The sequence below is a fragment of the Microbulbifer agarilyticus genome, assembly GCF_020171345.1.
GTDB classification, from domain to species: Bacteria; Pseudomonadota; Gammaproteobacteria; order Pseudomonadales; family Cellvibrionaceae; genus Microbulbifer; species Microbulbifer agarilyticus_D.
In genome coordinates this window covers 1-57,671 of the sequence record NZ_JAIUZM010000002.1, presented here as the reverse complement: position 1 = coordinate 57,671, position 57,671 = coordinate 1, and the positions used below count along the sequence as shown (strand labels likewise).

Below are 57,671 nucleotides of genomic sequence, written 5' to 3'. Positions count from 1 at the left end.
GACCCGAAACTGCTGCTCTTCGCCCCCTTTGGGCACCGTGCAGAGTTCCTTCAGGTCACCACCGGCGAAAAAGGTAGGCTTTGCCGAGGCAAATACAACACCAGCCAGCCCCTCTTCTGATTCCAGTTTTTGCGGGATCACTGCCATGGCCTGGCGATATTGCTCATTCATCGCATTGACCGGGCCATCCATATCCATGGTGATCGTAACGATGCCATCGGCGTCTTTTTGATAGACAAAGCCGTGAATGTTTTCACTCATGATTTGATACCTTGCTCTGTTGTGCCTGCAATCCGTTAGGCTGCGATTGGCTCCGGTTAAACACGCTCGATGATTGTTGCGATACCCTGCCCGCCGCCTACACAAAGGGCGACCAGCGCGCGCTTCAGGTCACGCCGCTCCAATTCGTCGAGAATCGTACTGACAAGCATCGCACCCGTTGCGCCGAGGGGATGCCCCATGGCAATAGCCCCACCGTTGACGTTGGTCACTTCATGGGAAATCTCGAGGTCCTGCATGAATCGCAGTGCGACGGAGGCAAATGCCTCGTTGATTTCAAAGAGATCAATATCCGCAGTGGTCATGCCAGCCTTGGCCAGAACTTTCTTGGCCGCAGGGCCGGGCCCCACCAGCATAATGGTCGGGTCAGTCGCCAGTACCGCGGTTGCTACAATACGACCGCGCGGGGTGAGACCGAGGTCTTTACCCGCTTTCTCCGAGCCAATCAGTACTGCGGCCGCACCATCCACAATGCCGGAGGAATTCCCTGGTGTATGGACATGATTGATCGCGGGAATTTCCGGATACTTTCTTAGCATCAAGTCATCAAACCCGAGTGCGCCCATCGCTTCAAACGAAGGCCGCAGTTTGCCCAGCACCGCCATGGTGGACTTGGGCTTGATAAACTCATCTCGGTCGAGAATGGTCACCCCATTTAGGTCTTTCACGGGCACAACAGAGCGATCGAAGTAGCCATTTTGTTGGGCATGGGCCGCACGCTGCTGGGAGCTCAAGGCAAATGCATCCACATTTTCACGACTCCATCCTTCGAGCGTCGCGATCGTATCGGCACCGATCCCCTGGGGTACGGCACCGGTGGCAATATTAATTTCCGGGTCATTCAACCAAGCCCCGCCGGCGGCTCCCATCGGCACCCGTGACATGGATTCCACACCACCGGCCACCACCAATTCCTCCCACCCTGAAGCAATTTTCATGGCCGCCAGATTCACTGCTTCCAGGCCGGAAGCACAGAACCGATCCAGCTGCACACCGGCAACACTCTCGTCCCACTCAGCGTACTGAACAATGGTTTTGGCAATGTCGCCACCTTGTTCGCCAACCGGCGAGACACACCCCATCACCACATCATCCACGTAAGCGGTATCCAGGTCGTGACGCTGCTGCAACTCGCGGAGCAAGCCCGAGCCAAGCGCTACCGACTTCACTTCATGAAGCGATCCATCTTTCTTGCCCTTACCCCTGGGAGTACGAATTGCATCGAAAATATATGCAGTATTTGGTGCCATTGGGAAAACCCTGCCTGATCTGATTAAAAGACGACACACACAATAATGTACGCTTTATGCATTTTTACTTGCGTTAAACTACCAAAACAATGACCATGATGGACAAAAATAGACATTTTATCCCCGCATCAGCTGAGAACGCTTGCCAGCCAAAAAAGGGGGAATTCACGCCAATCAACGAGGTCCGCAACGATGCGGGATATTTCTGTACACGTCTGCTTCGTGAAAGCGGTACTCAGAAAGGCTACAGAACGCGGCTATGATGTCGAGCGACTCTTGCGCCGCAGCCGCATTTCACCGCGGCTACTGGAACAGCGTCAGGCCCGAGTGAGCGCTGCGCAGTATGCCAAGTTACAAACGATCACCATGCGTGAAATGGGTGATGAGATGCTGGGCTATTGCCAACAGCCATTCAGGCTTGGCCAGTGGTCCGCCCTGTGTCACTGGCTGATCCAGTGCAGGACACTGGGCCAGGCAATGAAACGGTTTTGCCTGTTTTACGACATCCTCAACCAGAATTTGGCTCCGCGGCTACTGGCAGAAGGGGGGCAGGCCATCATTGAGATACGCCAGACCGTGGACGATGCACCGCCCCTGGATCCCTATGTCTACGAACTCTTCTGTTTCTCTCTCCACAGGCAGCTCTGCTGGCTGACACAGCAAAACCTGCCACTGGCCGGTGCATCCGTCCCTTACCGACAGCCGGAATACAGCGAAGAATATCGTCCACTGTTTGCCGGCGCGCCGGTCGAATATGACGCAAATGTATGTCGTCTAGTCTTCGACCGGCGATTACTTGAAAAAACAGTGAAGCAAACGCCCCAGAGCCTCGCCGACTTTCTGCGCAAGCCCCTTTACAACACACTGGTCAATAGTTATCGCAGCAGAAGCTGGAGTCAGAAAATCAAGGATGTGATTGGAGACGACCTGAGCGCAATGCCCACGTTCGCTGAAATTGCTACGCGCCTCGAGTTAAATCCAAAGCAACTACGAAGACAATTGAATGATGAGGGGCTGACTTACAGCGACTTGAAAGCCCAGATACGGCGCGACCAGGCAATTTATCTCCTGTCCCGGCAGCGCACCTCGATCGAGGAGATAGCTTTCCTGACGGGGTTTTCTGAAGCCAGTGCGTTTATCCGTGCCTTCCGAAGCTGGACAGGCGTAACACCACTCACCTATCGGAAGGACCTTTCATAGCCAATAATTGAGTACTACGGACATCCCTATGTAAACAGGAAGGTTATGGAAAGAGGAAATCAATTCACGTCCGGCCGCGTTTGTCGGGCAGCGCATCTACAATAATCGAAAAGTCGGGAATTTTTCGATTAAGAGGTTCAGCAACTTAATTGGTAGAGGCTTTGAATGATTCAGCCTGCCAAAGGAGAAGATGCCATGCTTAGAGTAATCGCCCTACTCGCACTCGCCGTGATACTGCTCGCTCTCGCGGCACGCCTGTTTTATGACAACAAAGGTGATAACGAGACTGGCTGTATAGAACCGATAAAGTTCTATCAGATATCCTAGAGCGCGCCTAAACACCCAGCTTCTTGATCAGGCGTGTACTTGTGGTGCCCTGCACCAGCAGGGAGAACAGCACTACGCCAAATACCATCGACTGCACTGTCCACCAGTAAGGTAACTCTGTGGGCAGTGACAGAACCAGCGCCACCGCAATCACGCCACGCAATCCGCCCCAGCTTAGAATCATGCGCCAAGCATTGGGAATTGGCGGACCCACAAAGCGCGCAAATGGCGACACCAAAAATACCGCAAGCGTACGCGCAACCAGCGCCGCCACAATCGCGATGATGATTGCCAGCCACTGATGAGTAAACATTTCAAACGTAATCACCAGCCCCATAATCACAAAGATCAGTGCGTTGAAAAACAGCCCCAGCCACTCCCAGGTCGGTTCCGCGTGACTCAAGTAGGTGTCCTGCTGCTCGCGCAAACAGGAGCGCGCGATAATGGCACACACCATTACCGAAAGAATGCCGGACACGCCGACCACATGTTCCGCCAGATAGAAACTGCCGAATGCCGCCAGCACCAGCACCATCAGCGCGGCACCCGCAGACTTCAAAAACAGAATCACAATGGCGGTAAGCAAACCGCAGATGGTGCCCACCGCCAACCCGCCGATAAAGACAGTGAGGAAATACAGGGAAAAACTCGCGAACCCGGAGAGCGACTCGCCAGTGGCCACGGTTCCCTCCATCACACTGTGGCTGGCAATACCCAATGCAAATGAGAACAACACGATCGCGGCGGCATCGTTAAACAGACTCTCCCCTTCCACCAGCGTCAGCAACTGGTCATCGGCACCACTCTGGCGCAGGCGCGCCACCACGCTAACAGGATCTGTGGCCGCGAGAATCGCGCCAGTGAGGAACGCCGCAATCCAGGGAAACCCTGTGGGGTGATGAATGCCGTAGTAGACGAGCACCGCGGTAATCAGGCAACAGATCAGCACGCCAATGGTGGCGAGTAACAGAATCGGCCCCAGCCAGCGAACTAGGATAATCGGGTCGATCTTCCACGCAGACTCGAAGATCAACACGGGCAGGATGACGAAAAACACCAGCTGGTGCAGATTCTCCGCGCGCAGGCCGGTGTCATAATCGAAAATGGGCAGGAGCATGCCGGCGATCACCCCGGCAATCAGGCAACCGAGCGTGCTGTCGCGCTTTAAGACACGGGCGATACCCAAACCCGCGACGGCGGCAAACGCCATATACAGGCCCTGGCCAACCAGAGTAACAACGCCTTCCATGGCTGTTCGCTCCTTGTTACTGATCTCTCTATTGAGCTGTCTAGTGAGCTGTCTATTGAGCTTTCTATTACTCCCGGCGATCGGTCGCAATCACCGAGCGGGACTCCGCCAGCGAGGCAAGGGTGGTCAGTGGCACCGCGACGCCGCGTTCACCAATGACCTCCAGATGTGAACGCCGCAACTGGCGCGGCTCCGGTACACCACAGGAGTGGGCAATAGTCCCAACTTCGTAATCCAGGTTACGCGCGTAATGGTAGACGCGCTCGGCCTTGTCCACGGGGTCCAGCCCCTGCTGCAAATCCGGATTATGGGTGGTAACGCCTGTGGGGCAGGTATTTTTATTGCACTGCATCGCCTGAATACAGCCGAGTGCAAACATAAATCCACGCCCACAATTCACGAAATCCGCGCCCATCGCCAGCGCCCAGGCCACCACCGATGGTGTCAGTAGCTTGCCCGCACAGATAATTTTGATCCGTTCCCGCAGCCCGTAATCTTCAACCAAATCCACCACCATCGGCAGGCTGCGGTTCAAAGGTAGCCCCATGTAATCCATCAGGCTCTGTGGCGCCGCTCCGCTGCCACCATCGGCACTGTCGATATTGATAAAGTCTGGCGCGCTGTCGACGCCCCGGCGCAAAATCGCCTCAAACAAATCGTGCAGCCAGTCGCTGGTACCAATCACGCACTTTATGCCCGTGGGTTTACCGGTCACCACGCGGATGTGATTGATCATATCCAGCAGACCATCCACGTCGCGGATTTCCGGGTGCCCATTGGGGCTGATGGAATCCTCGCCCACCGGGATACCGCGCACATGGGCGATTTCCGGTGTCACCTTCACGCCGGGCAAGATCCCGCCCTTGCCGGGTTTGGCACCCTGGGACAGTTTCAGTTCGAACATCTTCACCTGTTCGTGGTCGGCGATCTTGCGCAGCTTGTCGTCGTCGAGATTGCCTTCCGCATCGCGCACGCCGTACTTGGCGGTACCCACCTGAAACACGATGTCGCAGCCCCCGACCAAATGGTGCGGAGACAAGCCCCCTTCCCCGGTGTTGAGCCAGATACCCGCCTTGGCGGCGCCTTTGGATAGCGCCGTCACCGCAGGGACCGACAGCGCGCCGAAGCTCATGCCCGAGATATTGAAGATGGAGCGGGTGGTATAGGGGCTGCGCGCCACGCCCTCACCCAGAGTGATCTCCCGCGCCGGCACCGCGTCTTTGGCCAGGGTGGGGAACGGGTGATTCAGGAATACGATATCACCGGGCTGGTTCAGCGGGCGCGTAGAACCAAACGCGAGGGTGGAATCCACATTCTTTGCCGCACGATACACCCAGCTGCGCTGGGCGCGGTTAAACGGCATTTCTTCCCGGTCGAGTGCAAAGAAGTACTGGCGGAAAAACTCCCCCAGGTGCTCAAACTGATAACGGAAGCGGCCAAGGACCGGGAAATTGCGCCGAATCGCCTGCTTGGTCTGGCTGACATCCGCCAGATACAGGTACACCAGATACAGCACCAGCACCACCAGCCCGAAGGCGAACAGCATGGCAAATATCTGCAGCACCTTGACCGCAAACGCATAGATGGCGGCGACCGCTTGAAGATCCATTCCCTAATCCCTGCACTGTCTTTGTTATTGAGTACCGATCAGTCATTGTATGACCTCCCGCACGCCCTTGCACAGTGCTCTTGCGCACCTCACCACACGGCAATAAACTGTATATCCATACAGATCATATTCAGTACCAGACCCTGTTCAGAAGCACGTGGCTAACGATTCCTCCAGTAACCCTACCCGCCAACTCAAGGGCCGCGGTGCCGTCAGCAACCTGGCCGGGCGCTTTGTAGATCAGGTTAGCAGCCGCGAGAGTGACGGTTGGGAGACGACGCTGGAGCCGATGGAACGTATCGAAACCATCGCCATAGAGGAAAAGGCGCGCTCGATCATCGCCACCAACCAATCCCCGGATCTCCCGTTCAGCCAATCCATCAATCCCTACCGCGGCTGCGAACACGGCTGTATCTACTGCTATGCGCGCCCGGCGCATGCCTATATGGACCTGTCCCCGGGGCTGGATTTCGAGACACAGCTGTTTTACAAGCCAAACGCCGCAGAGCTTCTGCAACAAGCACTGCGCAAGCCCAAGTATCAGTGCAGCCCCATTGCCCTGGGGACCAACACCGACCCCTACCAGCCGCTGGAGAAAGACAAGCAAATCACCCGCCGGATCCTGCAGACCCTGCAGGAACATCAGCACCCGGTAACCATCGTCACCAAGGGCCAGCTGATCCTACGCGACCTGCCCATCCTCGCCGAAATGGCGCAGGATAATTTGGCACACGTCGCTATCAGTGTGACCACGCTGGACAACGAATTGAAACGCCGCCTGGAACCCCGCACCGCAGGTCCCAATGCACGGCTGCGTATGATTGAGGCCCTCGGCAGCGCGGGTATTCCCACCGCAGTGATGGCAGCCCCGATTATTCCCGCACTGAACGACGCCGAGCTGGAACAGATACTGACGCAGGCGCACAAGGCCGGAGCCATCCACGCTGCCTACATCCTGCTGCGCCTCCCATTTGAGGTGGCCCCCCTGTTCCGCCAGTGGCTGCAGGAACACTATCCGGAGCGCGCACAACACGTCATGAGCATTGTGCAACAGAGCCGCGGCGGTAAGGATTACCAGAGTGAATTCGGCAGCCGCCAACGGGGTAACGGTGTGTTCGCCCAGTTACTGCAACAGCGATTTAAGATAACCTGTCGCAAACTGGGCCTGAATGAGCGCAAGCTCAATCTGGACTGCAACAAGTTCACCCTGCCCCCGCAATCCGGGGATCAACACAGCCTGTTTTAAGGCCTGCCCCCGAGTGGGAAATATAAGAGTAGGAATATTTTTGTCTGGCTGGTTTGTCTATCTCATTCGCACCAAGCGCGACACCCTGTATACCGGGGTCACGCGCGATGTGGAGCGGCGCTTTGAGGAACACAGCAGTGGTGGCCCCAAAGCGGCCAAGGCCCTGCGCGGGCGCGGCCCGCTGAGCCTCGAATTTCAGTGCGCCATGCGCAGCAAGTCCGATGCACTGAAACTGGAAGTAGAAATCAAACGCTGGCCGAAATCACGAAAAGAGCAGCTGATTCGTCGCGGGCCGCCTTTCCTAATTGAGTATCTGGGCGAGGACTACCAAGGGAGCCTGCAGGAAAACCAGTACTCACCCCCGCTGCCCGACCAATAGCGCAAGTTGCTCACCCGCAATTAGAGCAACCGCCCAAGTAATCAACACCCCAATAAGCACCAACGTCGCCTGTAAACCGCCCTTCAAGCCACGACTACGAAAGAAGTAATACGGCAGCGCTATCAGGCCGAAACCGATGATGCAAATATTAAGAAGAAGGTTGCGCTGGTAGTTTCGCCAATTGGAGTCACCAACGTACCAGGCGAAGCCCAAGAAGGCGATTGCCAGAGAAAACCATAATGACGTCGGTGGAAAGTCCACACCCGGATAGAAGTACTGACGCGCGAAACCATCGAGCAAGCCCGTAACAATCAAACACAGTAAAGCGATGTTGAAACTCATACAACCTGTCCGGGTGTTCTGCAGCCTACCACTACTTCACGAATCGACAACAAAGCCATCATATACCCGTTTACACCTGATGACTTAAAGAAGCCCTGCACGTGCCCTACCCTCATCCACAAACAGGGCAATCAAAGAGTACTGGGTGAATGCACTGCTTGTGGACAAATGCTCTTTGCACCAAAATCTGACATTCTCCTTATACGCCTCGACCACGGATTCTCGCTGAGAATCAGACGCTAACTTTTTGCTAAAACCGGCAAAGTGACATCTGACCACAACTGGAGAGTCCAGCTGCTTGGCATCATCCGTAACTGCAAACATAAGCGTCGAGCTGGTAGCATCCCACCCAACCAAAAAGAAGCGGGATTCATCCTTAACGTTTCTATCCAAATAGCTTAAAGCGTAATCAAGGGCCTCAATCACATGGGTATTCACCGAATCATCTTGGTCGGCCTCACTCACCGATGAATACACTTCAAACTCGACACCATCGCCAAGCAAATCGTCGTTTCCACCCGCTACCAGGCTTTTGTCCCACGTCAGTCCCATCATTACTCCTAATCAAAAATCAACCGCAGGCGCCTCAGGGAAAACCTCGGCCACCCGCAGAACCACTAATACCCCATCACCTTCAAGCTGAGGTATGGAACGATAAAGAAAGCTACCGTAATAATTTTAAAGTTCGCCAAGAAATCGAAATATGCCTCAGAGAGTTTTGCATCAGTAAGATCAAACATACTGCGATGTACAGATTTGATGAAATTCCTCATCAGATACACCATACCTGTAGCCAGCAGTAAGTAGCCAATATTAAGCAGTGACGCCCATCCTAAAACCGTAGTCACCTGAGATAAAGTGATCATTTTTCATCCTCACCCTATTGAGAAAAACCGAAGTAAACGTATTACATGAACAGAAGTCAAACGACATAATATGTAAACCGAAGCAACGCCGCATAGTTTCCTGTCCAGCACTACCCCATTGTCAGCAATGACTATTTTAACGATCTGGCGATTGCATCCATCATCGCCCAATCCTGTTTTCCCCGCTTAACATCCGCTGATATTGGGTAGGACGAAAATTTAACGATCACAACATTTGTGGTTGGATTGATCCACAGATGCTGCCCATTAACGCCAACCCCGAAAAAAGAACCTTGGTCGTCTTTAGTGACATACCACTGACTCCGATAAAAACCGTCTGGCCAAATCTTCGAATAACTGGTGGGTTTCCAGGCGGCATTGTTACCATTCATGCGAATATCTTCTATCCATTCTTTAGGAACAATTTGCTGACCGTTAAAATGTCCACCTTGCAGAATCATCTGCCCAAATCGTGCCAAATCCCGAGTCGTCATGACAAAGCCACCATTTACAACCGGTGAGCCTAACAGATCGACACTTAATAAGGCATCGCGTTCCGCGCCAAGCTTAGACCAGACGATGTTACTCATGTAGTCACTAAAACGCTCTCCAGTGGCTCGCTCAATTAACCAGCCCAATATGTCCGTGTTAATGGATGCGTAATGAAATACTTCTCCATGATTGCGCTCAACCCTTTGGATTTCTTGTGCAAAAGCGTATAGGCCATCTTTGGCAGTGGATGTTTGCCCGCGCCAAGCTGTTGCCTCTTCATGCTTGACCACTTCAGCGTTTGGATCTGCATAGTCCTCGCTGAATTGAATAGCGGTGGTCATGTCGAGGATTTGTCGAACGGTGGCATCTTTAAAACCTGGACTATTCTTCAGCTCTGGAATGTAGTCCACAACTTTATTGTCGGGGGAGAGTTCTCCAGCTTCAATCAAGCTGCCAATGACTGCCCCCGTTACGGATTTAGAAACGGACATCAACAAATGTCGCGTTTCTGGGCCCATGCCATTATAGTATTTCTCAAGAACCACCTTACCACCCTTAAGCACGATAAAACTATCGGTGTAATTGAGCTTAAGATTCTCCTCTACAGTTAGCTCTTGGTCATCCAACGTAGTAAATTTCAGCTGCGTGATGCTCTCCACAGGCGCGCTCACGAATTCGGTACGCGGCTGCATACCCCGGCTGATTACCGCAGTTGGCACAATTTCACTCATGTGCTGAAAAGCCCAGCGGTTGTATGGCCCTTTATCCCACTTAGCGATATCGATCGTTTTCTTAGGTGGCGAACCAACCATAAGTCCCATTTCTTGCGCAGTTTGGGGTACAGATGAAGGGGGGGCGGCAGCTGCAAAGCTAACAAATGAGACGAGCCCGACAAATGAGAGACACTTATTAAACATAATGTTACTTAGAGACATGGTAATAGATTAGGCTCATAGTAGTAGTTAACTACCTCTTCAGCGACTAATCAGCTACCATGTTCGCGTGAACTTTTGAGCATCACGAGTAACAAATAGCGGAGTTCGATGATCTTCTGCCACTTTCATGGACACGTTATGCCGCCAGCTTCTCATGCTCTGAAGACGATTGATAGCCGAGACTGAAGTGAAGCCACTTTCGGTTATAGAACTCGATGTGTTCGATGATATGCGCGACCGCATCAATTTCGTTATCGAACATTCGCTGATGAACAATCTCTGCCTTCATATCCTGGAAGAATGATTCGAAAATGGCGCTGTCAAACGGATAGCCATTTCAACTCATGCTCACCCAACTCAACATGACAAGCCGCCACGCTTTATTTGTTGATGTATTCTGCGAGCACCGTAGATTTCCGAAAATCCTTGGTGTAACGCCACAATCGCATCGGTAAGGGGGCGGTTACGCCATCGATGCTCAGGTTTGACCACGCGCAGAAACCACTTTCGAAACGCCAAACAGATCACACAACGTCCTGAAGCCACGCCCTTTGCGGTCCGCCTCAATCAGCTCAAAAATCTTTACTTTTTCCGTTGGAAGAACCGCCCGGCTTTTTCATTAGATCAATCTCGTTATTACGATTCGCCAAATCGAATGCTAGCGTCATAATTTTCATCGCAGTTTCGACCAAAATCTCTTCAACTTACTCTACTGGATCAGCGCGACTTGACTCCTGTTTTGAAAATGGTTTTTCAGTCTTTATATGCTTATTTTTCTTCAGATCTCCGGACGATGCTCCATCTGCCACCAATAGCGCATCACCGGATGTATGCTGGGGCATGCAGCCACAGCTCATCGCTAACGTCAGGATGACTGGCCAACTTAAGGGCTTGAAGCGTATAGCCAGAGTATAACCATCGTCATTACGTTTTTCGGGCCGCCCCATACCGGACCTCTCTCGTGAATAAAAATACCGTCCACGAAAGTGGCTTCAGATCATTGACGTGCGCGAAGCGTTACAACTGGAAAATTGTACATAGGCTTTATTGAATTTAACCCCCTATCTTGCTAGCGCATCAATATTTGGGGGATTACACACCAGCAAAAATTTAAATACGTTAAGCATAAATTTTTAATAGCATTCCCATAAGCAACATCAAGTAAGACAAAAATTCATATACTGAAATTTATATTATTGGATTTGCAAATCTAAACGGGCCTTTCCCACATCAAGGGTGGCTTTCCTTGGACGCTTAATAGCTTTATTCTTAAGCCCTGGTCATATTTTTTCATATGACTTCTGTTCCTATTTTTGGATGTGTTGGAGCAATTAGGCCCAGCGCTGAAACTGCCACGAACCAACCTGGAAGCACCGGAGCTGAACGATCAGTTGATCGGCCACGATGAGGGCGGTGTACTGGATCAACTGCGCGCAATCAAATCTTCAGACTTTAGGATCCATTTTCTTTTCTCCCGCTGCCCTTCTCCACTCAACCCCCACCCATCTTGCTTCGCAACTTATCCAACGCGCTGCGAATATAAGCTCTCACCGTGGGTGGCTTGTCCTGACGCTTCTCGGTCCTTGGTCGCTGTCTTACCTGCTGCTGCGCCAGCGCCTGCCTTTTTCGCACTTCGTCACTGAGCGAAAGCAACATCGCGTTATTTGGGGCAATGTTGAGCCCACTGTCCAAATAGTACTGCGCATCACTGTAGTCATGCTCGCTCATTTCGATGCGTGCAAGCCGAACGTATTCCTGAATCACTTTCCGGATGCCGGTCTGAGCTTGGGAATTCTCCGTATCAATGGCCAGTGCCTGGCGGAAAAAGTGGAGCGCATTGTCGTTATCCGGTCGCTGAAGCCGGCCATCCGCCAGGGCCTGGCCGCCTTCAGCCAAATAGACCTCAACCTGTTTTTGCTCGGCTGTTTTCATTCCCAGAATGGCGATGAGGTTGGCGTTATCGAGCTGCAAAACCTGGCGGTAGAGATCCCGTGCATTATCGGCTACTGGCGCGATATAACGACCGGCCTGCATGTTCTGCTCTGCCTGCTCCAGCAAGCGGGCAATCTGCCTCTCCGTCTCACTCTGGTAAAAGGCCCCGAAATAAGTCACCAGCACCAAAGCGGCAAGGCTCACCGCCGCCAGCCCACCCACAAGCCTCCCTGATGAGAGGGTTGGTAAGGACACTTGGTACCGGTCAAGCCTTGCACGTAAGCGGGATATCGCCGACGCCAGAGTAGAACGCATCATGGGTGACGCCGCAGACAGAGAGATGGCTGGCAATGCAGGCAGGCGCAGTCGGCGAAACTGACGACCGCCGAATCGCCGCAGTTGTGTATGCGGGTATGCCTCCGCAGCCATCTTCAAGGCCTGATCTATGCCCTCAATCAGCTCACGGGCAGACTGGTGACGGTCACCCGGATCCTTTGCCAGCATCTTACTCACTAGCGGTACAAGATAGTGGTAGTCCAATGGCAATTCGGGTATCGGCAACTGGATATGGTTAAGCGCTGTGCTGGTATGGCTATCTCCCTTGAACGGGTTGTGACCAAGCAGCAGCTCCAGTAGCACCACACCCAAGCTATATATATCGGTCGTCAAATCGATGGGAAAGCATTGCGCTTGTTCCGGACTGCTATATGAGGGGCTACCCAGGCTGAACCCCACCTGAGTCAGGTCCGAGTCGTTGTCGATCTCTTTGGCGATCCCGAAATCCGTCAGCACTGCCGTTCCATCATTGCGAAACAGGATATTGGACGGCTTCACATCCCGATGAATAATGCCGTTTTCGTGTACTACCGCCAGGCCGAGCGCGATCTCGCGTATCAACTGGAGCATGGCTACAGCGCTGGTCATCCTCGACAGGTTATCCGCCAGCTCACCACCGCCAAGAAATTCCATCGCGATGTAACAGTCCCCGCTCTCCAGTGTCGAGATATCGTAGATAGTGATGATATGAGAGCTGTTGAGATCGGCGATATAACGCGCTTCATTGATAAAGCGCTCGCCGATACCGGCCTCAGTGCTGTTATGCAGCACTTTGATGGCCACCTTGCGATTGAGCGACTCCTGGATAGCCAGGTACACAGACGCCATTCCGCCGTGGCCGATCGCAGAGTGAATGGTGTAACCAGGTATGTGAATGTCGGAAGAACTCATATATGCCCGATTTGCGCGATACCGGCGTTCGCATCAACACAACGGGTATTATTGTGGCTGGCCCGATGTGTGAAATACTCAGAAACGCCATTTCGGTGGCTTGAAAAACGGCACGACGTGAATCGGCTGCGGTGTACAGGCCATATTCAGTCCCGACAAATTAGATAGACGACCGCACCCCACTTTACAACTGGTCACAGGCCATCCCAGAACAAGGACGCGCCGGTCGATCTCAGAGGTGTGATGCAGGCAGAATACCCCCCGCAAAACCGTGCGGCTCTGGTGTAGTGCAAGCTGCGCGTATCTGAACACGCTTTCTGCAGACCTGCCCGAACCGCTCTACCCGCCGCAAGCAGATACAAAAAAGCCCCGCAATTGCGGGGCTTTTTTGGATAGACAGGAAAGGCCGGCTTACATCATGCCGCCCATGCCGCCCATGCCACCCATGCCACCCATGTCAGGTGCACCGGCAGCCGGCTTGTCTTCCGGCAGTTCAGCAACCATGGCTTCGGTGGTGATCATCAGGCCAGCGATAGAGGCTGCCGCCTGCAGAGCAGAGCGGGTTACCTTTGCCGGGTCCAGGATACCCATTTCCAGCATGTCGCCGTACTCGCCGGTACCAGCGTTGTAGCCGAAGTTACCTTCGCCCTGCTTCACCTTGTCGACAACCACGGAGGCTTCGGCACCAGCGTTGCTCACGATCTGACGCAGAGGCATTTCCATGGCGCGCAGGGCTGCTGCGATACCGTGGTTCTGGTCTTCGTTGTCGCCAGTTACAGAGATTACCTGAGTTGCGCGAACCAGTGCGGTACCACCGCCAGGTACAACGCCCTCTTCTACCGCAGCGCGGGTAGCGTGCAGCGCGTCTTCAACGCGGGCTTTCTTCTCTTTCATTTCGACTTCGGTGGCTGCGCCAACCTTGATCACAGCAACACCGCCAGCCAGCTTAGCTACGCGCTCTTGCAGCTTCTCTTTGTCGTAGTCGGAAGAAGATTCTTCGATCTGAGCACGGATCTGCTTAACACGCGCTTCGATGTCAGCTACGTCACCGGCACCGTCAACGATTACGGTGTTTTCTTTGGACAGGGTTACACGCTTGGCGGTACCCAGGTGCTCCAGAGTGGTCGCTTCCAGTTCCAGGCCAACTTCTTCAGAGATTACGGTACCGCCGGTCAGGATCGCGATGTCCTGCAGCATGGCTTTACGACGGTCGCCGAAACCAGGTGCTTTAACCGCAGCAACCTTCACGATACCGCGCATGCTGTTTACAACCAGAGTGGCCAGCGCTTCGCCTTCTACGTCTTCAGCGATGATTAGCAGCGGCTTGGAAGCCTTGGCTACTTGCTCCAGCAGCGGCAGCAGGTCGCGGATGTTGGAGATTTTCTTGTCGACCAACAGGATGAACGGGCTTTCCAGCTCAGCGGTCATGTTTTCCTGGTTGGTGATGAAGTAAGGAGACAGGTAGCCGCGGTCAAACTGCATACCTTCAACCACATCCAGCTCGTTCTCGAGGCCGGAACCTTCCTCAACGGTGATAACACCTTCTTTACCAACCTTTTCCATCGCTTCAGCGATGATGGTGCCAACACTCTCGTCGCTGTTGGCGGAGATGGTGCCAACCTGGGCAATGGACTTGCTGTCTTCACAAGGAGTGGACAGGCTAGCGAGGTGGTCAACAGCTGCAACAACGGCTTTGTCGATACCGCGCTTCAGGTCCATTGGATTGAAACCTGCGGCTACAGACTTCAGTCCTTCAACGACGATCGCCTGTGCCAGTACGGTCGCGGTGGTGGTGCCGTCACCGGCGGCGTCATTGGCTTTAGAAGCAACTTCTTTCACCATTTGTGCGCCCATGTTCTCGAACTTGTCTTTCAGCTCGATTTCTTTGGCGACAGATACACCGTCTTTGGTTACGGTCGGCGCGCCAAAGGCTTTATCCAGAACCACGTTACGGCCTTTCGGGCCCAGGGTGGTTTTTACTGCGTCGGCCAGGATGTTTACGCCGTTCAGCATTTTCTGGCGAGCGTCGTCACCAAATTTTACGTCTTTTGCTGCCATGATCTTAATTCCTCAATTCTGTTCGTGGTTGCCAAATACTGGAAATAGTTGGAGCTAGCGGAAGCTCGCCTGGGCCCTTAGCCTTCCAGTACGCCGTAGATGTCGCCTTCGCTCATGATGATCAGCTCTTCGCCGTCCACCTTGAGGGTGTTGCTGTCGGCGTAGCGGCCAAATACAACGGTGTCACCCACTTTTACGGACAGTGCACGAACGTCGCCGTTGTCCAGCTGCTTGCCTGCGCCCACGGCAACCACTTCGCCCTGGTTTGGTTTTTCTTTCGCTGCGCCAGGCAGAACGATGCCACCGGCAGTTTTCTGTTCTTCTTCCTTACGGCGTACGACTACACGGTCGTGTAAAGGACGAATTTTCATGGATTGCTCTCCAATGAGTCGTTTTAGGGTTGCATTTACTTGTGGGCCTGCCCCGTTGGCGAGGCGGGCTCCATTCCTGCACGCGAGCTTCGGGCGCAGGGAAAATCTAGGTGGAAGCTATATGTGGGAGGGAAAGTGGGATTTCAACGGCGGCGGAGAAAAAAACCCGGAGAAATTTTCAGGAGTTCGGCAATACAGGACCGATCGTGGCAAAATTGCTCAAAAAATCAGCATTAGCGCTGATCTTTGTCGTCGTCTTCGCGTTTGAAGTCACCCTCGATCACATCGTGGGGCCCACTTTTCCCCGACTGGGATTGCGAGCCGGGTGCATGATCGCCTCCCGGCGGGTAACCCGAGCCGCGCACTACCACCACATGACTCAGCAACTTACCCAAGAACAGGTGGCGAACACCCGGGATAAGACAGGCAAAGCCAATCGCATCGGTGATAAAGCCGGGGGTAAGCAGCAATGCGCCACCGACCGCTAGGAAGATGCCTTCGGCCATTTCCTGAGCAGGCAGTTCACCCACCGCCATTTTTTGCTGGGCGCGTAAGATGGTGGATAACCCCTGCCGCTTCAGCAGTGCCAGCCCCACCACTGCAGTCAGCAGCACCAGGCCAATGGTCGGAAGCGCGCCAATTTCCTCGCCCACACGGATCAGCACCCACATCTCCAGAATGGGCATGATGATGAACAACAGTAGAAATGGGCGCATGGTGTGGGTCTCTGGGGAAGCGCTTGCGAACTAGATTGCGAACTAGCGTCGCGAGCACTTCAAAGTTGTTACAGGAGGGGATTAGATGCGGGCGCCGCCATCAATTTCAATCACCCGGCCAGAGAGATAGTCATTCTCGATGATAAACGCCACAGTGCTGGCAACTTCATCTGGCTCGCCGATACGGCGCAGGGGAACCTGCTTGATCAGGCCCTCGAGGATTTCCGGGCGCATCTGCGCAACCATCTCGGTTCCAATAAACCCGGGGGCGATGGCCGCAACACGCACCCCGTAGCGCCCTAGTTCACGGGCCCAAGTCACGCTCATGGTCGCAACGCCCGCTTTGGAGGCGGAGTAGTTGGTCTGCCCCATGTTTCCGGCACGGGATACACTGGAGATATTGATGATAACGCCACCATTGCCCCGCTCCGCCATGATCCCGGCTGCGGCGCGGCCGCACAGGAAGACACCGGTCAGGTTGACGTCGATCACCGATTGCCACTGGGACAGCGACATACGATCGGTCACCTTGCCGTCTTTAACCTTCAGCAGCATGCCGTCGCGCATAATGCCGGCGTTGTTCACCAGAACATCCAGCGCGCCGAAATCTGCGGTGATCGCGGAAAAACACTGGTCGACCGCCTCCTCACTGGTGACATCCACCTTGTAGCTGCGGGCCTCAGCACCCAGCGCCTCACAAGCGGCAACACTTTGGTCTAGCGCCTCCTGGTTCACATCCAACAGGGCAAGACGTGCGCCCTGCTTGGCCAGGTGCTCGGCCATGGCACGGCCCAATCCCTGACCACCACCGGTGATCACCACAACGCTATTTTCAATCTTCATATAACTCTCAGCACTTTCGTCGATGGCTCGGTATGTCGAGCTTGTTATGTTTTTGCGATCGGTTTTACCAGGAATAGCCCACACCGACCGTCATTTTTGTATCCTGTTTTTCGCTGTCGATGGAAGGCGTGTTGTCATACTGCCAGGCGTATTTCACTTCCATCAAGATGCCTTTGACCAGCGGTGTGCGCACGCCGATTTCCGCGTTGCTTTGGTAGTCTTCACTGCCTTCAAAGGACTGCAGAACTTCCTGGTTGTAATAAACCTCGGGACCTAAATCGAACTTGTAGCGAAAATCCCAGGCCGACCGGCCCGCGGCGTAGCGCTTACCCGAGTTTTCATTGAGGCTTGGATCAATGTACTCGTCCTGCAGACTACTCACACCGCCCTGGATAGAGAATGCAGCTTTATCCGTGTCGAAAAACAGGTAACCCAGACCGAGACCGAGCGTAGTGCTGAGTTCGAGGTTGCGCGCTTCTTCACGCAGCAGCGCACTGTTACCCGCGGCAAACCATTTTTCCGCGAAGATCCAGCGCAAGTCATAACTCAGGCGATATTTTTCCAGGTCATCAATTTCTGGGTTGTTCTGATTCTGATACTGGGTGCCAATAATGTGGTGGAAGTCACCGTGGCGCACGTCAAAATTCACATTGACGTCCCAGTCCTGTCTCTCGCGGTTACCATCCTCGAATACTCCTGCCGCAGATACGTTGCCGTGCAACACGATCGGGTTGCCCACAAAATTTACGTAGGGTTCCGCGCGGTCGATGGCGGGAAAATCCATCACCCAGCCTGCGCCTTCGTCACAGTACAGCTCCCACTGTTGACGACGGTGACCAGCGAGCGCACATGGTTCATCTCGCCCTGCGATTTTCAGGTCCTTATCGGTTTCCAGCGACAGAATCTTGGCTTTCTCCACCGTAATATCGCCGAAGGTTTCCGACCGCCAGATCACATGGTCTTTCTCCACGACCACCAGCTCACCATAAATGCGGTCGCCGTTGGCCAGGCTCAGCACTCCGGCGTGTGCAGCGGACGCGGCCAGCGTAAATGCGACAAGAGAAACTGACGCAACTTTCAGCCAACTTTTTGAAAAGGAGGAGAAAAATTTCGCGGTAAACGCGGGAAAACGAGGTACAACAGACAGCACGAAACAACCTTCCGATAGCTTGACATTATTAATTGCGAGAAACTAATAATTCAGGAGTTCGGCAAAAAGAAAAAGTTTCCAAACATCCGGATAACACATGGTGCAGAAACCAATGTCAGCCAACAATAATGCCACAAGTCGCATCTGCCTTGCACTTGCGCAGGTGCCGACAGGACGAGTAGTGACCTATGGGGGATTGGCCGAATTGGCTGGATTGCCGAGAGCAGCGAGACTGGTGGGACAAACCCTGCGCAAGTTACCGCGGGATACCACCCTGCCGTGGCACCGCGTGCTCAACGCCCAGGGGCGCATTTCAATTCCAGAACCAGGGTATCAAAGGCAGAAAAGCAGACTAGAGGCCGAGGGTATAGTCCTGATACACGGGAAAGTCGATCTTGAACAATTCCTCTGGCGACCGTAACCCGGTACTACTAACTGGTCGTCGGTGTTTCCACCTCAGCCTCACGGTTGTCTCGCCACCAGACGTAAACCGCCAATAGGATCGCCGGTATTCCGAGAATCGCCGCATAGGTAAAAAATACGGAGTACCCCATAGAGTCCACCACGATCCCGGAGAATCCACTGATAAATTTGCCCGGTAAAGTCATCAAAGAGCTGAACAGGGCGTATTGAGTCGCCGTGTACTCTTGGTTGACCAGACTCGACAGATAGGCGATGAACACCGTGTTGGAAATGCCCGCACTGACATTATCCGCACTAATCAGGATCGCCAGCCAGTTCTTATCTGGCCCGATCTGTGCCATGTGCGCAAAAAGTAGATTGGTCGCAGCAACCATCACTGCGCCCAGAATCAGTGGGCGCATAATACCGTAGTGCACAACAAGCAACCCACCGAGGTACGCCCCGAGAATTGAAAAGAAGAAACCAAAGACTTTTACGATCTGGAAAATATCTGTTTTCGAAAAGCCCAGATCCAAGTAAAACGGGTTAGCCATAACACCCATGGCGAGGTCACTAATGCGATAAATACCGATTAGTAACAAAAGGATCAATGCAAAGCGCCCGTTGCGTTTGAAGAAATCAATTACTGGACAGACAACCGCCTTTACAAACCATTCTTTTAATCCGCTGTGCTCCCCGGAGCCCCAGATTCGCTCTATCCAAGCACGCTCAAACGGCTTGGCCAATTCCGCCGCCTTAGTATGATCCGGTTCAGCAACGATTAGAGTGGTAATAATGCCCACCCCCATCAATCCCGCCATACTGAGATAGGAAGTCGACCAGTCTGCGATATCGGCAATATACAATGCACCACCACCGGCGACCAATAATGCCACTCGGTAACCAAATACATAATTAGCAGCCATGGCGCCTTGAAGTTCTTCGCTGACGGATTCAATACGAAAAGCATCCACCACGATATCCTGAGACGCGGCGCAAAATGCAACAGCCACGGCGATCAGCGCAATTTTCGTCAGGGCAAGCTGTGGATTAAGATTGGCGAGAAAAAACAGACAAAGGGCAATTCCCAGTTGCGACAACAGTAACCAGCTGCGGCGTTTTCCCAGCATACTGGTAAAGAAAGGGATGCGCAGATGGTCGATAACCGGTGCCCAGGCAAACTTGATGGAATAAGTAAGACCAACCAAGCCAAAGAAACCGATCGTGGTTCGGCTCACACCATAATCCGTGAGCCACGCCGCCAATGTCGAAAACACCAACAGGAATGGCAGCCCGGCCGAAAAGCCGAGGAAAAACATCGCCAGCACTTTGGGTTTCAGGTAAACCCGTATTGCCTGTCCCCAGGTCATTTTTGGTTCTTGCATGGGCAGGCTCTGCTTCCTTTTATCGGCTTGCCTGAAGTTTCTGCGCTAAGGCCCGAGACAAAACGGAACCCCTAGCGACCAATTTTTACTTCTAATTGTGCTTCGGCCAACTTGTTGGCTTCAATCTGGGCGGCCACTTCGGCAGCGGGAGCTTCAACGCCCAGTGCCAACTGCTCGACCTTGAGGGCGTAAACACGAAACTGATAACGATGCGCCCCCTGCCCCGCTGGCGGACAGGCGCCAGCATAACCGGGATCACCGAAACTCGAGCGGCTTTGTATCGCCTCCGGTACCAGACCAACTTTGGGATCACCGCTGCCAGCCGGCAACTCGGTGACCTCGGCGGGAATATTAAACACGACCCAGTGCCAGGCATCGATTGCCGCAGGCGCGTCAACATCCTCCATCACCACGGCAAAACTACGCGTCCCCGTCGGGGCACCAGACCAGGCCAAGTGGGGCGAGAGATTCTCACCGTTACACCCCAGCCCATAGTAAAGCTGTGCTGGGCGTAACGTATCCCCCTCAGCGTAATCCGTAGACGTCAGTGCAAAGGTTTCGGAGTGCGCTGCGACAGCCAGGGCCATCCAGATCAGAGCGGTCAATACACGTGAAAAAATTATTACAGGCGCCATGGAGTATCGCCCTCCCAGTGTAGCAGCCCACAGTCAGTATCCAGCGCGCTCGTGCACTCGGTGCGATTGCTAGTATTCGTCGTGCAGATAAACATTCTTAACATTGGCTGACGCATAGGGTTTACGGCGCTTCCGCCAGCAGGGTCGGTATGGTAGCCAAATCCATATTACCCCCAGTAAGCACCACCGCGACCTTTTTGCCACGGAAACGCGCGCGATGCTCAAGCAACGCCGCCATTCCTGTCGCCGCGGATGGTTCCACCAGCTGTTTGGTACGGCTCCACAGTAATTCTAGCGCCAGCCGAATACCCGCCTCAGAAACGGTGACGATGTCATTAACCGTCTCACGAATCACCGCAAAATTACGCATCCCAAGGGTTGTGCGCAGCCCGTCGGCAATCGTGTCGGCCGTTTGCTCGGTGATGCGCACACCACCACGTAGAGAGCGCTGGGCGTCATCCGCACCCTGCGGCTCTGCGCCCAGTACTTTTATTTGTGGTGCCAACGCCGATGCCGCCAAGCCGACGCCGGCCAACAGGCCACCGCCGCCCACCGGGGCCACGAGCAGATCGGGCTCAAAACCCTGCTCACGACACTGGCCTATCACTTCCTGCGCGACGGTGCCCTGGCCGGCAATAATCCGCGCATCATCGAACGGCGGCACCACGTGCGCCCCTGTCTCTAAGACCACCTGTGCCAGGGTGGATTCCCGGGCGGCCAGGGTTGGCGCGCACAACACAATCTTTGCCCCATAGGCCGCAACCGCGGTTCTTTTTGCCGCGGGTGCATTTTCCGGCATTACCACGGTGCATTGAATTCCACCCCGCGATGCCGCCCAGGCAAGCGCCGCCCCGTGATTGCCGGAGGAGTGTGTCGCCACCATAGAGGTACCCACGGGCAACTGGAACAGGGCATTCGCCGCACCGCGAGCTTTAAACGCACCAACCTTTTGCAAGTGTTCACACTTGAAGTACACCTCAGCGCCCAGCATTTCATTCAGCGCAGACGACGTGATCAATGGTGTTCGGTGTACCAGGCCGCAGAGCCGCTCGGCAGCGGTAAAGATATCCGCGGCCACCGGCAAATCGATGGATTCGACAGGAGAATCAGACACTAAGTTACCCATCAAAAAGCCGCCCTATTGAGGGCGGCACCGAAAGAAAGTAGTGATAAGGCGCAACTCTGGGTGGCAAACGCGTGCGTCAGCCCCAAAGCACATACAACGCCATCAGCGTTATCCACATCAGTAGCGCGCGGGATAACAAACTCTGCATTGCCTCGACTTCGGCGCCGCACAGTCGCTGCCCTTCATTCACCGCAACGCCAGCACTGCACTCGCTGCTGTCGATGCCGCCAAGGGCACCCTCCATATAGCGCTCGAGTACGTCCGCCGTCGTGGTTTCCTTGCAAGTCAGGCGTTCACGCCAGGCCCGGTAGCAGCCGGCAAAATTACCCACAATCGCCAGCGAAAAGCCCAGAGCGCGAACCGGCAGCCATTCGATGAGCCACAACCAGCGCGCCGCCAGCGCCGCCTCTTCCGCCTGCGAATTTTCTGCACCGTCCTCGGCGCCAGTATCTTCGTCCGACATAGCATCGGTTTCTGCATCTTGGCGGGTAAATGCGGACAGCGCGAGCTGGCTCATGCGGTACAGTAATGCACCGGGCACACCCAGCAACAAAAACCAGAAGAGCACCGCAAACAGCCGCTCGAACGCGCGGTAAACGGCAGAGTGGAACACCAGGCGGTGCAAGGACTGCGCGTCGGAGACTTGCGCCACTTCCCGCTCAGCATCCGGGCCAAGGAGAGGTCCCGCAGCAGCCTTGGCCGCATCCAGGTCGCCCTGGTACCAGGCACGCAGGTAAGTTGCGAGGGCATCGTTAAAGTTGCCCCGTCCAAAGCTATACAGCAGTGCAGGCACGCTGACCAGCAATACCCCCAGCCAACCCAGCATGGACTCGGCAAATGCCAACAACAGTGCCACCGCCATCACCGGCGCCAACACCAGAATGCCAAACCCAAGGCTGTAACGCTGCTTGAGCGCCGGCCGGTTCAACACAAAATCTTTCCAGTGGCCAAACCAGGCGTCCCGGTGCAGCGGGCCGCCAGAGCCCCATATCTGTACCAGCGCCAATGCCAGCAGCACAATCAAAAGTGCCATAACTCCCCCGTTGTCATCTGTGGCTGACCTATCCCGCGCTAGGCGTCGGGCAGGTCGCCTTTGCTATTCCCGGCCAGCGCATCCAGCTCGTGAAAATATTGACTCCAATGAAACCCAGGCCCCGGGTCCAGTTTCCTGCCGGGCGCTATGTCCGAGTGCCCGGTAATCCGCGAGCGGTCTATACCCGGGTATTCTTCCACGATCGCCGCGGTCACCTCCGCAAGCGCGGTGTATTGCTCGGCCGTAAAGGTATCAGTGTCGAGCCCCTCGAGCTCAATACCAATGGAATAATCGTTACAGTTGTCCCGCCCGCAAAAGGTGGACTGCCCCGCATGCCAGGCGCGCGCCGTGAAAGGTACGTACTGGGTTACCCGCCCATTGCGGTCGATCAACAAATGCGCCGACACCCGCAAGGTAGCAATCTCCGCGAAATACGGATGGGCATCGATATCCAGATGACCAAGGAAAAATTCATCGATAAAAGCGCCACCGTACTGGCCGGGCGGAAGGCTGATACTGTGAATGACCAACAGATCCACATCCGTATTGTCAGGACGTGCATTACAGTGGGGACTCGCGACCCGGCGCACGCCAGAAAGCCATCCTGACTGGATCTGATATTTCAAAACACGACTCCGCTGAAACTGGGCACGAAGTTATTTTATGGAAGCGAAGAAGAGTCTGCCAATAGCCGCCGATGCGAGTTGTGGGATGAATACGACTTTTTTACGGAAAACGGGTGTTTTCTGAACAGAAAACACCCTGCTGGATGTAGAAGCGCGTAGAGACCAATAGGTCAAAGATCCTCCGCGCCTTGCAAGATCAGGCAAGAGGGTCAAACACTGATCGCGATTTTACTTTCACCACAGTTGCCAACCACATACTCAAGCGCCCGCTCAAACAGAGGCCCCTGTTCCAGTGGCAGCAGCTCCTCATTGCGCAATGCGTGGGCCAGCTCCAGCCGTGAGTAAACGCCTACTTTAGCGCCCTGGCGGTTTACAAACATAAACTGGTCCAGATCGCTGATGATTGCGGCCAAACGGCAACGCAGCGGAAGCTTCTCCGCTTGACGCAGCAAGAACCAACTGTCTTTCAGGTGGTAAGTCTGCTGCCAGTGATTGTCGTCGTTGGGCAGCGGCTTGAGGTCTTCGGATTTCGCCGATGCCGCTTCGGTGACCACTTGCTGGATCTCTTCCACTTCCGGCAGCGCTTTCTGCTCTGCCGGCAGCTCACGGGATTCATCCAGCACCTGAGTTTCCGGCACTTGCTCCTCGATCACCGCAGCGGTGGTCGCATCCTCTACCGGAATAGATACTACGCTGTCGGCCTCGCGGCGCAGCTCTTGCACCAGGCGCTCGCGGGTACGCCGCTCACGCTCTGACTCAACGCGCTCACCCAATTTCTGGCGCTCACGATAGAGCATATCCAATCCGCCCATCAGGCGCTGGCGGTCACTCGGGCTCAACGAAAGTGATTGCGCACCGGCTTCGAGGCGCTTTTTCAGCACCGGCAACAGGCGGCGCATTTTCCCGCTGCTTTCCGGCATGGGGGCAACCACACTCCAGATAAGGTCGCGCGCGGTCAGAACATGCTGGCGCCAGGCACTACTATCAGTGCCATCCTTCAGGCAGGCGCGGAACAGCACACTGCTCCATACCCGGTTCAGCCACTCGTGCACAATCTTCGGCAGCTTGCGCTCGGCGGTAAGTGCGTCAAATACCGCCGCGACCCGCGCCTTGGAAGCTTCGACTCGCGCGGTACCCTGGGCTTCGTCTACGGTGCGACGCTCCATCACTTCCGCACGTTTGCGTTCGCGCGCAGAGAATTGACGGAAAGATTCGAGCAAGCGCACAAAGATCTGCTCGTCTCGGTCGTACTTCGCCAGTACCTCCTCGACAATAGTGCAGACTTCCCGATACAGGGGATCATTCAAATAATTTTCGCCCGGCTGCCAGCCAATGGCGGCATCGGCGAGCTCATTCAGCAGGCGACGCGCGGGATGTCCACCCTTGCTGAAAAACGCCTTGTCCGCAACAGACAGCTTTAACATAGGCAGCTGCATGCGGATCAGTTGTACCTTGATCGGCTCCGCCAGGTTGCGGTCCTCGAGCATAAACGAGAACAACATGTCCACCAGGCGAATGACTTCGCTATCCAGCTCGTGCAGCGATGCGCTTTGCTTGGATTGAATCAGGCTTTGCTGCAATAACTCGGTAACGTTTACCAGCTGGCCGGTAGCACCGGTTTGCGCGGGTATCGACATCTGGAACTGGCCGAGCTGCTGCAGCAGTGCCGGTGTTGCCATGGCAGGAACGCCGGCACCCGCTGGCGCCAAACCCGGCCCCCCAGAGTAATTTGCCGCGGAACCCCCGCCCGGGTAGCCAGCCGCGCCGGGTTGGCCGGCAAAACCTGCGGGCATACCGCCAGCAAACCCTGCAGCGGCCATATCCCCAGCACCTGGACCCGGGACACTCTGCCCACCCGCCACTGGCGGCACAACTGGAGCAGTCGGTACGCCAGGCATTGGCGCTCGGCCACCTGCCTGACGGCTCCGCTCACGCAGCGGATCCTGGATATGTGGCAAAACACCCTGCTCGATCAGCAGGCTGTTACAGTCTTCGTAAAGTTCACCCAGCCGGTTGGCGAGTTGCAACTCAAACTTTTTCAGTACCGTCATCCGCGCACGCAGGGAGATTTCCACATCATTCAGTGCGTCGGCAAAGGCCGCACAGATTGCCGCGGGGCCTATCGGCAGGTTTTCGTCGTAGATTTTTTCCGGCATTAAGGTATCGAGGCGCAGAGAAAGGGCCGCGATGGGCTCGGCGTGATCACGGCGGACATTCGCGACCATGGAACGGATCGCGACCTGCTGCTCGAGGTCATCGTTATTGACCAGCGACAGGCCCTTGGGGGCCGCGCGCAAATCGAGCTCGGCATCCTCGCCGAGGGAGTCGTTGCGGGGGTGGTGAAAGCGCTCTTCGACGCCATCACAAAAGCTATCAACCAGGTTGCTGTGCTCGACCCGAATCGCTCGAATGGCCTGGAACAGCTGGTCTTGCTCATCCTGCTGATGCGCTTTTTCCGCCATTGTAAACAGGGAATCATCGACCTGGGCAAAGACTTCTTCTACCCGAGACTGGATCCACTGAATGGCTTTTTGATTGACTAGGCTCACGGTTTTACTTAGTTGCCGGGTGGCGGACCTGCCGCCAGAGGCACCAGTTCGCCCCGTCTTCGCGCCACCACTGATTACAAAAAGCTCGTTATTACTTCTTTCCATATCATCCATGCTCACCCCAGTATGCCCTCCTGGCATCGGTCTGACGCGCACCTGCTCGGGTACCTCTCTCAAAAACCAACGATCCGAACAGAATGCACCTGGTCATCAGCGCGAATTTTCAGCACAGCAAAACGATCTGCGCGCCAAAACCGCCAAAATTCTATGACTCATTTTTATAAAATTGGAGACATCAAGAGGCAAAAGGCGACCGATGTCTCAAAACATGCCCTCAATATCCTGCAAAGCACAGCGACACGCAAGTGCCAAAAAGGATCAATCTATGTGAAACCGCTTGAAAATTGTACGGATGTACCGGAATGGCACGATATTCAGGAGGGATAGCAACCAAATTGTGGACTTTTATGCCAAAATTGCTTGGTGACAAATCGTTACATTTTGCGAAACGGATAGCAACCCCGAGATGCCCTCGTAACCATCAGCGGACCTCAGACCCCGAGAGGAGACGATCAGTGCATCTCGCCCCGGGACTGACGCACAGTACCAATGACGGATTGCAGCGCGCGCTCAAACAGCATGCCATCATCCATCGACATCAACTCACCCTTGCGTAGCGCAACCGCCAGCTCCGCACGGGTGAATTCTGCCACCTTGGCACCATTGCGATTCACAAAGATAAACTGGTCGATGTCTTTGATAACCGCGGCCAGACGGCAGCGGAATTGTTCTTCCTCACCGCGCTTGAGCTCGAACCAGCTCCCCTGCGCTAGGCGGAACGTCTGCTGCCAGTGGGTATCGCTTTCGGGAATGTCTTCACCCTCAAGCGAATCTGGCTGCAGCTCGACCTCGGCAACCGCCTGCTCCAGCGCCTCCATTTCTGGAAGCTCAGCCACGACTTCCTGCGCGGCCTCACTCGCAGTCAATTCTTCAGCCAGTGGAGCAGACACTTCCCGAGCCGCGGCAGGTTCTGGCTCTGCCGTTTCAGCCTGACTGGCCGCCTCTGCCATCGCGCGCGCTTCCTGCTCAACCTGTCGGCTGTGCTCTTGCATCAGGCGCTGCGCCAAGGCGAAGCGTTCACGGTAAATTTCCTTGAGTCCGGCGAACAGGCGGCGCGCCTCAAAGGTATTCAGGGAAACCGCTTCCACGCCGGCCTTGAGACGGTCTTGCAATGCGGGTAACAAACCGAGCAATTGCTTGCGACTTTCCGGCATAGGAGCATGCACACTCCACACCAGATCGCGGGCGGTACGCACATCCCGGCTCCAGGTTTCGCTGTCAGTACCCTCTTTGATACAAGTCAGAAACAGCATATTGCTCCAGACCTTCTGCAGCCAATCGGCAACCACCGGCGGCACATCGCGCTCGGCCATCAGCGCATCCATTACCGCAGCAACTCGGGCACGTGCAGCCTGGGTTTTAGCCTTACCGTCGGCCTCATCCACAATCCGGCGTTCCAGGCGCTCGGCACGCTGGCGCTCACGCAGAATAAACTCGCGGAAGGACTCCAACAGGGTCGAGAAAATATTAATATCCTGGTCGAACTCTGCGAGCACGCGAGCGACCACTTCGCTGATTTTTTTGTACAGCGGGTCTTTTTCGTAATTGTCTTTTGCCTGCCAACCCGTGCACGCATCTGCCAGCTCGTTCAGGAGCTTACGGGCCGGGTGGCCACCCTTACTGAAGAACGACTTGTCCGCGATTGCAACCTTTAACAGCGGCAACTGCAGGCGACCCAATTGAGACTTGATCGGCTCTGCCAGATTCCGGTCTTCAAGAATGAAGGAGAACAGCATCTCCACCAGCTTGATGATATCGCTATCCATCTTTCCCAGCGCGGCAGACTCGCGAGCCTCAACTAAACGATTCTGCAGAAGGGTGTTAACATTCAGTAACTCTACCTGGCCATCGCTGTAGCTCTGAGGCAGATGGGACTGCAACGCGCCAAGATGCGAAAGCAGATCTTGCGGGGCCATCGGCGCAACGCCGCTTCCGAGCGGGATCAGGCCGTGCCCGGAGGCACCACTAGCTGCGGCCCCTCTAACAGAGGCACCCTCGCCAGGAGAACCGGAATAAGCCCCACTTTGCTCCGGCACAACTTGCCCTTCCCCCGCACTTTGCGGACGGGCGGCTTGACGCTGCGGCCGTGCACTGCGCTGATGCTTCAGGGTTGGCAATACTCCCTGCTCAACAAACAGGCTGTTACACGTATCGTAAAGCGTGCCAAGATTCGCCATTACCACCTGCTCAAACTTTTTCAGCAGCGTCAGGCGGGCGCGAATATGCAGATCCAATGAGCGCGAAGCTTCCACAAACGCATCGCAAATCGCATCGGGCCCCAGAGGGTTATTCTTGTCGTAAATCTTGGCGGAAAGCAGGGTGTCGAAACGCAGTGAAATCGCGGACAAGGGCTCAGCAAAGTCACGTTTGGCATTCGCGACCATCGTATCGACGGCCACCAACTGTTCCAAATCGTCGTTATGTACCAGGGAAAGGTTGTCTGCCTCGTAGGAATCTTCGTCGTCGGCAGCTTCCTGCACATAGAATGCTTGCGCGCACTTGTCGGCAAACTGCTCTACAACTCGGCGACGCTCAACCCGCAGCAAACGCAATGCCTGAAACAGGCCGTCCTGCTCGTCTTGCCCGTGCGCCTTCTCACCCATAGCAAACAGCGAATCATCAACCTTGGCGAAAACTTGCTTTACAAGCTCCACCAATTGTTGTTGCGCCTTGTCGCGCAGCACTTCTACTGCGGCAGGCAGGCTGCTCCCAGGCTGGGATTCGCGTTTGTCACGCGTGCCTCGCTGCAGGGATACCACATTCGAAGATGGACCTTCGCTGTCTTTCATGTCATCTAGCCTCGTCCGGTCTTCCCCAGGAAGATTCCGGGTGATGCATCACAGCCGCCCTGGGAAGCCACTGCGCTTATTATTGGATTTCTTGCGCTCCCTCTTTAACGGCCTAAAGCACCGTCCTTTTAAGCTAAGGCGGCAGAGAGCGAGGTAACCTATTTTTGTCGACCGTTGATTCTAAAGACAGCATGTGTCAACAAACAACCACAGACAGGGTCGCTAGACCGTTTTTGCGACTTTATTCACAGGAGCCCTATCGGGCAAGCCGCCAAGGTTACCAACGACACCTTATACGCGTTCTTCTTGCGAGCAGATTTGCTAGTATTGGCGCCCCACAATGCCCCCAAGCTTTCGGTTTTCGTCTTTATTTAGGCGAGCACTATTGAGGTTCAAGTATGACGCCCGCGAATGCCAACATCCCCAATCTTGTCCTGGATATACAGCGTTCGGTGAGAGATGCGCTGGCGGAAGATGTGGGCGATGGCGACATCACAGCACAGCTGATCCCTGCGGACCGCCACGCCCGCGCCCGGGTGATCACCCGCGAGGCGTGTGTGTTTTGCGGAGTTGCCTGGGTAAACGAAGTATTTCGGCAACTCGACCCCGCACTTAACGTCATTTGGCATGTGGAGGACGGTCAGCGCGTCGCCGCAAACAGCACATTATTTGAGCTGGAGGGGAATGCCCGCACCATTCTTACCGGCGAACGCTGTGCCCTGAATTTCGTCCAAACGCTTTCCGGCACCGCCACCACCGCGGCAACCTATGCAGCGCTGACTTCTGGCACCCAGATAAAAATTCTGGATACCCGCAAAACCATTCCGGGCCTGCGCACAGCGCAGAAGTACGCGGTTCTGTGCGGGGGCTGCGAGAACCATCGAATCGGCCTCTACGATGCATTTTTGATCAAGGAAAACCATATCGCTGCAGCGGGCGGCATCAAAAATGCGGTTCAGCAAGCCCATCGAATCAAGCCCGGTGCACTGGTGGAAGTGGAAGTAGAAAGCCTGGAAGAACTTCAGCAGGCACTGGACGCTGGTGCCGACGTGATCATGCTGGATGAGTTTACCGATGAGATGACCGCACAGGCGCTGCAACTGGCCAAGGGCCGCGCCAAGATTGAAATTTCCGGCAGTGTAAATGAAGCCCGCCTGCAGCAACTGGCCAACCTGGAAGTCGATTACATTTCCTCGGGCAGCCTGACCAAACACCTGCGTGCCATCGACCTGTCTTTGCGCCTGTACTCGGAGTAAGCGGTACGCGGCGAAAGCTGCAATCAGCCCTCGCTGCAAACCGTAGAGGGCGGATGTACACCGATGGCCAATATACTTAGTGCTGGTACAGCAAGTAGTTACTCACAAACATCAGCGGACATTCGGCCACCGCCACATCCTCGCCTTCGGCGCCGTTGGTGAATTCAATCTTCGCCGTGACCACACCTTCCCTGTTTGCGCTCCAGTCACTGTGGAGGACCAAGGGTTAAGGATGTCGTGAGACCCAGCTAGATACCCGTTGCGATCAACAGATACAGCCCGCTTGAAGCAACCAACAGCGATCAATAGGCAATCCGCTTCAGGGGCTATAGGGTTTAGCCACTGGCTTGGCCGCCGCAGGGATGCCGGATACCAGAGGTTCTACCGCTGGGGCATCTTCGCCACGGAAAAAGAGCCGGCCCTGCCCGAAGCGCAGTATGGCGAACCAGCGCCCGAGGAATGCAAAAGTCCCACGCTCGGCAATATAGTGTGCGTAAGCCACGTAAGTCGGATCCCAGGACAGGTGCCGCTCTTCGGTGCGCGCGCGCATGAAGTAGATAAAGTTCACCATCAGTAACAGCAAAGACTGACGCAAAGCCTCAGGCCCACTCGCGCTGACCATAAACGGCATGGAGATCATCCACCAGGAAATGTTTTTGCTGATGTATGCCGGGTGCTTGGTATACCGATAAGGGCCGTTGGTGAGAATGCCGCGATGGGTCAGGTTGGAAAAACGGATTCCGAACGGGATGCTGGCCCATACGTAAACGGCAATGAGTAACAAAATAATAGAGCCCCAGAGACTGTAGGCCCAAGGAGTATCCCAGAACCAGTATCCCCACGCCGGCGCATCGTCATATTTGAGATAGGTGCCGGAAAACAGGCTCCAAAATGGCTGGTACCCGATCAGTGCCACCCCCCAACCAAGGAAGCTGGGCTCCACGGTGCGGATGTGCGAATCGAACAGGCGTAGGGTGCACACATACCCCACGGTGACAAACAACAGATCGATGTAGAACAGGAAATTAAAGGTGAAATCAAAAACGGATTTGAAGTTCACCAGTAGACGGGAGAAATCAAAATTCAGCAGATTGGTAAGGTTGTTGCCAAGGTAAACAAACATCAGCGGCAGGAAGAACAGCTTCACCAGCCAGCCCAGATACAACTGGCCAACGGCTTTGCCGGATACCTCTTTGGTATTCCCCATCAACCAGCTTCCGAGCTGCCAGTAACCGTCTTTGGGCGACTGCATGGCCCCATCTACCAGGTAAAAATACGGAACCGCCAGCGCCATCCACCAGGGCAACACTGCTTTCACTACTGTGTAATAGTTATCGTAAAAGGAACCGTGATACTCGGGGAACAGCCAGTACACAAACGCCACCGAGCCGATTGTGAGATAGAAACCCACCAGCTTCAGGGCGGTGCGCCCCCAATTGAAATTCATCCGACGGAAGTCGAGGCCGGCGGACGGATTGCGCCATGGTTTAACAAAGACCCATTCCAGCAGAATAATTGGCAGTGCCAGTGCGACAGCAACCACTACCAGTGACTGGGTTTTGACATGCAGATCCTGGCCGTACTCCCGCAACCAGAAAACCGCGGCCAGCGACACCCCCAGGGCAAACAGGTTGATCCATATATTGGTGGGAGCGTCGGGGCAGGACGGGACAGCAGCCGCCCCATTCATGCGAGACTGAGAGGCGCGTTGCGCAGCGGGCTTCTTGGAGGCCGGTTTTTTACTTTTTATTTTCTTCATGCTCGGTCCAACTTGTACAGCCGAACCAGGTTTTTGGCATCACGAAAAATACCTGATGGGGCGGCCAGGCCACAGGTCATACTTGCACCAGTTTACCGCCATCCCCGAAGCACCGCCAGAATCCCCCAGCACCATCGGATACTGGGAGAACCAATAGTCACTTTTGTCGCCCAACTACTCACCCACCTGATGGCCCTCAGTGATGATGATGATGGTGCTCATGCTCCGCCGGAGCCTCTTCCGGCTCAGCCGGCGCATCCTCGGGCACAGGGTCAGCTTCTTCGCTATCGTGACTCGTATGGTGCACATGCGTCGAACTCTCTTCGCGAGTCTCGGCGCCACTGTGCGTAGCGTGCTGGTCATGACCAGAGTGCGCCTCCTGCGCACTGCGCGCGCTGTGGCTATCGTGGGCGCCGTGGGCGCCATGCCCTACGGTTCCCCAGAGTGTCCATACCCCAAACACCAGCACCAGAGACGCCATGGATAAACGCACCCCTGGCTTCTGCACAATCTTGCGCAAACGCGTGGCCGCCATTCCGCTCGCCAACACCGCGGGTGCGGTGCCCAGGCCGAAGGCGATCATGGCAAGCGCCGCCTGTTGACCACTCCCCTGGGCCAGCGCGAAGGTCAGCGCACTGTATACCAGTCCGCAGGGGAGCCAGCCCCAGACCGCACCCAGCGCTACCGCCTGCGGGGTCGACTTTACCGGCAACAGGTGTCGGGAAAGGGGCTGCACCGCGCGCCACAAAACCGCACCGCCGCGCTCCAGCCACACCAGCCCGCGCCACCAATCCGCCAGGTACAGCGCCATGGCGATCAGCATCACACCGGCAACAGTACGCAGGGGTGCCAAACCGGCGGCAAGGTCTGCAGCCAGGAAGGCACCGAGACTGCCCACGAGCAACCCCATCAACGCGTAACTGGCGATGCGTCCGGCCGAGTATCCGAGTAGCTTGGGCCACTGGGGCTTCTCCCCTGGTACCGCCAGCCCAAGCGCACCGGAAATTCCGCCGCACATACCAATGCAGTGGCTACTGCCCAAAAAACCGATCGCCAGCGCTGCAGCGAGAAAACTCCAGTCCGCCATCAGTCTGACTTCCGCTCGTCGCCAGCATTCAACGTTTTACTTGCGCGCCCATCCTCTGACACCTCAACGCCCTCTGTCTCAGTCTTCGTCAGCGGCTTGCGATCCTCTTCAAACAAGATTCGGCGACTTTCCGTTTCCAGATCGTCATACTGACCATTGTTCACCGCCCAGAAGAAAAACTTCACCGCACAGGCGATAAAGACAATCACGATGGGCACGAGAAGAAAAATACTGTCCACTTAAACCTCGAAATAGGATTTCGGCATCATCGGATTTATGCCGCAGGCTGCCAGCGCGACAAACGCAGCGCGTTAACCACCACCAGCAGAGAGCTCAGCGACATGCCGATGGCGGCAGCCCAGGGTGGTACCAGCCCAAGGAAGGCCAGGGGCAGCGCCAGTAGATTGTATAAAATGGCCCACCCCAGGTTCTGCCGGATGACCTTGCGGCAACTCGCCGCCAGCGCAAACGCGCGCGGCAAGGCACACAGGTCACCCTTTAACAAAATGGCGTCCGCTCTGGATTGCGCGAGGTCCGCCGCCGACATCATTGCCACGGACACGTCGGCACCGGAGAGTACCGGCACATCGTTGATGCCGTCGCCAATCATCAATACGCGCTCACCATCACTCTGCAGTCGTCGCAATTGCTGCAGCTTCTGCTCGGGAGAGGCACCCGCCTGATAGTCGCGGATGCCCGCGAGGCCTGCCAGGCGCGGCACTTCCGCGGACTGATCGCCACTCAGCAGCTCAACCGCGACGCCCTGCTTCCCCAGCATGCGCACCGCACCCGCTGCACTGGGGCGCAGTTCATCGCCCAGCCCAAGCCATGCCACCGGCCCCGAGCCATCGCCCAGTAACAACCACTGCCCAGGTTCTGCGGGTGTAGGCATAGCAATCCCGGAAGCACTGATTTCCCCAACAAAATCTGGCGCGCCGAGACGATATTCGACGCCATCGCACAGGCCTGCCACACCCTGCCCGGTCACTGCACGCAGGTTGCTCGCCGAGCGATTGCCAAACCAGGGGCGAAATGCCCGCGCCAGCGGGTGATTGTTTTCCACCTCCAGTGCGGCAGCGATATCCCGCGCCGACTCTTGGGAGACTCCCTCCCTGAGCGGTGTCACCACCCGCAATTGCGGTGCACCCTCGGTGAGGGTCCCGGTTTTATCGAAAATCACGCGATCGACCGTGGGCAAGGTTTCCAACACATGCCCCTTGGCAACCAGAAGCCCCAGCTGCTGCAAACGGAGCGTCGCCGCCGCCAACGCCGCGGGCGTCGCCAGTGACAGCGCACAGGGGCAGGTAACCACGAGTACCGACAGGGCGACCCAGAAGGCGCGCCCCGGGTCCTGCTGCCACCAGAATACAAAAGCAGCCACCGCAATGCACAGCACTGCGGCAATAAACCGCCCGGCAATCCGGTCGGCGAGTGCCGCCTGCTCCGGCTTGTCCAACTGAGCCTGCTCCACCAGCTTTTCGATGGCGGAAAGGCGCGTGCCACTGCCGGCGGCAGAAATCCGCACGGTGAGCGATGAATCGCCGTTTACACTGCCGGCAAATACCGGGCTGCCGCAGACTTTCTGTTGCAACTCGGATTCGCCGGTAAGAATGGATTCATCAACGCCACTTGCACCCTCGGTCACCACACCATCCACCGGCACGGTATCCCCCGGGCGCAACAGGATGTGCTCACCAACCGCGAGCGCCGCCACCGGTACCGATTCAAGTGCACCACGCTCTCCACGGCGCAGGGCGGCTAACGGCAGCAACTGCGCAAGCCCGCCGCTGGCAAGCCCCGCCCGATGACGCGCGCGCATCTCGACAAAACGGCCCAGTAACAGGAAAAAGGTGAACATGGAGACGGATTCGAAATACACCTCACCGGTTTCAAAAACCGTGGCGTAAACACTGGCGCCATAGGCCAGCCCGATCGCCAGCGAGACCGGCACATCCATAATCAGGTGCCCGCTGCGCAGGGCGCGCCAGGCCGCGGCAAAAAACGGCTGCGCCGCATAACACACCACCGGTGTTGCGACGACGAGCGACACCCAGCGGAAGAACTGCTCGAACTGAACATCAATGCCTTTATTGCCGCCAAAGTAGAGGGCAATCGCAAACATCATGACCTGCATGGTACCCAGGCCGGCCACCCCCAGACGACGCATAGCGGAGCGACGCTCCTGTTGAATCAACTGCTCATTGTTGGCCGCAGTTGCGGGGGAGGGGCGGTAGCCAATACGAGTGAGCGCACCAAACAGTTCGCTCAATTTGATCTGCGCCGGGTCGAACACGATCTGCGCACGATGGGTACTGGCATTGACCGAAACACGATGCACACCGGGCATCGCCATCAGCTGCTTTTCGATCAGCCACACGCAGGCGGCACAGGTAATCCCACCCACCAGCAGACTGGCAACCTTCAGGGGGGCAGCGGTGTCCACACCCGGGAGGGAACCCAAGAAGTCACGCACGAATTCCGTCTGTACCTGTGGCAGGTCGTAGGCTTGCCAGCGCTGGTCCTGGGATGAAGCTTCAGGGCGCTCGCTGCTGTTTTCGCGGAATCGGTAGAAGTTATCCAGGCCACCGGCGACGATCGCCCCAGCCACGGCTTCACAACCTGGACAGCACATGGGGCGGGCAACCCTATCAATGGTGACGGAATACTGGCTACCCTCAGCCACGGGTAGGCCACAGTGGAAGCAGTCGCTGCGTTCGGCAGCGACATTGGAAGGATCAACAGAAGAAGAATCCGGCGCGAGAGAGTCGCTCATCGAGTCACCCATGGAATCATTGCTCCGCAGGCTTCAGGGGCACTCCATTGCCAATATTGAAATTGATTTCCCCTTTCAGCCGCCACTCCGCCTGGTCGAAGTTTTCCGAGTTCAGTTCCGGCATCAGCTGCAGGTACCAGCGGTGGCGCATGGGTGCGGCGACTTCGCCGCGGTAGCGGCCGATGGAAACCTGTTCGAGCACCACATGCTCATCCAGGTCCGCCTCCACCGGGTGGCTGAGGATCAGCAACAGCTTTTCCGGGTATTCGAGGCTCCCGCGCAAATCGAGAGACACGGACTTTTCCTCCGGAGAAAACAGCAGCATGCCTGCCAGGCCCAGGGCCTTCGCCTGCTGGTCCTGCTCCGCACGGTAGTGATACAGGCGGCTGTCCTTGTAATAGGTATCGCTCACCACGTCATCGCCGTGCCGCACGGCGATGGACAGCATGGTAAAGGACACGATTACCACCACGACCAGCGGCGCCATCACCACCCAAAACCAGGGCTCGCGGTACCAGACACCTGGCGTTTGGGAATTTTTTTTCTGAGGCACGAACGTATTAAACCCGAACTCTAAATCTACGAATTATTTGGAACAAATGCCTGCGCGGGGGCAACAGCCCCCGGAGGCTACTTGGGACCGATAAATACGGTCTTGTGACGATCCTTGAGCTCGGGCGCATCTTTCGCCTGAATCTCAATATAGATGTCGTGCTTGGTATCCTTCAGCTGATCCTTGGGCACACTAACCCGAATCGGCACAGAGTATATCTCGCCAGGGACGACATAGGGATTCCCCTGCATACGCAAGGAATAATCGTACCCCTGTTTGCCGTCTATGCGCACGGTGAACTCGTGCGGGCGCTGATCCATATTGTTGATTTTGACCGTGTAGACATTCTGCACCATGCCCTGCGACACCCGATACATACGGGCACCACGGTCACGCTGCACTTCGGCCTGCACCGGCGAGCGCGTCACCACTTGGTAGGTGAAGGCGCCAACAAGCACCAGTAACACCAGCGCATACCCGAGCAAACGCGGGCGCAAATACTGGGTTTTGCCCGTCTGCAACTCATCTTCTGAGGTGAAACGGATAAGCCCGCGCGGGTACTCCATCTTGTCCATCACGCTGTTACACGCATCCACGCACAATCCACAGTTGATGCACTCGTACTGCATGCCATCGCGGATATCGATGTCTACCGGACACACCTGCACACACCAGTAACAGTCAATGCAGTCGCCCATGCCCTGAGACTTGTAATCCACGTTTTTCTTACGCGGGCCGCGGGCTTCACCACGGCGGGCATCGTAGTACACCGCCAGGGTGTCCTGATCGTACATAACAGACTGGAAGCGCGCGTAGGGGCACATGTATTTGCACACCTGCTCGCGCATAAAGCCGGCATTCATGTAGGTAGCAAAGGTAAAGAAGGCGACCCAGAATACCCCCTGGGGATGCGCCTGGAAGGTCGCCAGATCCACCACCAAGTCGCGAATGCCGTAAAAATAGCCGACAAATGCCAGCGCAGTGGCGAGGGAAATAAACAACCAGATCGCGTGGGTGCCGCTTTTGCGCAACACTTTTTCCGCGCCCCAGGGTGCGGCATCCAGCTTCATGCGCTTGGCACGATCGCCTTCACACACGCGTTCCGCCCAGATGAACATCAAGGTCCACACCGTCTGCGGACAGGTAAAGCCACACCACACACGACCGAGCCAGGTGGTAATCGCAAACAGGGCGAACGCGGCAATGATCAACAGTCCCGCAAGCAGAATGCCATCTTGCGGACCGAAGGTGGCCCAGAAGATATGAAACTGTCGCGCGGGCAGATCAAACAGAACCGCCTGCTGACCATCAATATTCAGCCAGGGTATAAAGAAAAAAGCGAGAAGTAGTGGTAGGCCGGTGTATTTACGGATACGGGTGAAAACACCGCGGATATGACGAATATAGATTTTATCGTCGGATTCGTAGAGCATCCGGTAGCGGACTTCGCCATCACCATCTTGCTCTTCACGGGTCGGAATTCTATCGCTCACAATACCTCACTCCCCCGAAATTGTGTCATTCGGGCATTCCTGCAGTGGATGCAATGAGGCTTGTTCTTCTTCCCTGCGGTGCCCTTCCCTCAGGCGAAGGCGGCGATCACTCGCCGCCCGCCCATTCAATAAGCTCTAGCAAACAAGCTTACTGCTGTACGTCTTCCTGACGTGACAGGCTGTAAACGTAAGCTGCAACCAGACGGATCTTGTCTTCACGCAACTTGTCTTTCTGAGACGGCATGTTGTTGCTACGGCCACCGCGCACAGAGTGCTGAATCTCTTCGCGAGTACCGCCGTACAGCCAGATGTCGTCGGTCAGGTTCGGCGCACCCAGAGCCTGGTTGCCTTTGCCGTCTGCACCGTGACACGCCATACATACCGTGCCAAATACCTGTGCACCCTGCTCCGCCAGCGCCGCATCGTGCTCCTGACCACTCAGGGACAGAACATATTCAGCCACTTGCTTCACGCCGTCACCACCGATAATCGGCTCCTGCGGCGGCATCATGCCCTGGCGGCCATTGTGCAAGGTCTCGAGGATTTTTTCCGGAGAGCCACCGTACAGCCAGTCGTTATCGGTCAGGTCTGGGAAGCCGTAGTTACCACCACCATCAGCGCCATGACACACGGCACAGTTGTTGGCAAAAATACGCGCACCCATTTTCAGTGCATCGCGGTTTTCCGCGATCTGCTCGATCGGCATTTCTGCATACTTACCGTAGGTTTCCTTGAACTCCGCCTGAGCCTTGGCCTGATCCGCTTTCAGTGCACCCACGGAAGTCCAGCCGCCGATACCCTTGAAGTTACCCATACCCGGATAAATCACCAGGTACGCAGCAGAAAAAACCAGGGTGATGACAAACAGCAAGAACCACCACTTGGGCAGCGGGTTGTCATACTCTTCGATGCCGTCGTACACGTGGCCAGTCGTTTTATTTTCTGGATCGTCCTGGTCACTCACCGCCACTTTGCGGTTTGCAAAAAGAACCCAAGTTACCAATGCAAGATTGGCGAGGGTGAGCACAATTACCCAAACACTCCAAAATGTACTCATTTGTCCTGCCCCTGTTCCTGTTTCTCACCGACCTTTTTTTCGGTCGTGCTATCGCTCTCGCGAGCGCCCTTATCTAGAGTTTCCTGCTCGTCGGCAAACGGCAGCTTGGCGTCTTCCTCAAAACGTTTTTTACGCTTTGGCGAAAAAGCCCACCAGCAAACTCCGAGGAATGCCAGCGATCCGAGAACCACACCAATTTGCCGCAGAATATCGATATCCACCGAGCACCTCGCTTAACGCTTTTGCTGTACCAGAGTACCCAGCTGCTGCAGGTAGGCTACCAGCGCGTCGATTTCTGTTACGCGGCCACCAACAAAAGGCTTGCTGGCATTGGCAATATCTTCATCGGTGTAAGGAACACCGACGATGCGCATCGCGCGCATTTTTGCCGCAGTGTGTTCACCGGTCACGATATTGTCGAACAGCCAGGGGTAAGCCGGCATGATGGATTCCGGCACCACATTGCGCGGGTCGTACATGTGCGCACGGTGCCACTCATCGGAATAGCGACCACCAACGCGCGCCAGGTCCGGGCCAGTACGCTTGGAGCCCCACAGGAATGGGTGCTCGTATACGGACTCTTGCGCCATGGAGTAATGACCATAGCGCTCCACTTCCGCACGCAGAGGACGAATCATCTGCGTGTGGCATACGTGGCAACCCTCGCGAATGTAGATATCGCGACCTTCCAGCTCAATGGGACCCAGCGGTTTCAGGCCCGCGATCGGCTCGTTGTTTTCTTTGATAAAGAACTGAGGAACGATTTCAACCAGCGCGCCAAAGCTAATCGCAATGACGGTAAACAAAATCATCCAACCGATGTTTTTTTCTACGATGTCATGATTCTTCACGATTCAATCCCCTTAAACACTCTTTGCCACAGGCAGACTTTCATCGCGACCAACCTCGCCTTCTTTCGGCTCATCGGTAACGGTACGGAAGACGTTGTACGCCATCAGCAACATGCCAGAGGTAAAGATCGCACCGCCCAACCAGCGAACGATGTAGCCCGGCTTACTGGCGATCACACTTTCGACGAAGCTATAGGTCAGGGTGCCGTCGGCGTTAAATGCACGCCACATCAGGCCCTGAGTAATTCCGTTCACCCACATGGCGGCGATGTACAGTACGGTGCCGATGGTCGCCAGCCAGAAGTGCGCATTAACCAGCTTCACACTGAACATTTCCTTGCGGTTCCACAGAATCGGAACCAGATGGTAAATGGCACCGATAGAAATCATCGCTACCCAACCCAAGGCCCCGGAGTGCACGTGGCCAACGGTCCAGTCGGTGTTGTGGGACAGCGCGTTAACGGTCTTGATGGACATCATCGGGCCTTCGAAGGTAGACATACCGTAGAAGGACAGAGAAACAACCAGGAAGCGCAAGGTCGGATCGGTGCGCAGCTTATGCCATGCGCCAGACAGGGTCATGATGCCGTTGATCATGCCACCCCAGGACGGCGCCAGCAGGATGATGGACATGACCATCGCCAGGCTCTGGGTCCAGTCAGGCAGTGCAGAGTAGTGCAGGTGGTGGCCACCCGCCCATACATAAATAGAGATCAGCGCCCAGAAGTGCACGATGGACAGCTGGTAGGAATATACCGGACGGCCCGCCTGCTTGGGCACGAAGTAATACATGATGCCCAGAAATGCTGCCGTCAGGAAGAAGCCCACTGCATTGTGTCCGTACCACCACTGGATCATGGCATCGGTAGTACCCGCGTAGGCAGAGTAGGACTTCCAGGTACTTACCGGAATGGCAATGCTATTAACGATATGCAGAACGGCAACAGTAATAATGAAGGCGCCGAAGAACCAGTTCGCCACATAAATGTGGGAGGTGTTGCGCTTAACGATGGTGCCGAAGAATACCAGGCCGTAGGCAACCCAGATCAGCGCAATCAGGATATCGATCGGCCATTCCAGCTCGGCATATTCTTTGGCAGAAGTGATACCCAGTGGCAGGGTAATCGCCGCAGCGACAATAACAGCCTGCCAACCCCAGAAGGTGAACGGGATCAACCAGCCACCCCACAGGCGGGTTTGACAGGTACGTTGCACCACATAGTAGGAAGTGGCAAACAACACGCTACCACCGAACGCGAAAATAACCGCGTTGGTATGCAGCGGGCGCAGTCGGCCAAAGTTCGTGAATGGCTGCCAAAGGTCATTCAGCGCAGGCCACGCCAGCTGAGCGGCGATCAATACGCCGACACCCATTCCAACAATGCCCCAGACCACCGACATAATGGTGAACTGGCGCACAATGTTGTAGTCATAGTCCGGCAACTTGCCGGCCTCTGCCACCGTTGTCGTCATTGTGTAACTTCCGTTGCTTTTTGAAATTCGCTTCCGTCAAACGTGCAGGGTTCGCCAGTTAAAGTCGTGGCTGTTCCCTTCACGTTAGACCGAGTAGGCACAGGGAAGACGATTTATACGCTGTAATCGCCCTTCCCAACTGATTTAGATCAAGTCACGACCTTTACCTGCGGCAATTCGCAGGCGCAGGGCATTCAATTTGATGAAGCCTTCGGCATCTTTCTGATCGTAGGCGCCGGCATCATCTTCAAAGGTCGCGATACGCTCATCGAACAGGCTGTCGGACGAGCGACGACCAACCGCAGTCACGCTGCCCTTATACAGTTTCAGGCGCACCTCGCCGTTAACCACAGACTGGGACTCATCGATTGCCGCCTGGAGCATGCGACGCTCCGGGGACCACCAGTAACCGTTGTAGATCAGCTTCGCGTAGCGCGGCATCAGCTCATCTTTCAGGTGCGCTACTTCGCGGTCCAGGGTGATGGACTCGATGGCGCGGTGCGCTTTCAGCAAGATGGTGCCGCCAGGGGTTTCGTAACAGCCGCGGGACTTCATACCCACGTAGCGGTTTTCCACGATATCCAGACGGCCAATACCGTTGGCGCCACCCAGCTTGTTCAGGGTTTCCAGCAGGGTCGCCGGGCTCATGCGCTCGCCATCGATGGCAACCGGATCGCCGTTTTCGAACTGCAGCGTAATATAGGTAGCCTTGTCCGGGGCCGCTTCCGGGCTGACGCTCCAGCGCCACATATCTTCTTCGGCTTCGGCCCACGGCTCTTCCAGTACACCGCCCTCGTAGGAGATGTGCAGCAGATTGGCGTCCATGGAGTACGGGGACTTTTTCTTCTTGCCGGAAAAATCCACCGGGATCTTGTGCTGCGCGCAGTATTCCATGAGCTTTTCGCGGGAGTTCAGGTCCCACTCGCGCCATGGCGCGATCACCTGGATGCCAGGCTTCAGTGCATAAGCACCCAGCTCGAAGCGCACCTGGTCATTACCCTTACCGGTCGCACCGTGGGAAATGGCATCCGCGCCAGTTTCATTGGCGATCTCGATCAGGCGCTTGGCAATCAGCGGGCGCGCAATGGAGGTGCCCAGCAGGTACTCACCTTCATAGATGGTGTTGGCGCGGAACATCGGGAATACAAAATCGCGCACAAACTCTTCGCGCAGATCATCGATGTAGATCTCTTTGACGCCCAGGGCTTCCGCTTTGGCGCGCGCGGGCTCTACTTCCTCACCCTGACCGATGTCGGCGGTAAAGGTGACGACCTCACATCCATAGGTATCTTGCAGCCAGCGCACGATCACCGAAGTGTCGAGACCACCGGAATACGCCAATACCACCTTGTCGATCTTGCTCATTACTATCCTCTGTACAGTAAGCCCTCAGTCCCGGGCGATGATCCGGACACAACTGCTAACCACAAACGTGAAGCACCCCAGGAGAATGCGATCACCTGCGGGAAATCTCGTTCTGGGAGGGATTATTTTTGGAAGTGTGCCCAGTCGTCGCGGAGAGGCCGCGTTTTTTCGGGGCGGGATTGTAGCGCCTAGAAGGCCCTACGGCCAGCACCATACGGGGCGTCCGCAAATAGTGATTATTGGCAGGCGGAATACGCTGATCACTTTACACCCAAACTGTGCACCGAAGAGGCATTTGCCACAGTTTTCGCAATTTTTTGGCGCTTCGGGTAGCATCGGCGCCGCGTTCAATCCGGGAGGAGATATTCGGTGGATTCCAAACAGCAAATTACCCTGCGAGCACCTGACGACTGGCACATCCATTTGCGCGATGGCGATGCCCTGACCCGCACCGTTGGTGACGCCGCAGACCAGTTCCGCCGTGCGATCATCATGCCAAACCTGGTGCCCCCAGTGGTGAATGCGGATGACGCGCTGGCCTATAAGGCACGCATTGAAGCGGCGGTTCCCGCTGGCAACCCATTCACCCCGCTGATGGTGATCTACCTGACCGACAACACAACTGCGGAAGTGGTCAAGCAGGCCCACGCCGCAGGTGTGGTTGCCGCCAAGCTCTACCCGGCCGGCGCCACCACCAACTCCGACTCCGGCGTTACCGATATCGCCAACATCTACCCGGCGCTGGAAGCCTTGCAGGAATGCGGCATGAAGCTGCTGCTGCACGGAGAGGTCACGACTGCGGATATCGATATCTTCGACCGCGAGCGCGTGTTCATCGAGAATATTCTGGGGCCGGTTGTTGACGACTTCCCTACCCTGAAGATCGTGCTCGAGCACATCACCACGTCGCACGCCGTCGAGTTTGTCGCCCAGGCCCGCGAGGGCATTGCCGCGACCATTACCGCGCATCACTTGCTGTACAATCGCAATCACATGCTGGTAGGCGGCATCCGCCCACATTATTACTGCCTGCCCATTCTCAAGCGCAACGCACACCAGATGGCGCTGATTGAGGCGGCCACCAGTGGCAGTCCCAAGTTTTTTCTGGGCACAGATTCCGCCCCACATATCCAGGGCAAGAAGGAAAGCTCCTGCGGCTGTGCCGGTTGTTACACCGCATTCAGCGCCATTGAACTCTACGCCGAAGCCTTCGAACGCGCCGGCAAGCTCGACAAACTGGAAGGCTTTGCCAGCGAATTCGGCCCGGACTTCTACGGCCTGCCGCGCAACTCCGATACCATTACCTTGGTACGTGAGCCGTGGACCCTGCCCTCTGGCCTGCAAATGGGTGACGACGCACTGATCCCGCTGGCCGCTGGCGAAACCTTGAATTGGCGCCGGGCTTGATCCCGGTTGCCGCCCGCTAATTTGTGATTGATTAAGACTTCAGGATTCCCGTGACACCAGCAGAAACGCCCTCCGGCCCCAAAAGCCTCCTGGCACAACGATTCCGGGGATTCCTTCCGATCGTCCTGGATCTGGAAACGGCGGGCTTCAACGCCCGCACCGATGCCCTGCTGGAAGTTTCTGCGGTCATCCTGAATATGGATGAATCTGGCACCCTGTTTGCGGAAGAGACCCACAGCTTCCATATCGAGCCCTTTGAAGGGGCCAATATCGAACAGTCCGCACTGGACTTTATCGGTGTGGACCTGGATTCGCCGGACCGCGACGCCTGGCCCGAGGAAATCGCCCTGCCCGAGCTGTTCCGGCATATCCGTCGCGCCATCAAGGCACACAGCTGCACCCGTGCGATCATGGTTGCGCACAATGCCCACTTTGATCTTGGGTTTATCAATGCCGCCGTGGCGCGCTGTGGTCTGAAGCGCAACCCATTTCACCCCTTCTCCTGCCTGGATACCGCTACCCTGGCCGGGCTTGCCTATGGCCAAACCGTGTTAGCCAAGGCCTGTCAGACCGCCGGAATCCCCTTCGACAACAGCAGCGCCCACTCCGCGGAATACGATGCGGAGAAAACCGCTGAGCTTTTCTGTGGCATCGTTAATCGCTGGCGCGACCTGGGCGGCTGGCCGCTGGCCGATGCGCCCGTCGACGGTGACGAAGACACCGGTGAAGAAGGCAACGCAGCCGACACCTGAGCAACCCCCTCCGGAGGCTCAGCACACCTCATACCTTAGTCGTATGTCGCCGCGAAAATCCCGCCGCTAGGCTGGAGCGCTAACAACGAGATCAGGGTGTGCACGATGAACATTTCCTCCCTCCGCAAGTATCTGGCAGCCCCGCTCGGGCTGTCCCTGCTTCTAAGCAGCAACGCAACCGCCGGCAGCTGGCAAAAAGATGTGGCGATTGGCGGATTCGAAAACGTACATGTCTACACCCCCGAAGACACTTCGCCCATCGGCAATGGCCGCGCCTTGCTGGTGCTATTGCACGGGTGCGTACAGCCCATCGACAATTACCTGAGTGCCAACCTGGAGCGCGCCGCCGATGAATTCGGATTGGTGATCGCCCTGCCCGACGCGGCAAACAAGGCCGGCTTTAGCTGCTGGTCCTACTGGCAGGGCGAGCGCTCCCGCACCGCGGGGGACTACAAGAACCTGATCGAGCTGGCCACAACCTTGAGCAGTGACGGTGAGCATGGCATCGACCCCAATCAGGTATACATTGCCGGCGTCTCCTCCGGCGCTGTTTTTGCCAACACCACCGCCTGTCTCGCACCTGATGTATTCGCCGGCATGGGCATCAGTGCCGGCCCCAGTATTGGCAGCAGCCCCAAGGGCGCTCTGGGTTTCTGTGAGGCGGCCGATGTGGCAAATCGCTGCGCCACCTATGCGGGAGAATTCAAAAACCATTTCACCACCCAGATCACTTCCGTGGCACACGGCACCGAAGACGTCACCGTGGATCACTGCTACAACGCCCAAAACGCGGAAGGCATGGCAGATGTTTACGGGGTGAAAAAGATCGAGGGAACCAACACCTACACAGAGGGCGAACGCACCGCGAGCGAAACCCTGTGGGAAGGCGGACGCGTGTCCATGGTCTGGCTGAACGATGTGGGACACGCCTGGGCGGGCGGCGAAGGCGCGGAGGGCCGCTTCATCAGCGCGGATGGTGTGAGCTATGCGCGTTATCTGGGCAAGTATTTTTCGGAAAACAACCGGCGCGTTCAGCCAGAATAACTAACTACCGGCGGGGCGCTTTCTGCGCCCCGGTCTTTCGCGCCGCCACTCTCTTCATCCCCTGCCCGCTCACCGAAGCAAAACCAGCTGCCAACCAATACCTAGGTCGCATATGCACTGTTATGGGGCCCCGCTAGTCTCGTATCGCTTCCTATAAAAATATAAGGGTGAAAGCGATGACAATAACAAAAGAGAGAAAACTCCTGGGCGCGAGCCTGGGCCTGTCCATACTGTTGGGCGCCAGTTCGGTCGAAGCTGGAAGCTGGCAGCAGAACGTCGCCATCGGCGGCTTTAATCGAGTCCACATCTATACCCCCGATTCTGTATCTCCCATCGGCAACGGCAAATCCCTGCTGGTGGTACTGCACGGCTGCACCCAATCTATTGATGCCTACCTGACCGCCAACCTCGAAGACGCCGCAGAAGAATACGGCATGGTGGTTGCCGTTCCCGACGCAGTATATAAAGCCGGTTTCAGCTGCTGGTCTTACTGGGAAGGTATCCGCTCCCGCACCGCAGGTGACTATGCCAACCTGATCAATCTGGCCAACACCATGACCGGCGATGCCGGGCGCAACATTGACCCCGACCAGGTGTATATCGCGGGCCTGTCATCCGGTGCCGCGTTTGCCAACACCACCGCGTGTATCGCCCCGGACATCTTCGCCGGCATGGGCATTAGCGCCGGACCAAGTATCGGCACCAGTTCCAATGGCGCCATCGGCAGCTGTGAAATCGCCGACGTCACCAGTCGCTGTAACTCCTACGCCGGCAGTTACAGCAGCCACTTCGACACCCAGATTGCCTCCATCGCCCACGGCACCAACGACACCACCGTGGACGATTGCTACAACCGGCAAAACGCCGAAGGCATGGCCGGCGTGTATGGCGTAAACGAATTATCCGGCACCAACACTTACACCGATGACGCACGCACCGCTGCGGAAACCCTTTGGGAAGACGCACGAGTATCCATGCTGTGGTTGAACGGAGTGGACCACGCCTGGTCCGGCGGCCAGGGCGCCAGCGGTAGCTATGTAAACGGCAATGGCATCAACTACGGTCGCTACCTCGGCCAGTACTTCGCCGAAAACAACCAGCGCGTTGACCGCAACAGCGGCCCCGAGATCACCAGCCTGTCAGCAACCGAAGCATCAGGCCTGCTGACGATCACCGGCAACGCGCTCGATGCCGAAGGCAGCGTGGCGAGTGTCGACATTGCGGTGAGCAATATCGACAGCGGCACACCGGACCTGGTCGAAACGCTGAATACACTGGCTTCTCCGGCCGACGGCTACTTCAACGCAACCTCGTCGCCTCTCGCAGATGGCTTGTATCAGATAGAGGTCACGGCCACCGACAACGAAGGCGCGCAGGGAGATACGGCCAGTGTTACCAGTCGCGTTGGCCCGGAGCCGCCGGCGACAGCACCAGAGCTGAGTGACATTGCAGCCACTGTCAGTGGCCAGTGCGCCACCGTTACCGGCTCGGTGGTGGATGCGAACCAGAACCTGCAAGACGTGGCGGTGGCCTTTGCCAGTGGCACAGTCTCTGCAGATATTGACGGTAGTCGTTTCTCCGCCGAGGGCTGCGATCTTCCCGGTGGCGAAAACAATGTGGTGATTACAGCCTCTGATACCACTGACCTGTCGGGCCAGAGTAGCGTGCGCTTTGATATCGATGCCGGCCAGACCGGCGATTACAATTTCCACATTAACGAGGGACATATTACCTGGGGCGAAGGCTACTCCGCCTGCTACCTCGCCTTCGGCACCGCGCCGTTCACCATGCGCGAAACCGCGGCGGGGGAACAGTGCCGCTGGGTAGCGGATGGCGATAGCAGTTGTGCCGGCCCGTTGCAGGCCTGCTCTAGCGGCGGCAGTGACGGCGGGGACAGTGGTGGCGGTGACGGCAATCAAACGCCCGTCGACAGTGACAATGATGGCGTCGCAGACACTGCGGACAATTGTCCGAGCGTCGCCAACGCCGGTCAGCAAGACAGTGATGGCGATGGTATCGGCGATGCCTGTGACAGCACGCCCGGCGGCGAGCAGGCATGTACCGAGTACACCGCCAGTAACTACAGCCATGTGACGGCGGGACGCGCAACCACCAGCTTTGGCTACACCTATGCACTCGGCTCTGGCGACAACCTCGGCCTGTACAACACCTTTGTCACCACCACCTTGGCTGAAACCGGACCGGACTATTACGAACAGGGCAACTGCCCCTGAGCAATAGCTAAGTAGTCTCAAGTAACTGAGAAAAAGGCCTGAGAAATCAGGCCTTTATCGTTTCTAGGCCAGCAATTGCTGTAGCAGACTTAGCCGCTTCGTACACCATTTAAACAGACGGGCGTACTGGCGGGTGATTTTTTGCACAAAATGCGGTATAATCTGCTGTTCATGCATAAAAAGTGGAAAGAATAGTGGCTAAAAAAGCATCTAGCGCTAACAAACGCAGTAAGGAAACTGTTTCTACAGAGTCGCGCGAAGCCATCGAAGCCCAGGTACAGGCCTTCCTGGCCAATGGCGGCCAAATTGAGCAAGTACCCAAGGGTGTGAGCGGCCAAACCAATACCTCAGGTCCCAAGCACATCACTCTGGGCAAAAAGCCACGCAGCTAATCCTACCGCTCGCCTTTACTATTCAGAAGACCGCCAGCGATTTCTCGTCAGGCCAGCTCCCTCAGGAGCTGGCTGATCTAAGGCTCTTCTCTCGAGTTTCTTTAAGTTTCTTCCGCATGTTTCCGACGGCCCGGTTTAGAAGCGGTACCCCAATCCCGCCATGGTTACCAGCGGGTCCAGTTCAACATCCGCGGTAATTTTACCGACACCGGGCACCTCAACAGTGGCCTTGGTGTCGATGTCCACCCACAAAACCGCCACATTAAACAGCCAGCGCTGATCCGCACCAAACGCAAAGTCAACACCCGCTTCCAGTGCGACACCTGTGGAGTTTTCTAGAGAGAGGTCGGCTCCGTCCGTCGCACCCAGAGTCGCGAACACACTGTTTGCCTGGGAGCTAATCGCTTCCTCAAAGAACACGGTGTAATTCAAACCCGCGCCGACATACGGCTGCACTTTGGAGGATGGCGCCAATGGATAATACTGCAACAACACGGTCGGCGGCAGATGGCGGGTCTCGCCCAAGTCAAAGCTTTCCCCCAAACCGGTGACCTGCAAATCATGGCTAAATGGACTTGCCGCAACCAATTCAACTCCCCAGTGATCCCGCCACATGTAGGTCGCGGTGATACCCAACGCGGAGCCGTCCTCCACCCCCGCAGCCGTTCCTTCTAACGCGGTCCCAGATAATGCGAGCGCCGATGAGCTGACATCCGGGCTAACCGTGGCCGCGCCCGCACGCAGCAACACGCTACCGGATTCATAGGCAAATACAGGAGCAGAAAGTAAGAGGGTGGCCGCAGCGGCGATTAACTTCATGAGTTTCTCCAGAGTCCCAAATTAATTATTTCGATCCAGCGAGCCCGCTCAGCTCAGTGGACGGGCACAGATTAACTGCGGCGGCTGGCTGACTGATTGATTCACATCAATCACATGAGATCGGTCCAGCACGAAATCGCAGGCACAAAAAAGGCGGGTTGTACCCGCCTTTTTTGATCTGATTTTTGTCTGCCGTTTTCGATGAATTACGGCATTTCGTCCAGATCCGCACCCTCTTTCACCGGCGGCATCAGGTCTTCCTTGCTGATGTTCATCGCCATCAAGGTATTCGCGGCAACGTACACAGAAGAGAAGGTACCGATAATCACACCGACAATCAGTGCCAGGGAGAAGTTGTGGATCAACTCACCACCGAAGAACTGCAGAGCCCAGAGCACCAGCAAAGTGGTGAAGGACGTCATAAAGGTACGGCTTAGCGTCTGGCTCATGGAGATATTAATTACCTCGGCAGGCTCCGCCTGACGCACCTTGCGGAAGTTCTCACGTATGCGGTCATACACCACGATGGTGTCGTTAATCGAGTAACCGATCACCGCCAGCACCGCCGCCAGCACGGTTAAGTCAAAGTCGAGCTGCAGGATCGCGAAGAAGCCAAGCACAATAATCACGTCGTGGATCAAGGCAACCACCGCACCAATGGCGAACTTGTACTGAAAGCGCAGGGCCACGTACGCCATCACCACTGCCAACGCGAACAGCATGCCCAGACCACCATCGTCGCGCAGCTCTTCACCGATTTTCGGCCCCACCATTTCCACACGGCGCAGGTCGACGCGGCCATCACTACCCTGGCGCAGCACGCCAACAACCTTGTCGCCAATGGAGTTGGTTGCTTCTGCATCACGGGCGTTCTGTTGCGTCTGTTTCTGTGCAACTTCCGGTGGCAGCTTGATCAGCAGCTCACTGTCGGAGCCAAAGCGCACCACCTCGGCACCTTCATAGCCGGCTTGCTGCAGCTGGCTACGCACGTCGGCAATCTGCGGGGCATTCTGATAACCCACTTCAATCTGGGTACCACCGGTAAAGTCCAGACCGAGCTTCAGGCCATTCATCGCCAGTGCAATCACCGATGCGATCACCAGGACAAAAGACATGGCTGCGGCGACTTTGCGCCAGCGCATGAAGTCGTACACGCGCTTGCCCATGTACTCGGTGATTTTTCCGTTCTCTTCTTTGGTATTACTGCTCATCACCGTCCCCTTAAATCCACAATTTCTGAACACGGCGGCCGCCGTAGAACAGGTTGATCAACGCGCGGGTACCCATGATGGCACTGAACATGGAAGTCAGAATACCGATCGACAGGGTTACCGCGAAGCCCTGAACCGGCCCGGAGCCAATGGCGTACAGGATGACCGCAACAATCAGGGTGGTGAGGTTGGCGTCGACAATGGCGCTGTAGGCATTGTCGAAGCCCGCATTAATGGCCGACTGTGGCGGCAGGCCATTACGCAACTCCTCCCGTATCCTCGAGAAGATCAACACGTTGGCATCCACCGCCATACCGATGGTCAGTACCATACCCGCGATACCCGGCAGGGTCAGGGTGGCGCCCAGAATCGACATCACCGCGACCAGCAGGATCAGGTTGGTTGCCAGGGCGATATTCGCTGCCAGGCCAAATACCCGGTAGAAGATCAGCATACACAGCACCACCGCCGCCAGGCCGATTTGCACCGAGGTCACGCCGACCTTGATGTTATCCGCACCCAGAGACGGGCCAATTACGCGCTCTTCAACAAAGTACATGGGGGCAGCGAGTGCACCGGAACGCAGCAGCAGTGCCAGCTCCTGCGCTTCCGCAGGGCTTCCGAGACCAGTGGTACGGAACTGACGGCCCAGCGGGCTCTGTACGGTAGCGAGACTGATGATCTTCTTGTCATCGGTACGCACCTGAACGGTGACTTCATTGCCTTCGGCGTCGACTTGCGTCTCCGGGGTAAAGCGGCTCTCCACGAACAGCGTACCCATCCGGCGGCCAACGTTTTTCCAGGTAGCGCGGTGCATCAACTCACCGCCGCGAGAATCCAGGGTGATGTTCACCTGCGGGAAGCCACTCTCATCGTAACCAACCCGTGCATCGGTAACGCGCTCACCGGAAATAATAAGTTTGCGCTCGAGCCAGGCACCACCGTAGGCCGCGCGCTCCTGCTCGTTACGGAATTCGAAATACTCTTTATTGGTGACCAGGGCATCCTGGCGCGCTTCCATACGGTATTCCAGGTTGGCGGTCTTACCGATGATACGCTTGGCTTCCGCGGTGTCCTGAACACCTGGCAGCTCTACCACGATACGGTTACGTCCCTGACGCTGTACGATCGGCTCCGCCACACCCAGCTCGTTTACACGATTGCGCAGGGTGGTGAGGTTCTGGGTAACCGCATAGTCTTCGAGTTGCTTGATCTCCTGGTCGGCCAGGGTCGCACGGATCTCGAGATTGCTGCCGCCGCCGGCTTCGGTCAGCTGCAGGGTGGGAAACTCACTGCGCAGGGTACGCATACCCAGGGTGCGCAACTCATCACTGCGGAAACGGGCCACAATTTCGCGATCGTTTTCCAACTCCACGCTGCGGTAGCGCGCTTTGGCCGCACGCAGCTTGGACTTCACATCGGAAACATAGCCTTCCATATTGGTTTTAACGATGGAGTTGGTATCCACTTCCATCAGGAAGTGCACACCACCGGCCAGGTCGAGACCCAGCTTCATCGGGCTCGCACCCAGCTTGCTCAACCACTCAGGGGTGGTGGGCGCCAGGTTTAGGGCCACCACGTAATCGCTGTGACCGAGCGCCTCTTGAATAGCACGCTTGGCTGGCAACTGCTCTTCGATAGATTTCAGACGAAGCAGTACAGACTTGTCCTGCACCTCGCCGCCAAAATACGCGATTCCCGCGTCATCCAAGGCTTTCTGGGCTTCACTGAGTACATTCTGATCAATTTTCAGGGCGCTGGACTGACCGGAGATCTGTACGGCCGGATCCGGGCGATACAGATTCGGGGACGCGTACAGCAGCCCCAATCCGACGATGATCAGAATCAGGATATATTTCCAGAGGGGGAAGCGATTCATGCTGTTCTCATTGTTGGAATGGCCCGTTGTCGGGCACGTTTTTTTGGTAACTAACGATATGCGGCCCCCGCGCCCAAATACAAGGCACGAGCGCTACCGTACAGAATTGCGAGCTGATTATACGGGGATCATCAGGTGGCACAAATTGCCGCCCGGTAATTTAGTCCAGCGGAGGCACCGGACGCCCCAATCCGGCATAGAAAGACGTCACATACTCCTCGAGGGTACCGGCGGCAATGGCATCCCGTAACCGCTGCATCAGGCGCTGATAGTGCCGCAGGTTGTGGATCGTATTCAGCTGGGAGCCGAGAATCTCACCACATTTGTCCAGGTGGTGCAGGTAGCTGCGGGAGAAGTTCTCACAGGTGTAGCAATCGCATCCTTCCTCGAGTGGTCCAGTATCGTGACGGTGTTTGGCATTGCGTATCTTGACCACACCCTCGAAGGTGAACAGGTGTCCATTACGGGCATTGCGTGTGGGCATCACGCAATCAAACATATCCACACCCCGGCGCACGCCCTCCACCAGATCTTCCGGTTTACCCACACCCATCAGATAACGCGGCTTGTCCGCCGGCATCTTATGCGCGAGATGGTCGAGGACCTTGATCATCTCCTCTTTTGGCTCACCTACGGAGAGTCCGCCAATGGCGTAGCCATCAAAGCCAATGTCGGTAAGCCCCGCAAGGGACACATCACGCAACTCGGGATACATGCCACCCTGCACGATGCCAAACAGCGCCGACGGGTTATCCCCATGGGCGTCCTTTGAGCGCTTGGCCCAGCGCAGGGACAGCTCCATGGACTTGCGTGCTTCGTCCGGCGTCGCCGGGTATGGGGTGCACTCGTCAAAGATCATCACCACGTCGGAGCCCAGGTCCTTCTGTACCTGCATCGACTCCTCCGGCCCAACAAACACCGGGCTGCCATCTACCGGCGACTTGAAAGACACCCCCTCCTCGCTGATCTTGCGCATCTTGCCAAGGCTGAACACCTGAAAGCCGCCGGAATCGGTGAGGATCGGCCCCTTCCACTGCATAAACTCATGCAGGGTGCCGTGGGCCTTGATCACCTCGGTACCCGGGCGCAGCATCAGATGGAAGGTGTTGCCGAGAATGATGTGTGCACCAATCTCCTCGACATCTCGCGGCAGCATCCCCTTTACGGTGCCGTAGGTTCCAACAGGCATAAATGCCGGGGTTTCCACCGTGCCACGAGGAAAATGCAGCCGCCCCCGACGGGCTTTGCCGTCGGTGGTATCCAGCTCAAACTTCATAAAACATTCGCGGCTCAAGGCATCCTCCTCATCCAAAACTACTTGATTCAAACTCTGTGCGAACTCAGTCGTCCGCGTGCCCAGCGCCCACCTCAGCGGGATCGACTGCCGGGTTGCGTTCAATCAGCATCGCGTCGCCATAACTGAAGAAACGATACTCTTCGGCAACCGCCTGTCGGTAGGCATTCATCGCGTTGTTGTAACCGGCAAACGCACTCACCAGCATCAACAGGGTCGATTCCGGCAAATGAAAATTGGTGATCAAGCGATCCACCACGCGGAAGTCATAGCCGGGATAAATGAAGATCTCGGTCTCGCCCTGAGTCGGCTTGAGCTGGCCGCTGGCCGCAGCACTTTCCAGCGCGCGCACACTCGTCGTACCAACGGCAATTACCTTGCCTCCACGAGCACGGCAGGCTTTCACCGCATCACACACCTCAGCAGACACATCTAATATTTCACTGTGCATCTTGTGCGTGTTGATATCATCCACTCGCACCGGCTGGAAGGTGCCGGCGCCCACATGCAGGGTAACGAATGCAGTATCCACACCCTTGTCCCGCAACGACTGAATCATCTCGTCATCAAAATGCAGACCAGCGGTCGGCGCTGCTACTGCACCCGCGTTACGACTGTATACCGTCTGGTAGCGCTCTTTATCCGTCTCCGTATCTTCACGGTCGATATACGGCGGCAAAGGCATATGTCCCTGGCGTTCAAGTACGGGGAGCACCCCTTCGGCGGGAAACTCCAATTCGAAGAGCGTGTCGTGGCGTGCAACCATCGAGAGACGGGCGCCGTCCTCGAGGAAAATTTCACTGCCAGGCTTGGGCGATTTACTGGAGCGGATATGTGCCAGTGCACGATGCTCGTCGAGCACGCGCTCGATGAGAATCTCAAGCTTGCCGCCACTCGCCTTCTGCCCAAAAAGGCGTGCCGGAATCACGCGGGTGTCGTTGAATACCAGCAAATCCCCGGGCGCAATCAGGTCCGGTAACTCCGCAAATTGGCGGTGCCCCAGAGCGCCGGTTGTGCCATCCAGACACAAAAGGCGACTGCCGCGGCGCTCCGCAGTGGGCGCTTTCGCGATCAGCGATTCGGGCAAATCAAAATAAAAGTCCTGGCGTTGCATCACTTCAGTCTAGGCATTAATCAATCGGCCGCGAAGAGTAACGGAAACCACTTCCACAGCCAAATTTGGTTGACCATCCACAACTCATCGCTATAATCATCGTCCTTTCCTGACCGACCTTTATGGCGGTTAGAGGAACTGCCAGAGTGGTGAAATTGGTAGACACAGGGGATTCAAAATCCCCCGCCCTTAAAAGCGTGCCGGTTCGAGTCCGGCCTCTGGTACCAAACAAAGAAGCCCTGATTGCGCGAGCAGTCAGGGCTTTTTTGTTTGGTACTAACTATTTGCTACAAGGGGTCGCAAGAACCGGCGCTCGGTTCGACCAACTGCGCCAGCAGTTGGGACGCCGCCAGGCGCCCGCAGGGGCACATCGGCGTAGCCGATGTGATCAGTCCGGCCTCGGGCAGATGGCACAAGGTTCTTTGACGCCCTCAGCCCTCAGCCCTCAGCCCTCAGCCCTCAGCCCTCAGCCCTCAGCCCTCAGCCCTCAGCCCTCAGCCCTCAGCCCTCAGCATAAATTCACCGTATTCCAACACCCAAATCGGTGACATCGGTGCGAAAGACCTCTACAAGCCGGTGGAGATCGGATACAAGCAATGCCCCAAGACAAAAAAAGCAGCTTATTCGAAACTCACCCTGTGGCACAACGACGGTACTAAGGACGATCAGCCAATCAACGCAAGCACCGGACGCGAGGACCATGGCGTAATGGTAAAGCTGGAGCAGGAACTGGACCAACATGGCGTAAAAATTGCAGTCGTCCGCTGGGGTAAGACCTGGAGACAGGCCGCGATCTCCTTCCTAGTCTATAATCCCAGCGGTCCACTGCGAATACAAAATGACCTCTGTGGGGCAACGATCAACTGGGTCGAGTCGGTAGTCCCGACTGCGCAAGAAGAAGTGAACTTCGAGATTTTCTATCGTTTTCCATCATTTGTGGGGCTCGATACGACGGTGAGTCTCCAGCACATCGAAAATCCGGCATTCAGGGACGAGTTCAGTGACGCACAGGCATTTAGCATTCGGATACGCTCCGTCTTCTGAGGGCAAGAACTCCGAAACTCACCGCTTTTGTCCCGGGCCCCTATCGAACAGCTATGCAGACACGAACGCAAAAGCGACATCTCCCTATACCCACCTCGTACTAATCACCGCCTTATGCACAGCCGGGCCAATGGCATCTGCGTCGGAAGCAGGCTCAGGCTGGCATCACGGCGCACCATTCAAATATACAGAAGGCATGCTCGGCGATGACCGCGCTTGCTGGCACGACTGCGGTGTTGACCTCCACTTTTCAACAATTGTTATTGGACAGAAAATTATCGATGGTGGAACCGAGCGTAAAGGTGTGATCAGTGCCTCCTACGATGCCCAGCTCTACCTCGATACTGAAAAGCTTGGCTGGTGGAAAAACGGTTATGCGTTACTCAGACTAGAGGGGAAAACCAACGACGACGGTGTAAATCTTTTTACCGGCGCCCTCGTACCGGTAAATTTCGATGCAGCCGTTCCTGTGCCGGAAGGCAAAGACTTGGAAGCAACCGAGTGGTGGTATTCCCATGTATTTCTGCAGGGTAAGCTGGAGCTACTGGGCGGCATGTGGGACATAGGCCGATTCTACGATTTATCGCCATTCTCCGGCCCCTATCATTTCCGCTTTCTCAATGCACACATGTTCTTTAATTCGACCCTTCTCCCCTGGGCGCCCTATAACCGTCTGGGCGCCCTGGCCCTGGCCAAACCAAATGACTGCCTGACGATTACCACCGGTGTGGCTGATCCCGGTAGTAGCGCAATTGAGGTCGATTGGTTTGAAGACGGGGATTGGGATCTACTCCAGGAATGGCGAGCGATCGTACAACCCTTTGACAAAGACCATCCGACGCAATTAGGAGTCGGCGCGGCATATCGTAAAAAAAATCAACCACTGCTGGAAAACCCGGGACAAACCAGAAGTTCTGACTGGACACTTTGGGGTAACTTCAATCAATGGCTATATAAGGATCCCGACAACCCAACGCGGTCAATCGGCCTATTTGCCCGGGTTGGCCACACAGATGGAAAAATCAACAACATAAAGAATCACTATTCGCTAGGTGTCACCTTCGAGGGAATCGCTCGGACCCGGCAGTACGACGTATTCGGCATCGCCGGATGGTATAACAAGTTTTCCAAAGACTCGTTTATTGCCCAGAAAGGTAATAGCTCTGGTATCGAACTCTTTTACAACTTTCGAGTTACCCCCTGGCTACAAATCACCCCAGACCTACAGTACCTCATTGGCCCCGCTCTCGATCCGGACGTCAATGAGACCTTTGTCGTCGGAACCCGGTTTCTGTTCTTGCTTTAACCAGATATTGGCAGTGAACGGCACGTTGAAATTGAAGTGGCTCCGAAATGCAGGCTTTGGTTCCCCTGAAGTGACCAGCCCACACTCTCCTCTCGCAATGTTCGCAACCAAGTATTTGTGGGTTTGATCAACAAAAAAAGGGCCTCTCGACTGGGTGGCCGTCTCTTTGCTGCGAGGTAGTAAACAGTAATTCACCGTATCCTAAATAAAAAAAGGGCCACCCAAATGGGTGGCCCTTTCTTTTATTTATAAGCCTGACGATGACCTACTCTCACATGGGGAATCCCCACACTACCATCGGCGATGTTGCGTTTCACTTCTGAGTTCGGCAAGGGATCAGGTGGTTCCACAACTCTATGGTCGTCAGGCAAA

At 56.0% G+C, this 57,671-nt stretch carries 50 protein-coding genes, 1 tRNA gene, 1 rRNA gene and 1 pseudogene (1 of these 53 running past the window's edge); 14 read left to right on the top strand and 39 right to left on the bottom strand.

The features are described 5' to 3' along the window. Nucleotides 1-261 carry the beginning of a 3-hydroxyacyl-CoA dehydrogenase NAD-binding domain-containing protein gene (locus LCM31_RS07485; RefSeq protein WP_224868804.1) on the bottom strand. Its footprint begins 1,911 nt before the window's first position, so 261 of the gene's 2,172 nt are visible here — the first part of the coding sequence; it begins with the start codon at nucleotides 259-261; its stop codon lies off the left edge, out of view. 56 nt (nucleotides 262-317) lie between these two features. Further along, on the bottom strand, nucleotides 318-1,529 hold the full coding sequence (locus tag LCM31_RS07480; RefSeq protein ID WP_224868802.1) for an acetyl-CoA C-acetyltransferase: 1,212 nt from the start codon (nucleotides 1,527-1,529) through the stop codon (nucleotides 318-320). 192 nt (nucleotides 1,530-1,721) lie between these two features. Between LCM31_RS07480 and LCM31_RS07475 the strand changes: the two genes are divergently transcribed. Continuing rightward, entirely contained in the window at nucleotides 1,722-2,729 is a 1,008-nt protein-coding gene (locus LCM31_RS07475; RefSeq protein ID WP_224868800.1) for an AraC family transcriptional regulator, read from the top strand. A gap of 195 nt (nucleotides 2,730-2,924) precedes the next feature. After that, the gene (locus LCM31_RS16300; protein ID WP_263601019.1) at nucleotides 2,925-3,056 is read left to right on the top strand and encodes a hypothetical protein; all 132 of its coding nucleotides are present in this window, start codon (nucleotides 2,925-2,927) and stop codon (nucleotides 3,054-3,056) included. Nucleotides 3,057-3,063: 7 nt separating this feature from the next. Here the strand turns inward: LCM31_RS16300 and LCM31_RS07470 are convergent, their stop codons facing one another. Together LCM31_RS07470 and LCM31_RS07465 are read right to left on the bottom strand one after the other, a co-directional pair. After that, nucleotides 3,064-4,305 carry a cation:proton antiporter gene (locus LCM31_RS07470; RefSeq protein ID WP_224868798.1) on the bottom strand — a complete coding sequence of 414 codons (1,242 nt, stop codon included), beginning with the start codon at nucleotides 4,303-4,305 and terminating at the stop codon, nucleotides 3,064-3,066. Between the two features lie 67 nt (nucleotides 4,306-4,372). After that, a complete protein-coding gene (locus tag LCM31_RS07465) occupies nucleotides 4,373-5,914 on the bottom strand; it encodes an FMN-binding glutamate synthase family protein (RefSeq protein ID WP_224868796.1) in 1,542 nt (513 codons plus the stop codon). A gap of 157 nt (nucleotides 5,915-6,071) precedes the next feature. Here LCM31_RS07465 and LCM31_RS07460 point away from each other — a divergent pair, with 157 nt between their 5' ends. Next, nucleotides 6,072-7,160 carry a PA0069 family radical SAM protein gene (locus tag LCM31_RS07460; RefSeq protein ID WP_224868794.1) on the top strand — a complete coding sequence of 363 codons (1,089 nt, stop codon included), beginning with the start codon at nucleotides 6,072-6,074 and terminating at the stop codon, nucleotides 7,158-7,160. A 40-nt stretch (nucleotides 7,161-7,200) separates the two neighbouring features. Further along, complete coding sequence (locus LCM31_RS07455) at nucleotides 7,201-7,539, top strand: GIY-YIG nuclease family protein (protein WP_224868793.1); 339 nt, start codon at nucleotides 7,201-7,203, stop codon at nucleotides 7,537-7,539. Here LCM31_RS07455 and LCM31_RS07450 read toward each other — a convergent pair. The 11 genes and pseudogenes from LCM31_RS07450 to LCM31_RS07400 form a co-directional block, all read right to left on the bottom strand. After that, nucleotides 7,516-7,881, bottom strand: a complete 366-nt coding sequence (locus LCM31_RS07450; protein WP_224868791.1) for a hypothetical protein — start codon at nucleotides 7,879-7,881, stop codon at nucleotides 7,516-7,518. The two genes, LCM31_RS07455 and LCM31_RS07450, sit on opposite strands and share 24 nt — an antisense overlap. A gap of 84 nt (nucleotides 7,882-7,965) precedes the next feature. Then, on the bottom strand, nucleotides 7,966-8,436 hold the full coding sequence (locus tag LCM31_RS07445; protein WP_224868789.1) for a hypothetical protein: 471 nt from the start codon (nucleotides 8,434-8,436) through the stop codon (nucleotides 7,966-7,968). 62 nt (nucleotides 8,437-8,498) lie between these two features. Next, nucleotides 8,499-8,747 (bottom strand): DUF6868 family protein, encoded by a 249-nt coding sequence (locus LCM31_RS07440; RefSeq protein ID WP_224868787.1) that lies wholly within the window; start codon nucleotides 8,745-8,747, stop codon nucleotides 8,499-8,501. 131 nt (nucleotides 8,748-8,878) lie between these two features. After that, on the bottom strand, nucleotides 8,879-10,156 hold the full coding sequence (locus LCM31_RS07435; RefSeq protein ID WP_224868786.1) for a serine hydrolase domain-containing protein: 1,278 nt from the start codon (nucleotides 10,154-10,156) through the stop codon (nucleotides 8,879-8,881). A gap of 154 nt (nucleotides 10,157-10,310) precedes the next feature. Continuing rightward, a pseudogene (locus LCM31_RS07430) lies at nucleotides 10,311-10,493 on the bottom strand (IS3 family transposase); the annotation flags it as partial. A 1,172-nt stretch (nucleotides 10,494-11,665) separates the two neighbouring features. Next, nucleotides 11,666-13,333: a serine/threonine-protein kinase gene (locus LCM31_RS07425; protein ID WP_224868783.1), complete on the bottom strand. Its 1,668-nt coding sequence runs from the start codon at nucleotides 13,331-13,333 to the stop codon at nucleotides 11,666-11,668. A gap of 411 nt (nucleotides 13,334-13,744) precedes the next feature. Beyond that, nucleotides 13,745-15,391: a chaperonin GroEL gene (gene groL / locus LCM31_RS07420; RefSeq protein WP_224868780.1), complete on the bottom strand. Its 1,647-nt coding sequence runs from the start codon at nucleotides 15,389-15,391 to the stop codon at nucleotides 13,745-13,747. Between the two features lie 77 nt (nucleotides 15,392-15,468). Continuing rightward, nucleotides 15,469-15,762, bottom strand: a complete 294-nt coding sequence (locus LCM31_RS07415) for a co-chaperone GroES (RefSeq protein WP_222232980.1) — start codon at nucleotides 15,760-15,762, stop codon at nucleotides 15,469-15,471. A 233-nt stretch (nucleotides 15,763-15,995) separates the two neighbouring features. Next, nucleotides 15,996-16,478: an FxsA family protein gene (locus LCM31_RS07410; protein WP_224868778.1), complete on the bottom strand. Its 483-nt coding sequence runs from the start codon at nucleotides 16,476-16,478 to the stop codon at nucleotides 15,996-15,998. An 81-nt stretch (nucleotides 16,479-16,559) separates the two neighbouring features. Continuing rightward, the gene (locus LCM31_RS07405; protein WP_224868775.1) at nucleotides 16,560-17,321 is read right to left on the bottom strand and encodes an SDR family oxidoreductase; all 762 of its coding nucleotides are present in this window, start codon (nucleotides 17,319-17,321) and stop codon (nucleotides 16,560-16,562) included. 64 nt (nucleotides 17,322-17,385) lie between these two features. Further along, nucleotides 17,386-18,471 carry a DUF481 domain-containing protein gene (locus tag LCM31_RS07400; protein WP_224868773.1) on the bottom strand — a complete coding sequence of 362 codons (1,086 nt, stop codon included), beginning with the start codon at nucleotides 18,469-18,471 and terminating at the stop codon, nucleotides 17,386-17,388. Between the two features lie 97 nt (nucleotides 18,472-18,568). On the opposite strand from LCM31_RS07400, the gene LCM31_RS07395 reads away from it, so the two are divergent. Beyond that, a complete protein-coding gene (locus LCM31_RS07395) occupies nucleotides 18,569-18,892 on the top strand; it encodes an MGMT family protein (RefSeq protein WP_318247438.1) in 324 nt (107 codons plus the stop codon). Nucleotides 18,893-18,902: 10 nt separating this feature from the next. On the opposite strand, the gene LCM31_RS07390 is transcribed toward LCM31_RS07395, so the two are convergent. The 7 genes from LCM31_RS07390 to LCM31_RS07360 all read right to left on the bottom strand — a co-directional run bounded on the left by LCM31_RS07390 (nucleotide 18,903) and on the right by LCM31_RS07360 (nucleotide 29,136). After that, the gene (locus LCM31_RS07390; RefSeq protein WP_224868769.1) at nucleotides 18,903-20,258 is read right to left on the bottom strand and encodes an AmpG family muropeptide MFS transporter; all 1,356 of its coding nucleotides are present in this window, start codon (nucleotides 20,256-20,258) and stop codon (nucleotides 18,903-18,905) included. 71 nt (nucleotides 20,259-20,329) lie between these two features. Then, nucleotides 20,330-20,893 (bottom strand): YbhB/YbcL family Raf kinase inhibitor-like protein, encoded by a 564-nt coding sequence (locus LCM31_RS07385; protein ID WP_224868768.1) that lies wholly within the window; start codon nucleotides 20,891-20,893, stop codon nucleotides 20,330-20,332. Nucleotides 20,894-21,014: 121 nt separating this feature from the next. Next, nucleotides 21,015-22,007, bottom strand: a complete 993-nt coding sequence (locus tag LCM31_RS07380; protein WP_224868765.1) for a threonine ammonia-lyase — start codon at nucleotides 22,005-22,007, stop codon at nucleotides 21,015-21,017. Between the two features lie 88 nt (nucleotides 22,008-22,095). Beyond that, on the bottom strand, nucleotides 22,096-23,052 hold the full coding sequence (gene ampE / locus LCM31_RS07375; protein WP_224868763.1) for a regulatory signaling modulator protein AmpE: 957 nt from the start codon (nucleotides 23,050-23,052) through the stop codon (nucleotides 22,096-22,098). 38 nt (nucleotides 23,053-23,090) lie between these two features. Then, entirely contained in the window at nucleotides 23,091-23,678 is a 588-nt protein-coding gene (gene ampD, locus LCM31_RS07370) for a 1,6-anhydro-N-acetylmuramyl-L-alanine amidase AmpD (RefSeq protein WP_224868761.1), read from the bottom strand. 209 nt (nucleotides 23,679-23,887) lie between these two features. Continuing rightward, nucleotides 23,888-26,227: a DUF1631 domain-containing protein gene (locus tag LCM31_RS07365; protein ID WP_318247437.1), complete on the bottom strand. Its 2,340-nt coding sequence runs from the start codon at nucleotides 26,225-26,227 to the stop codon at nucleotides 23,888-23,890. Between the two features lie 572 nt (nucleotides 26,228-26,799). Next, nucleotides 26,800-29,136: a DUF1631 domain-containing protein gene (locus LCM31_RS07360; protein WP_224868757.1), complete on the bottom strand. Its 2,337-nt coding sequence runs from the start codon at nucleotides 29,134-29,136 to the stop codon at nucleotides 26,800-26,802. A gap of 398 nt (nucleotides 29,137-29,534) precedes the next feature. Here LCM31_RS07360 and nadC point away from each other — a divergent pair, with 398 nt between their 5' ends. Further along, nucleotides 29,535-30,392, top strand: a complete 858-nt coding sequence (gene nadC / locus LCM31_RS07355) for a carboxylating nicotinate-nucleotide diphosphorylase (protein WP_224868755.1) — start codon at nucleotides 29,535-29,537, stop codon at nucleotides 30,390-30,392. 319 nt (nucleotides 30,393-30,711) lie between these two features. On the opposite strand, the gene LCM31_RS07350 is transcribed toward nadC, so the two are convergent. From LCM31_RS07350 to LCM31_RS07300, 11 genes are all read right to left on the bottom strand, one after another. Next, nucleotides 30,712-32,151: an isoprenylcysteine carboxylmethyltransferase family protein gene (locus LCM31_RS07350; RefSeq protein ID WP_224868753.1), complete on the bottom strand. Its 1,440-nt coding sequence runs from the start codon at nucleotides 32,149-32,151 to the stop codon at nucleotides 30,712-30,714. A 196-nt stretch (nucleotides 32,152-32,347) separates the two neighbouring features. After that, nucleotides 32,348-33,238, bottom strand: coding sequence for a sulfite exporter TauE/SafE family protein (locus LCM31_RS07345; protein ID WP_224868751.1), 891 nt, complete (start codon nucleotides 33,236-33,238; stop codon nucleotides 32,348-32,350). Continuing rightward, complete coding sequence (gene ccoS, locus LCM31_RS07340) at nucleotides 33,238-33,477, bottom strand: cbb3-type cytochrome oxidase assembly protein CcoS (RefSeq protein ID WP_224868749.1); 240 nt, start codon at nucleotides 33,475-33,477, stop codon at nucleotides 33,238-33,240. The genes LCM31_RS07345 and ccoS overlap by 1 nt, the downstream gene beginning before the upstream one ends. 35 nt (nucleotides 33,478-33,512) lie before the next feature. Next, entirely contained in the window at nucleotides 33,513-36,011 is a 2,499-nt protein-coding gene (locus LCM31_RS07335; protein WP_224868747.1) for a heavy metal translocating P-type ATPase, read from the bottom strand. A 16-nt stretch (nucleotides 36,012-36,027) separates the two neighbouring features. Then, a complete protein-coding gene (locus LCM31_RS07330; RefSeq protein WP_224868745.1) occupies nucleotides 36,028-36,564 on the bottom strand; it encodes a FixH family protein in 537 nt (178 codons plus the stop codon). A 77-nt stretch (nucleotides 36,565-36,641) separates the two neighbouring features. Continuing rightward, the gene (gene ccoG / locus LCM31_RS07325) at nucleotides 36,642-38,057 is read right to left on the bottom strand and encodes a cytochrome c oxidase accessory protein CcoG (protein WP_224868742.1); all 1,416 of its coding nucleotides are present in this window, start codon (nucleotides 38,055-38,057) and stop codon (nucleotides 36,642-36,644) included. Nucleotides 38,058-38,205: 148 nt separating this feature from the next. Beyond that, complete coding sequence (gene ccoP / locus LCM31_RS07320; RefSeq protein WP_224868740.1) at nucleotides 38,206-39,114, bottom strand: cytochrome-c oxidase, cbb3-type subunit III; 909 nt, start codon at nucleotides 39,112-39,114, stop codon at nucleotides 38,206-38,208. Continuing rightward, nucleotides 39,111-39,335, bottom strand: coding sequence for a cbb3-type cytochrome oxidase subunit 3 (locus LCM31_RS07315; protein ID WP_224868738.1), 225 nt, complete (start codon nucleotides 39,333-39,335; stop codon nucleotides 39,111-39,113). The genes ccoP and LCM31_RS07315 overlap by 4 nt, the downstream gene beginning before the upstream one ends. A 12-nt stretch (nucleotides 39,336-39,347) precedes the next feature. Further along, nucleotides 39,348-39,965 carry a cytochrome-c oxidase, cbb3-type subunit II gene (ccoO, locus tag LCM31_RS07310; RefSeq protein WP_224868736.1) on the bottom strand — a complete coding sequence of 206 codons (618 nt, stop codon included), beginning with the start codon at nucleotides 39,963-39,965 and terminating at the stop codon, nucleotides 39,348-39,350. A gap of 12 nt (nucleotides 39,966-39,977) precedes the next feature. Continuing rightward, a complete protein-coding gene (gene ccoN, locus LCM31_RS07305) occupies nucleotides 39,978-41,438 on the bottom strand; it encodes a cytochrome-c oxidase, cbb3-type subunit I (protein WP_224868733.1) in 1,461 nt (486 codons plus the stop codon). A gap of 144 nt (nucleotides 41,439-41,582) precedes the next feature. After that, nucleotides 41,583-42,803 (bottom strand): argininosuccinate synthase, encoded by a 1,221-nt coding sequence (locus tag LCM31_RS07300; RefSeq protein ID WP_224868731.1) that lies wholly within the window; start codon nucleotides 42,801-42,803, stop codon nucleotides 41,583-41,585. Between the two features lie 369 nt (nucleotides 42,804-43,172). On the opposite strand from LCM31_RS07300, the gene pyrC reads away from it, so the two are divergent. The 5 genes from pyrC to LCM31_RS07275 all read left to right on the top strand — a co-directional run bounded on the left by pyrC (nucleotide 43,173) and on the right by LCM31_RS07275 (nucleotide 48,632). Beyond that, a complete protein-coding gene (pyrC, locus tag LCM31_RS07295; RefSeq protein ID WP_224868729.1) occupies nucleotides 43,173-44,210 on the top strand; it encodes a dihydroorotase in 1,038 nt (345 codons plus the stop codon). A gap of 50 nt (nucleotides 44,211-44,260) precedes the next feature. Beyond that, nucleotides 44,261-44,962 (top strand): ribonuclease T, encoded by a 702-nt coding sequence (gene rnt / locus LCM31_RS07290; RefSeq protein WP_224868727.1) that lies wholly within the window; start codon nucleotides 44,261-44,263, stop codon nucleotides 44,960-44,962. Between the two features lie 105 nt (nucleotides 44,963-45,067). Further along, nucleotides 45,068-46,006 carry an extracellular catalytic domain type 1 short-chain-length polyhydroxyalkanoate depolymerase gene (locus LCM31_RS07285; protein ID WP_224868725.1) on the top strand — a complete coding sequence of 313 codons (939 nt, stop codon included), beginning with the start codon at nucleotides 45,068-45,070 and terminating at the stop codon, nucleotides 46,004-46,006. A 176-nt stretch (nucleotides 46,007-46,182) separates the two neighbouring features. Further along, nucleotides 46,183-48,240 (top strand): extracellular catalytic domain type 1 short-chain-length polyhydroxyalkanoate depolymerase, encoded by a 2,058-nt coding sequence (locus tag LCM31_RS07280; protein WP_224868723.1) that lies wholly within the window; start codon nucleotides 46,183-46,185, stop codon nucleotides 48,238-48,240. A 194-nt stretch (nucleotides 48,241-48,434) separates the two neighbouring features. After that, a complete protein-coding gene (locus tag LCM31_RS07275) occupies nucleotides 48,435-48,632 on the top strand; it encodes a hypothetical protein (RefSeq protein ID WP_222232955.1) in 198 nt (65 codons plus the stop codon). 135 nt (nucleotides 48,633-48,767) lie between these two features. Here LCM31_RS07275 and LCM31_RS07270 read toward each other — a convergent pair whose 3' ends face one another. From LCM31_RS07270 to queA, 5 genes are all read right to left on the bottom strand, one after another. Next, on the bottom strand, nucleotides 48,768-49,451 hold the full coding sequence (locus LCM31_RS07270) for an OmpW/AlkL family protein (protein WP_224868721.1): 684 nt from the start codon (nucleotides 49,449-49,451) through the stop codon (nucleotides 48,768-48,770). Nucleotides 49,452-49,657: 206 nt separating this feature from the next. After that, nucleotides 49,658-50,662, bottom strand: a complete 1,005-nt coding sequence (gene secF, locus LCM31_RS07265; protein WP_224868719.1) for a protein translocase subunit SecF — start codon at nucleotides 50,660-50,662, stop codon at nucleotides 49,658-49,660. A 10-nt stretch (nucleotides 50,663-50,672) separates the two neighbouring features. Further along, nucleotides 50,673-52,541 carry a protein translocase subunit SecD gene (secD, locus tag LCM31_RS07260; RefSeq protein ID WP_222232953.1) on the bottom strand — a complete coding sequence of 623 codons (1,869 nt, stop codon included), beginning with the start codon at nucleotides 52,539-52,541 and terminating at the stop codon, nucleotides 50,673-50,675. 160 nt (nucleotides 52,542-52,701) lie between these two features. Further along, nucleotides 52,702-53,817, bottom strand: a complete 1,116-nt coding sequence (gene tgt / locus LCM31_RS07255) for a tRNA guanosine(34) transglycosylase Tgt (RefSeq protein WP_318247443.1) — start codon at nucleotides 53,815-53,817, stop codon at nucleotides 52,702-52,704. 64 nt (nucleotides 53,818-53,881) lie between these two features. Beyond that, nucleotides 53,882-54,949 (bottom strand): tRNA preQ1(34) S-adenosylmethionine ribosyltransferase-isomerase QueA, encoded by a 1,068-nt coding sequence (gene queA, locus LCM31_RS07250; RefSeq protein WP_224868715.1) that lies wholly within the window; start codon nucleotides 54,947-54,949, stop codon nucleotides 53,882-53,884. 140 nt (nucleotides 54,950-55,089) lie between these two features. Here queA and LCM31_RS07245 point away from each other — a divergent pair. The 3 genes from LCM31_RS07245 to LCM31_RS07235 all read left to right on the top strand — a co-directional run bounded on the left by LCM31_RS07245 (nucleotide 55,090) and on the right by LCM31_RS07235 (nucleotide 57,299). Further along, a tRNA-Leu gene (locus LCM31_RS07245) sits at nucleotides 55,090-55,176 on the top strand. A gap of 349 nt (nucleotides 55,177-55,525) precedes the next feature. Continuing rightward, nucleotides 55,526-55,993, top strand: a complete 468-nt coding sequence (locus LCM31_RS07240) for a hypothetical protein (protein ID WP_224868714.1) — start codon at nucleotides 55,526-55,528, stop codon at nucleotides 55,991-55,993. A gap of 130 nt (nucleotides 55,994-56,123) precedes the next feature. Next, on the top strand, nucleotides 56,124-57,299 hold the full coding sequence (locus tag LCM31_RS07235; protein ID WP_224868712.1) for a carbohydrate porin: 1,176 nt from the start codon (nucleotides 56,124-56,126) through the stop codon (nucleotides 57,297-57,299). Nucleotides 57,300-57,551: 252 nt separating this feature from the next. On the opposite strand, the gene rrf is transcribed toward LCM31_RS07235, so the two are convergent. Next, nucleotides 57,552-57,667 (bottom strand): 5S ribosomal RNA (rrf, locus tag LCM31_RS07230). Nucleotides 57,668-57,671: the final 4 nt, after the last annotated feature.

Coding starts and splice junctions, on each gene's coding strand:
- tgt (WP_318247443.1), bottom strand. CDS start 53,817: ATGAAGTTTGAGCTGGATACCACCGACGGCAAAGCCCGTCGGGGGCGG.
- LCM31_RS07465 (WP_224868796.1), bottom strand. CDS start 5,914: ATGGATCTTCAAGCGGTCGCCGCCATCTATGCGTTTGCGGTCAAGGTG.
- LCM31_RS07395 (WP_318247438.1), top strand. CDS start 18,569: ATGGTGCAGAAACCAATGTCAGCCAACAATAATGCCACAAGTCGCATC.
- LCM31_RS07385 (WP_224868768.1), bottom strand. CDS start 20,893: ATGGCGCCTGTAATAATTTTTTCACGTGTATTGACCGCTCTGATCTGG.
- LCM31_RS07405 (WP_224868775.1), bottom strand. CDS start 17,321: ATGAAGATTGAAAATAGCGTTGTGGTGATCACCGGTGGTGGTCAGGGA.
- LCM31_RS07450 (WP_224868791.1), bottom strand. CDS start 7,881: ATGAGTTTCAACATCGCTTTACTGTGTTTGATTGTTACGGGCTTGCTC.
- LCM31_RS16300 (WP_263601019.1), top strand. CDS start 2,925: ATGCTTAGAGTAATCGCCCTACTCGCACTCGCCGTGATACTGCTCGCT.
- LCM31_RS07360 (WP_224868757.1), bottom strand. CDS start 29,136: ATGAAAGACAGCGAAGGTCCATCTTCGAATGTGGTATCCCTGCAGCGA.
- ccoP (WP_224868740.1), bottom strand. CDS start 39,114: ATGAGTACATTTTGGAGTGTTTGGGTAATTGTGCTCACCCTCGCCAAT.
- LCM31_RS07445 (WP_224868789.1), bottom strand. CDS start 8,436: ATGATGGGACTGACGTGGGACAAAAGCCTGGTAGCGGGTGGAAACGAC.
- LCM31_RS07350 (WP_224868753.1), bottom strand. CDS start 32,151: ATGAAGAAAATAAAAAGTAAAAAACCGGCCTCCAAGAAGCCCGCTGCG.
- LCM31_RS07415 (WP_222232980.1), bottom strand. CDS start 15,762: ATGAAAATTCGTCCTTTACACGACCGTGTAGTCGTACGCCGTAAGGAA.
- LCM31_RS07440 (WP_224868787.1), bottom strand. CDS start 8,747: ATGATCACTTTATCTCAGGTGACTACGGTTTTAGGATGGGCGTCACTG.
- LCM31_RS07285 (WP_224868725.1), top strand. CDS start 45,068: ATGAACATTTCCTCCCTCCGCAAGTATCTGGCAGCCCCGCTCGGGCTG.
- LCM31_RS07270 (WP_224868721.1), bottom strand. CDS start 49,451: ATGAAGTTAATCGCCGCTGCGGCCACCCTCTTACTTTCTGCTCCTGTA.
- ampE (WP_224868763.1), bottom strand. CDS start 23,052: ATGGCACTTTTGATTGTGCTGCTGGCATTGGCGCTGGTACAGATATGG.
- LCM31_RS07410 (WP_224868778.1), bottom strand. CDS start 16,478: ATGCGCCCATTTCTACTGTTGTTCATCATCATGCCCATTCTGGAGATG.
- LCM31_RS07390 (WP_224868769.1), bottom strand. CDS start 20,258: ATGCAAGAACCAAAAATGACCTGGGGACAGGCAATACGGGTTTACCTG.
- LCM31_RS07425 (WP_224868783.1), bottom strand. CDS start 13,333: ATGAGTTCTTCCGACATTCACATACCTGGTTACACCATTCACTCTGCG.
- LCM31_RS07235 (WP_224868712.1), top strand. CDS start 56,124: ATGGCATCTGCGTCGGAAGCAGGCTCAGGCTGGCATCACGGCGCACCA.
- LCM31_RS07435 (WP_224868786.1), bottom strand. CDS start 10,156: ATGTTTAATAAGTGTCTCTCATTTGTCGGGCTCGTCTCATTTGTTAGC.
- secD (WP_222232953.1), bottom strand. CDS start 52,541: ATGAATCGCTTCCCCCTCTGGAAATATATCCTGATTCTGATCATCGTC.
- LCM31_RS07475 (WP_224868800.1), top strand. CDS start 1,722: ATGCGGGATATTTCTGTACACGTCTGCTTCGTGAAAGCGGTACTCAGA.
- secF (WP_224868719.1), bottom strand. CDS start 50,662: ATGAGCAGTAATACCAAAGAAGAGAACGGAAAAATCACCGAGTACATG.
- queA (WP_224868715.1), bottom strand. CDS start 54,949: ATGCAACGCCAGGACTTTTATTTTGATTTGCCCGAATCGCTGATCGCG.
- LCM31_RS07345 (WP_224868751.1), bottom strand. CDS start 33,238: ATGGCGGACTGGAGTTTTCTCGCTGCAGCGCTGGCGATCGGTTTTTTG.
- nadC (WP_224868755.1), top strand. CDS start 29,535: ATGACGCCCGCGAATGCCAACATCCCCAATCTTGTCCTGGATATACAG.
- groL (WP_224868780.1), bottom strand. CDS start 15,391: ATGGCAGCAAAAGACGTAAAATTTGGTGACGACGCTCGCCAGAAAATG.
- LCM31_RS07335 (WP_224868747.1), bottom strand. CDS start 36,011: ATGAGCGACTCTCTCGCGCCGGATTCTTCTTCTGTTGATCCTTCCAAT.
- LCM31_RS07470 (WP_224868798.1), bottom strand. CDS start 4,305: ATGGAAGGCGTTGTTACTCTGGTTGGCCAGGGCCTGTATATGGCGTTT.
- LCM31_RS07480 (WP_224868802.1), bottom strand. CDS start 1,529: ATGGCACCAAATACTGCATATATTTTCGATGCAATTCGTACTCCCAGG.
- LCM31_RS07300 (WP_224868731.1), bottom strand. CDS start 42,803: ATGAGCAAGATCGACAAGGTGGTATTGGCGTATTCCGGTGGTCTCGAC.
- LCM31_RS07280 (WP_224868723.1), top strand. CDS start 46,183: ATGACAATAACAAAAGAGAGAAAACTCCTGGGCGCGAGCCTGGGCCTG.
- ccoN (WP_224868733.1), bottom strand. CDS start 41,438: ATGACGACAACGGTGGCAGAGGCCGGCAAGTTGCCGGACTATGACTAC.